The 57,671-nt window shown below is 63.6% G+C and carries 40 protein-coding genes and 1 CRISPR repeat array (1 of these 41 running past the window's edge); of the genes, 7 read left to right on the top strand and 33 right to left on the bottom strand.

The features are described 5' to 3' along the window. From H5T73_10055 to H5T73_09980, 16 genes are all read right to left on the bottom strand, one after another. Positions 1 to 134, bottom strand: the 5' end (the start) of a protein-coding gene (locus H5T73_10055; protein ID MBC7248109.1) for an HD domain-containing protein. It extends 1,231 nt beyond the left edge of the window; the window shows 134 of its 1,365 coding nt (coding positions 1-134); its start codon is at positions 132 to 134; its stop codon lies off the left edge, out of view. After that, positions 131 to 1,798: an HD domain-containing protein gene (locus H5T73_10050; protein MBC7248108.1), complete on the bottom strand. Its 1,668-nt coding sequence runs from the start codon at positions 1,796 to 1,798 to the stop codon at positions 131 to 133. Before H5T73_10050 ends, H5T73_10055 begins: the two co-directional genes overlap by 4 nt. Before the next feature lie 137 nt (positions 1,799 to 1,935). Beyond that, complete coding sequence (raiA, locus tag H5T73_10045; GenBank protein MBC7248107.1) at positions 1,936 to 2,481, bottom strand: ribosome-associated translation inhibitor RaiA; 546 nt, start codon at positions 2,479 to 2,481, stop codon at positions 1,936 to 1,938. 516 nt (positions 2,482 to 2,997) lie between these two features. After that, positions 2,998 to 3,252, bottom strand: a complete 255-nt coding sequence (locus H5T73_10040) for a flagellar biosynthesis anti-sigma factor FlgM (protein ID MBC7248106.1) — start codon at positions 3,250 to 3,252, stop codon at positions 2,998 to 3,000. Between the two features lie 57 nt (positions 3,253 to 3,309). Beyond that, entirely contained in the window at positions 3,310 to 4,014 is a 705-nt protein-coding gene (locus tag H5T73_10035) for a ComF family protein (protein MBC7248105.1), read from the bottom strand. Positions 4,015 to 4,366: 352 nt separating this feature from the next. Beyond that, positions 4,367 to 5,500 (bottom strand): NDP-sugar synthase, encoded by a 1,134-nt coding sequence (locus H5T73_10030; protein ID MBC7248104.1) that lies wholly within the window; start codon positions 5,498 to 5,500, stop codon positions 4,367 to 4,369. A gap of 129 nt (positions 5,501 to 5,629) precedes the next feature. Next, entirely contained in the window at positions 5,630 to 6,640 is a 1,011-nt protein-coding gene (gene mtnA, locus H5T73_10025) for an S-methyl-5-thioribose-1-phosphate isomerase (GenBank protein MBC7248103.1), read from the bottom strand. A gap of 193 nt (positions 6,641 to 6,833) precedes the next feature. Then, the gene (locus H5T73_10020) at positions 6,834 to 8,090 is read right to left on the bottom strand and encodes an adenosylhomocysteinase (GenBank protein MBC7248102.1); all 1,257 of its coding nucleotides are present in this window, start codon (positions 8,088 to 8,090) and stop codon (positions 6,834 to 6,836) included. A gap of 80 nt (positions 8,091 to 8,170) precedes the next feature. Further along, the gene (locus H5T73_10015; protein MBC7248101.1) at positions 8,171 to 9,124 is read right to left on the bottom strand and encodes a GDP-mannose 4,6-dehydratase; all 954 of its coding nucleotides are present in this window, start codon (positions 9,122 to 9,124) and stop codon (positions 8,171 to 8,173) included. Positions 9,125 to 9,216: 92 nt separating this feature from the next. Further along, positions 9,217 to 10,335, bottom strand: coding sequence for an NDP-sugar synthase (locus tag H5T73_10010; protein ID MBC7248100.1), 1,119 nt, complete (start codon positions 10,333 to 10,335; stop codon positions 9,217 to 9,219). A 697-nt stretch (positions 10,336 to 11,032) separates the two neighbouring features. Further along, on the bottom strand, positions 11,033 to 11,992 hold the full coding sequence (locus H5T73_10005) for a GDP-mannose 4,6-dehydratase (GenBank protein ID MBC7248099.1): 960 nt from the start codon (positions 11,990 to 11,992) through the stop codon (positions 11,033 to 11,035). Positions 11,993 to 12,196: 204 nt separating this feature from the next. After that, the gene (locus tag H5T73_10000) at positions 12,197 to 13,060 is read right to left on the bottom strand and encodes a glycosyltransferase family 2 protein (protein ID MBC7248098.1); all 864 of its coding nucleotides are present in this window, start codon (positions 13,058 to 13,060) and stop codon (positions 12,197 to 12,199) included. After that, the gene (locus tag H5T73_09995; GenBank protein ID MBC7248097.1) at positions 13,057 to 14,064 is read right to left on the bottom strand and encodes a glycosyltransferase; all 1,008 of its coding nucleotides are present in this window, start codon (positions 14,062 to 14,064) and stop codon (positions 13,057 to 13,059) included. Before H5T73_09995 ends, H5T73_10000 begins: the two co-directional genes overlap by 4 nt. Before the next feature lie 10 nt (positions 14,065 to 14,074). Then, positions 14,075 to 15,238, bottom strand: coding sequence for a glycosyltransferase family 4 protein (locus H5T73_09990; protein ID MBC7248096.1), 1,164 nt, complete (start codon positions 15,236 to 15,238; stop codon positions 14,075 to 14,077). Between the two features lie 57 nt (positions 15,239 to 15,295). After that, the gene (locus H5T73_09985; protein ID MBC7248095.1) at positions 15,296 to 15,694 is read right to left on the bottom strand and encodes a hypothetical protein; all 399 of its coding nucleotides are present in this window, start codon (positions 15,692 to 15,694) and stop codon (positions 15,296 to 15,298) included. A gap of 236 nt (positions 15,695 to 15,930) precedes the next feature. Further along, complete coding sequence (locus H5T73_09980; protein ID MBC7248094.1) at positions 15,931 to 16,809, bottom strand: hypothetical protein; 879 nt, start codon at positions 16,807 to 16,809, stop codon at positions 15,931 to 15,933. A 392-nt stretch (positions 16,810 to 17,201) separates the two neighbouring features. Between H5T73_09980 and H5T73_09975 the strand changes: the two genes are divergently transcribed. Continuing rightward, positions 17,202 to 18,485, top strand: a complete 1,284-nt coding sequence (locus tag H5T73_09975; protein MBC7248093.1) for a UDP-glucose/GDP-mannose dehydrogenase family protein — start codon at positions 17,202 to 17,204, stop codon at positions 18,483 to 18,485. Positions 18,486 to 18,557: 72 nt separating this feature from the next. Here the strand turns inward: H5T73_09975 and H5T73_09970 are convergent, their stop codons facing one another. The 10 genes from H5T73_09970 to H5T73_09925 form a co-directional block, all read right to left on the bottom strand. Continuing rightward, complete coding sequence (locus tag H5T73_09970; GenBank protein ID MBC7248092.1) at positions 18,558 to 19,223, bottom strand: hypothetical protein; 666 nt, start codon at positions 19,221 to 19,223, stop codon at positions 18,558 to 18,560. A gap of 332 nt (positions 19,224 to 19,555) precedes the next feature. After that, positions 19,556 to 21,960: direct repeats of the CRISPR family, unit length 37 nt; unit sequence GCTTCAATGCTTGTTTTCCTGGCTCTATTACTGCAAC. Positions 21,961 to 22,045: 85 nt separating this feature from the next. Beyond that, positions 22,046 to 22,648, bottom strand: a complete 603-nt coding sequence (gene cas4, locus H5T73_09965) for a CRISPR-associated protein Cas4 (GenBank protein MBC7248091.1) — start codon at positions 22,646 to 22,648, stop codon at positions 22,046 to 22,048. Positions 22,649 to 22,652: 4 nt separating this feature from the next. After that, positions 22,653 to 22,961 (bottom strand): CRISPR-associated endonuclease Cas2, encoded by a 309-nt coding sequence (gene cas2, locus H5T73_09960; GenBank protein MBC7248090.1) that lies wholly within the window; start codon positions 22,959 to 22,961, stop codon positions 22,653 to 22,655. Position 22,962: 1 nt separating this feature from the next. After that, positions 22,963 to 23,973, bottom strand: a complete 1,011-nt coding sequence (gene cas1 / locus H5T73_09955; GenBank protein MBC7248089.1) for a CRISPR-associated endonuclease Cas1 — start codon at positions 23,971 to 23,973, stop codon at positions 22,963 to 22,965. Continuing rightward, a complete protein-coding gene (locus H5T73_09950; protein ID MBC7248088.1) occupies positions 23,964 to 24,656 on the bottom strand; it encodes a hypothetical protein in 693 nt (230 codons plus the stop codon). Before H5T73_09950 ends, cas1 begins: the two co-directional genes overlap by 10 nt. Further along, on the bottom strand, positions 24,650 to 25,324 hold the full coding sequence (locus H5T73_09945; protein MBC7248087.1) for a hypothetical protein: 675 nt from the start codon (positions 25,322 to 25,324) through the stop codon (positions 24,650 to 24,652). The genes H5T73_09950 and H5T73_09945 overlap by 7 nt, the downstream gene beginning before the upstream one ends. Next, positions 25,317 to 26,096, bottom strand: coding sequence for a type I-D CRISPR-associated protein Cas7/Csc2 (cas7d, locus tag H5T73_09940; GenBank protein MBC7248086.1), 780 nt, complete (start codon positions 26,094 to 26,096; stop codon positions 25,317 to 25,319). The genes H5T73_09945 and cas7d overlap by 8 nt, the downstream gene beginning before the upstream one ends. Positions 26,097 to 26,154: 58 nt before the next feature. Beyond that, the gene (locus tag H5T73_09935) at positions 26,155 to 28,752 is read right to left on the bottom strand and encodes an HD domain-containing protein (GenBank protein ID MBC7248085.1); all 2,598 of its coding nucleotides are present in this window, start codon (positions 28,750 to 28,752) and stop codon (positions 26,155 to 26,157) included. Next, positions 28,745 to 30,316 (bottom strand): type I-D CRISPR-associated helicase Cas3', encoded by a 1,572-nt coding sequence (gene cas3, locus H5T73_09930; protein ID MBC7248084.1) that lies wholly within the window; start codon positions 30,314 to 30,316, stop codon positions 28,745 to 28,747. The genes H5T73_09935 and cas3 overlap by 8 nt, the downstream gene beginning before the upstream one ends. A 435-nt stretch (positions 30,317 to 30,751) precedes the next feature. Then, on the bottom strand, positions 30,752 to 31,873 hold the full coding sequence (locus H5T73_09925; protein ID MBC7248083.1) for a glycosyltransferase family 4 protein: 1,122 nt from the start codon (positions 31,871 to 31,873) through the stop codon (positions 30,752 to 30,754). Positions 31,874 to 32,380: 507 nt separating this feature from the next. On the opposite strand from H5T73_09925, the gene H5T73_09920 reads away from it, so the two are divergent. Continuing rightward, positions 32,381 to 35,167 carry a VCBS repeat-containing protein gene (locus tag H5T73_09920; GenBank protein MBC7248082.1) on the top strand — a complete coding sequence of 929 codons (2,787 nt, stop codon included), beginning with the start codon at positions 32,381 to 32,383 and terminating at the stop codon, positions 35,165 to 35,167. Between the two features lie 169 nt (positions 35,168 to 35,336). Here the strand turns inward: H5T73_09920 and H5T73_09915 are convergent, their stop codons facing one another. Beyond that, positions 35,337 to 36,779, bottom strand: a complete 1,443-nt coding sequence (locus H5T73_09915; GenBank protein MBC7248081.1) for a CoA-binding protein — start codon at positions 36,777 to 36,779, stop codon at positions 35,337 to 35,339. A gap of 329 nt (positions 36,780 to 37,108) precedes the next feature. Beyond that, complete coding sequence (locus H5T73_09910) at positions 37,109 to 39,634, bottom strand: hypothetical protein (protein MBC7248080.1); 2,526 nt, start codon at positions 39,632 to 39,634, stop codon at positions 37,109 to 37,111. Between the two features lie 697 nt (positions 39,635 to 40,331). On the opposite strand from H5T73_09910, the gene H5T73_09905 reads away from it, so the two are divergent. The 3 genes from H5T73_09905 (at position 40,332) to H5T73_09895 (ending at position 42,283) form a co-directional block, all read left to right on the top strand. Next, positions 40,332 to 41,405 (top strand): hypothetical protein, encoded by a 1,074-nt coding sequence (locus H5T73_09905; GenBank protein MBC7248079.1) that lies wholly within the window; start codon positions 40,332 to 40,334, stop codon positions 41,403 to 41,405. Between the two features lie 161 nt (positions 41,406 to 41,566). After that, on the top strand, positions 41,567 to 41,896 hold the full coding sequence (locus H5T73_09900; protein ID MBC7248078.1) for a hypothetical protein: 330 nt from the start codon (positions 41,567 to 41,569) through the stop codon (positions 41,894 to 41,896). Between the two features lie 66 nt (positions 41,897 to 41,962). Then, positions 41,963 to 42,283 (top strand): hypothetical protein, encoded by a 321-nt coding sequence (locus tag H5T73_09895; GenBank protein MBC7248077.1) that lies wholly within the window; start codon positions 41,963 to 41,965, stop codon positions 42,281 to 42,283. Between the two features lie 50 nt (positions 42,284 to 42,333). Here the strand turns inward: H5T73_09895 and H5T73_09890 are convergent, their stop codons facing one another. From H5T73_09890 to mazG, 4 genes are all read right to left on the bottom strand, one after another. Beyond that, positions 42,334 to 43,272, bottom strand: a complete 939-nt coding sequence (locus tag H5T73_09890; GenBank protein ID MBC7248076.1) for a class I SAM-dependent methyltransferase — start codon at positions 43,270 to 43,272, stop codon at positions 42,334 to 42,336. An 18-nt stretch (positions 43,273 to 43,290) separates the two neighbouring features. Then, positions 43,291 to 45,795: a glycosyltransferase gene (locus H5T73_09885; GenBank protein ID MBC7248075.1), complete on the bottom strand. Its 2,505-nt coding sequence runs from the start codon at positions 45,793 to 45,795 to the stop codon at positions 43,291 to 43,293. Between the two features lie 72 nt (positions 45,796 to 45,867). Then, positions 45,868 to 48,402 carry a SpoIID/LytB domain-containing protein gene (locus H5T73_09880; GenBank protein ID MBC7248074.1) on the bottom strand — a complete coding sequence of 845 codons (2,535 nt, stop codon included), beginning with the start codon at positions 48,400 to 48,402 and terminating at the stop codon, positions 45,868 to 45,870. 386 nt (positions 48,403 to 48,788) lie between these two features. Then, positions 48,789 to 50,294, bottom strand: coding sequence for a nucleoside triphosphate pyrophosphohydrolase (mazG, locus tag H5T73_09875; protein MBC7248073.1), 1,506 nt, complete (start codon positions 50,292 to 50,294; stop codon positions 48,789 to 48,791). 736 nt (positions 50,295 to 51,030) lie between these two features. Between mazG and H5T73_09870 the strand changes: the two genes are divergently transcribed. Then, positions 51,031 to 53,082 carry a glycosyltransferase family 39 protein gene (locus tag H5T73_09870; protein MBC7248072.1) on the top strand — a complete coding sequence of 684 codons (2,052 nt, stop codon included), beginning with the start codon at positions 51,031 to 51,033 and terminating at the stop codon, positions 53,080 to 53,082. A 54-nt stretch (positions 53,083 to 53,136) separates the two neighbouring features. Here the strand turns inward: H5T73_09870 and mfd are convergent, their stop codons facing one another. Continuing rightward, positions 53,137 to 56,478, bottom strand: coding sequence for a transcription-repair coupling factor (gene mfd, locus H5T73_09865; protein MBC7248071.1), 3,342 nt, complete (start codon positions 56,476 to 56,478; stop codon positions 53,137 to 53,139). 657 nt (positions 56,479 to 57,135) lie between these two features. Here mfd and H5T73_09860 point away from each other — a divergent pair. Further along, positions 57,136 to 57,671: helix-turn-helix domain containing protein (locus H5T73_09860; protein ID MBC7248070.1), on the top strand; the 536-nt coding region annotated here is incomplete at its 3' end.

The following is a 57,671-nucleotide window of genomic DNA, read 5'->3' as shown; positions in this document are numbered from 1 at the left end:
AGGAAGGCGATGAGCCCCGCCGTGCGCACCGGGTCGAGGTCGGACCACTTCACGAAGGCGGTGCTCGCGCCGAGCGCCACCAGGAAGGCGAGCAGCGACAGGTAACGCAGCAGCTTTCCCTGCGCCTCGCTCACGTCCCCTCTACCTCCTCTCCCGCCTCGGCTCCGGATGCCGGGGGTCCGCTACCCTCGATGCCCTCGCGTGACTCCCCTCCTTCTTCCGTCTCCTCCAGCTCGCGCATGGCCTCCCTCTCCAGCCGCTCGCGCGCCTCCCTGCGCGCGCGCAGCATCTCCTCGCGTTTCCTCGCCCTGCGCCCAACCGCGCGGCGCTGCTTCTCCCGCGGCGCCTCCGACGCCTCCGGCGCCACGCCCGGCTCGGCGCCCTCCGCCTCCACGGCAACGGGTCCCCGCTCCCCCCCGCGCCCCTCCAGGGCGGCGATGAAATGCTCCACCACCTCCGGGTCGAACTGCAGCCCGCTGTTCTGGCGTAATTCCGCTACGGCCCTCTCGTGCCCCTTCGCTCCGCGGTGGGGCCGCTCGTGGGTCATGGCGTCGTAGGCGTCAGCAACGGCGATTATCCTGGCGCTCAGGGGGATGGTCTCCCGCGCGAGATGGTCGACGTACCCTCCCCCGTCGTAATATTCGTGGTGGTGCCTCACCGCCTCGGCCATGTCCGCCAGGTAGGCGACCTCCTCCAGCCGTGAGCTGCCTTCCAGGGGGTGCGCCTTTATCCTGTCGAACTCCTCCTCGCTCAGCGGGGAGGCCTGCAGGAGGATCCCCAGGGGTATGGCCGGCCTTCCCAGGTCGTGGAGGAGGGCGGCATGGCGCAACCTCCTCACCTCGAAGAGGGAGAGGCGCATCCTTTCGGCGATGAGGGTCGCGTACTGCGCCACCCGCGAGGCGTGACCGTCCAGGTAAGGCTCGCGCCTCTCCAGGTAGGTGACCAGGGTCTCGACGCTGCGGTCGTACGACTCCAGCAACTCGATGTTCCTGCCGCTGAAGTACCACGAGATCCCCAGCAGGACGACCAGCGAGAGCACGGCGAAGAGGCCGCGCAGGTACGCGGAGACGGAACCCTCCACGAGGGGCCTGCCCAGAGCGTCGAGAACGGGCTCGCCCGTCGCGCCCTGCACCAGGTGGAAGGCGTTCTGGGCGTAGATGATGCCCACACCCAGTCCCACCAGCCCGTATATCAACTGGTTGGGAAAGAGCCGCAGGGCGTCGACGCGCAGGAAACCCAGCGGGCTCACGCCGCGCAGCAGCGCGAGCGCCGCCGCGATCGCGGACGTGTTGAACGCCCAGAAAAGGGCCGCCGCCGCGAGGGCCGGGAGCACGGAACGCAGGCCCTGGGAGAACGTGAAGAGCTGCGAGCTGCCATTCAGCGCGTGGTAGAGGGCGGAGGCCATCCATATCCCCAGGGAATAGACGGCGGCGTTGAAGAGCATCTTACCGGCGCTTTCCCTCTCCCGCCACAGGCGCAGGTTGCCGGCACCGCAAAGCGCCACTATCATCGCCGAGGGCGTGTTGAGGGCGGCCATGGCCGCGAAGAGGGCTATGATGCCGTAGGTGGAACGTCCCGCCGTGGACATCTCCTCGCCCATGCTCTCGCAGAGGACGGCCAGTATCCCCAAAATGACCACGGAGAACCACAATACCGGCTGGTCCTTGGCCAGGGTCAGATAGAGGATGACGGCCAGGGATGCCGCGCAGCCCGCAATGGCCGCCGCCAGCAGCCCGCGCTCGCCGCCTTCCCCGCTCCTCGTGCGGCCTTCACCGCTCCTCGTGCCACTGTTTTCCATGTCGTGAGTCCTCGCCCCGTGCATGCCCGCGGCACCCTGCGCCGCCGCGGAGCCCTCCCCTCAGAGGCGCATGGATGCTCCCCTCCGCACAACGTAGTCCAGGACCTGGCGCAAGAGCTCCACCAGCTTGCGCACGCTCACCCTCCGGGCTCGATCAAACCGTAGTTCCCATCTTTTCTTCTATAAACGACGTTGGTCTCCTCCGTGTCGCTGTTTATGAAAACGAAGAAGTCGTGTCCCACCAGCTCCATCTGCAGGCAGGCCTCCTCGGGCGTCATCGGCTTCAACGGGAAGCTCTTCGTCTTGACGATGACGGGCTCCCTCTCCTCACCCTCCTCCGGGGCTCCGGAGGGTTCCTTGAAGGGGTTGCGGGCGTGGTGGGAGCGGTCGATGAGCTTCTTCTTCACCTTGCGCGCCTGGCGCTCCAGCTTGTTGCACACCAGGTCTATGGCCTGGTACATGTCGCTCGCCGACTCCTTGGCGCGGATGACCGGCCCGCTGGAGAAGATGGTCACCTCCACCACCTGGCTCTCCTGTATCTTGGGGTTCTTTTCCACGCTCATCTCTATCTCGGTCTTGATGATGCGGTCGAGGTACTTGCCGACCCGTCCCACCTTCTCCAGGGCGTACTCGCGCAACGCTTCCGTCACCTCGAGGTTCTTTCCCTTGACGATCACCTGCATCGCGTCAGCTCCCTTCTCCCTCGCGAAAACGCCCATACCCCTCATGCGGACGGTATGGGCTGGCTTTACTTCCTGTCACGCGACGGAGGGACGCCGGGCGAGCCCCGCGCGGCCTCTCCGCCAATGCGCATAAGACTAACATATGTCCTTTCCGATGCCAACCGGCGCGGCGCGCGGCCGCCTTGCACCCCCACCGCTCATCCCCCGCCTAAAGAGGAAGGCCTCGAGGCCCGGCTGACCTGGTCTTTGCCCCCACACTCGCCTGCTGAGCGGCTCGCAGCGAACGGGATACCGCGTAGGACCTCTCCGCGTCCGCCACTACTACGCTTCTCCGGTTCCGCCACCGGGCAGGTCTTACCCCTAAGCCGCACCATGCTCACCAACCAATAGTTGGCTTACGTGGGTCGTTTCGCCTGCGGCTGGCATCGACTTTCAACCACAGACCCGGGTCGAAGCCTTCCATGTATACATTATAATGCGTATCCCCGACGACAGACAGCGGGTGCCAAGATGGCATCAGCGCAGGGAATCAGCCACCAGGCGGCCCAGCATCATGTGGGCCACCTTCTCGCCGCTGACCAGGTAGCGGTTCTCCTCCACGGCTTCCCTCAGGGGGCGCACCAGCTCCGCCCTCACCTCGGGAACGAGCCGCATGCGGTCGAGGACGAGGCTTTGCAGCCGCCGGTCCACGGCGGCCCCCCTTCCGCGCGCGAGGGGAGGCTGGGAGAGGAGGCGGAGCGACTTCTCTATCTCCCCGTCCGATATGCGCATCTCGCTCCCCTCCTTCGCGTTCTCACATATACTTATCGGCAACTTCGCCCGCTGTTTTTACGAAAGGGAGTGTACGAGGTCGCGCGCGAGCACGCACGCGATCACCCTCCCGGCCCCCGCCCTCTTGAGCATCCTGGCGCACTCGGCGAGGGTGCATCCCGTGGTCATCACGTCGTCCACGATCACCACCTCACCGCCGCCCTCCAGCCCCCGCGAGACCCGGAAAGCGCCCCTCACGTTTCCCTTCCTCCTGCGGTGATCCAGCGACGCCTGGGGCGAGGTGGCCCGGCTCCTCTCCAGGAGAGCGGCGAAGGGCAGGCCCAGAGCCGCCGCAACCGCCCTGCCCAGCACCTCCGCGTGGTCGTACCCCTTGGCGCGGCGCTTGCGCGCGTGCATGGGGACGAAGGTCACCATGGGTTCTCCGTCCGAAAGCAGCGGGGCCAGCCTGGCGGCCGCCATGAAACCCAGCGGCCTGGCCAGCCTCCATCCGTTGCCGTACTTGAGCTTGTGGATGATGGAGCGCAGGGGTTCCTCATATTTCGCAAGCGCGCATGTCGAGTCGAGGTGCCTTACCCTTCCGCGGCAGAGCAGGCACCACTCCACCTCGTGGAGGGTGGGCTTGCCGCAACGGAGGCACACCGGGCCCCGGATGAGGGGGAGGGAGGAGAGACAGGAGGCGCAGAGCTGCCTGCCCTCGTACCTCCCACACCCCGCGCAGCGGGTGGGGAAGAGCAGCTCCGTAAGCGATCCCCGTCCTAACATATTATATATATTATATAAGTTAGATAATATGTCAATACCCTTGCGGCCGTCGCGAGAACGCCGCCGGAGGAGAGGTTCCCCACGGAAACGATGATGATCCCGCTTTCACGGGAGCGAGAGCGTGGCCCGAGGGCACGCATGAGGCCTGCGCGTGGCGTGACCGGATGCCATGGCAACACCGCATCATCGGGACCAGGTCCGAGGGTATGCACGCGGCTCGTGCGGGGGTGACCGCCATGCGGCCTACCGCGGGCGCGGTGCCCGTGGCCCGTTGACCGCGCACGCTGGTTGGGCCCGAGGATGCGGGGGCGGGTGGCCACCGGGCGTGCCGGGATCCGGGAGGCGGGCGTGGTTATTCCGTGTTTTCTTCCCCCCTGAAGTGGAGCTCCTTTTCCAGGACGGTGCCCGGCACGATGCTCACGCCGGGGTGGACGACGGTCCCCTCCCCGATGACGCTGCGGTGCCCGATCACCGTGTCCGCCAGGAGGGTCGCCCGGTCGCCTATCTCCGCCTCCCACCCCACTATGGAGTCCATGAGGTGGGCGTCCTTGCCGATATACCCGTCCCCCCACTTGATGCCGCGGTAGAGCATCGCGCCCTCGTCTATCGTCGTGCGGTCGCCGACGATCAGGGGCCCGAAGAGGCGCGCGCCCTTCTTCACCCGGCAGTGCGAGCCGATGCACACGGGGCCCACCATGACCACGCCCTCCTCGATGACCGTCTCGTCCCCTATCCACACGTCCTCGCCGATGTGCACGCCGGGGATGTGCACCTTGACTTTGCCGGTGAGGGCGTCGAAATTCCCTCGCTTGTATTCCTCGATGCTCCCCACGTCGTTCCAGTAATCCCCGTGCGTATACCCGTAGAAGGGCACGCCCTCGGCGAGAAAACGCGGGAAGAGCTGCGAGCCGAAGTCGTAGAACTCGCCCGCCGGTATCATGTCCAGCACCCCGGGCTCGAAGACGTAGATGCCGCTGTTGGCCACGTTGCTGCGCGCCTCGGCGCGCGGCGGCTTCTCCTGGAAGCCGACGACGCGCGCTTCCCCGTCGGTGAGGACCACGCCGTACTTGGAAGGATCTTCCACGGGGGTGAGCACCAGGGTGGCCAACCCCCCGTGCCCGCGGTGGAACTCCCACAGGGCGGTCAGGTCCAGGTCGGTCAGCGCGTCGCCGCTGATGACCAGGAAGGTATCGCCCCCCAGCTCATTCTCCAGCTTCTTGACCCCGCCGGCTGTGCCCAGGAGCTCCTCCTCCTCGGAGTAGGTTATGGAAACCCCCCACCTGCTCCCGTCCCCGAAATACTCCTTGATGACCTCCCTGTAATAGTGGATGTTCACGTAGATCTCGCGAAAACCGTGGCGCTCCAGGAGTTCCACGATATGTTCCATGACCGGGCGGTTGACGATGGGCACCATGGGCTTGGAGATCTCCTCCGTCAGGGGGCGCAGGCGCGTCCCCAGCCCGGCCGCAAGTATCATCGCTTTCATGATGCGTAGACCTCCCCTGCCCGGTTCCCGCCCTTCAAGCCCTTCGCTCTTTCGCTGGCGGGTTCTCCCTCTTTCATAACACGCCGACCTCCCCTGCCCGGATCCCGTGCAATATCCTCAACCGGAGCCCTACGAGAAGAGCTCCCGGAGGCTCTTCCCGTAGGGCGGACGGGCTACCTTTTTCTCGGTGATCACCGCCGCTATCAGCTCGGCGGGGGTGACGTCAAAGGCGAAGTTGCGCGCCGCCACCCCCTCCGGCGCGACCCGCACGCCGCAAAGCTCGGTCACCTCGCGGGGGTCTCTCTCCTCGATGGGGATGGCGGAGCCGTCGGGCACGCCCAGGTCCAGGGTCGACAAGGGAGCTGCGATATAGAAGGGCAGCCCGTGGCGGCGTGCGAGCACGGCCAGGGTGTAGGTCCCTATCTTGTTCGCCGTGTCCCCGTTGGCGGCCACGCGGTCGGCCCCCGTGACCACCACGTCCACCTCGCCGCGCGCCATGAGGTGTCCCGCCATGTTGTCGCATATCACGGCCATGTCTATGCCCTCCCGCCGCAGCTCCCACGCCGTGAGGCGCGCCCCCTGCAGCAGGGGCCTCGTCTCGTCCACCCACACGAAACGGACCTTGCCCCGCCTGTGCCCCGTCTTGATGACCCCCAGGGCGGTGCCGTATGAGTAGGTGGCGAGCCCCCCCGCGTTGCAGTGGGTGAGGACGCGACATCCGTCGGGCAGGAGCTCCGCCCCCAGTTCCCCTATGGCGCGGTCCGCCTCGTCCTGCTCCCGGGCGATGGCCTCCGCCTCCGCGAGGGCGCGCTCGTACACGCCGCCCTCCCCCGCGGCGAGGGCCGCGCCGCGCACCCTCTCCAGGGCCCAGGTGAGGTTGACGGCGGTGGGGCGCGTCGCCGCCAGCTCCCGCGCGGCCTCCTCCATCATACGTCGACCGCCCGCGGCGGCGGCGAGGGCGAGCCCGAACGCCGCCGCGATGCCGATGGCGGGAGCCCCGCGCACCCTCATGCTCCGGATGGCCTCCGCGACCTCCCGCCAGTCCGCGATCTCGAGGTAGCTTTCCTCGCCGGGAAGCAACGTCTGGTCCAGGATGACCACCCTGCCGTCCCGCCAGTCCACCGCGCGTAACTCCGCCATCTCCCCGCGCCCCCGTCGTAACTCTTTTCCGGCCGCGGCGGCCTTCCCGGCCCTCCCCGCTACCGCGCGTTCAACGCCTCGTCTCCCGCGCGGATGAGCCATGCCGCCGAACCCGGGAGCGGCGGGAGCCCCGCGGGGGCCATCAGCATGGCCGCCGCCATGACCGTTACCATGTTCTACCAATCAGGCTACATCACGTCCCCATCTCCCAGGAGGTCAGGTACTCCTCCTGCTCCGGGGTGAGGGTATCTATCTCGATGCCCATGGAGGCCAGCTTGAGGCGGGCTATCTCCCGGTCCAGCTCCTCGGGCACGTCGTACACCACCCTGTCCAGGTCGGCGTGGGCCCCCTTCACGTATTCCACGCAAAGGGCCTGGTTGGCGAAGGACATGTCCATGACGGAGGCGGGGTGCCCCTCCGCGGCCGCCAGGTTCACCAGCCTCCCCTCCGCCAGCAGGTAGACGCGCCTGCCGTCCTGCAGCACGAACTCCTCCACGTTCTCCCGCACGCGGCGCCGCGACACCGCCATCTCCTCCAGGGCGGGGATGTCGATCTCCACGTTGAAGTGGCCGGAGTTGGCCAGGATGGCGCCGTCGCGCAGCGCCTCGAAATGCTCCCGGCGCAGCACGTGGATGTCCCCGGTGACGGTGACGAAGAGGTCGCAGGCGGAGGCGGCCTCCATGGAGGTGCCCACGTGGAACCCCTCCATCACCGCCTCCAGCGCGCGCAGGGGATCGGTTTCCACCACCGTGACGTGGGCGCCCATGCCGCGGGCGCGGGAGGCCACTCCCCTGCCGCACATCCCGTAGCCGAAAACGGCCACCCTTCTCCCCGCCAGCAGCACGTTGGTGGCCCGCAGGATGCCGTCCAGGGTGGACTGCCCGGTCCCGAAGCGGTTGTCGAAGAGGTGCTTGGTCATGGCGTTGTTCACCGCGATGACCGGGTAGAGGAGCACCCCCGCCTCCGCCATGGCGCGCAGGCGGATGACGCCTGTTGTGGTCTCCTCGGCCCCCGCCCACACCTCGCGCGCCTGTTCCTTCCTCTCCGCGTGCAGGGTGGAGATGAGGTCGGCGCCGTCGTCCATGGTCACCTGGGGGCGCGTGTCCAGCACCGCGTTGATGTGGGAGTAATAGGTGTCCTTGTCCTCGCCCCGCACGGCGAAGACGGGGATGCCGTGGTGCGTAACCAGGGAGGCGGCCACGTCGTCCTGGGTGGAAAGCGGGTTGGAGGCGCAGAGGGCCACCTCCGCCCCACCCGCCTTGAGGGTTATCATCAGGTTGGCCGTCTCCGTGGTCACGTGCAGGCAGGCCCCCACGCGCATCCCCTCCAGGGGCTTCTCGCGCCGGAAACGCTCCCGGATGAGGCGCAGGACGGGCATGTCCCGCTCCGCCCACTCTATCCTCAGCCGTCCTTCCTCGGCCAGGCCGGGGTCGGCGATGTGGTGCTCCATGTCATCTCCTCCCGTGACTTCTTGGCCCATCACTTTCCTTCTATGGCATTATTTTCCAAATGCCTTCTTCGTTCCACGCCTCACACGCGCTCCCTCCAGTAATCGAGGGTGTCCCGCAGGGTCTTCTCGAAAGGGATCTCGGGTTTCCACCCCGTCGCGGCGCGGAACTTACTGCAGTCGCAGACGAGGAGCTCCACGTCCGAGGGGCGCATGCGCTCCGGTACCGGCCGCACCTCGATCTCCCGCTCCGTGTAGGAGAGGAGCAGGTCCAGCACCTCCCGGATGGAATAGACCTTCCCCGACCCTATGTTGTAGACCTCTCCCGCCTGCCCCTTCTCCAGCGAGAGCCAGTAGGCCCTGACCATGTCCCGCACGTCGGTGAAATCGCGGCGGGCGTTGAGGTTGCCCACCTCGATCACGGGCGGCTTGACGCCTTTCTCGATCTCGGCGATCTGCCTGGCGAAGTTGCTGGTCACGAAGACGTGGCCGCGGCGCGGGCCCTCGTGGTTGAAGGCGCGCGTGCGCACCACGTCCAACCCGTAGCTGCGGTGGTACTGGAAGGCCAGCATGTCCTGGGCCACCTTGCTCACCGCGTAAGGCGACAGGGGCCGCAGGGGGTTCTCCTCCGTTATGGGGGTCTCGTGCTCGAAGACCAGCCCGTATTCCTCGCTGGAGCCCGCCACGTGCAGGCGGGCCTGCAGCCCGAGGTCCCGCATGGCCTCCATGACGTTCAGCTGCGAGATGATGTTGGTGGTGAGGGTTTCCGCCGGGGCTTTCCACGAGGTCGGCACGTAGCTCTGCGCCGCGAGGTGGAATATGTAATCCGGCCTCACCTCGGCGAGGGCGCTGCGCACCGCCGCGGCGTCGCGCAGGTCACACTCGACGAGGCGCACGCGGTCCGCGAGGTGCTCGATGTTCTCCATGCGCGACCGCCAGCGCACCGTGCCGAACACCTCCACGTCCCCGCGCGAGAGGGCGTACTCCGTGAGGTGGCTCCCCACGAAACCCGTTATTCCCGTGATAAGGATACGCAAGTCTCTTCCTCCTTCTTCCACGTGCCTCTCTTACGTGCCTCCCCTGCGCCTCCCCTGTGCCTTCCCGAACATGTGACGGAGCCGCATCCCGCTCACGACTGGAACCTGAGGGTGTGCGGGGGGAGCACCGCTCCCGGCCATACCCTTATACCACACCTGAGCTCGTTATCGTCCCCGACCACGACCTCCCCGCCTATGACCGCGCCGTCGCTGACGTGCACCCTCTCCCCGACGCGTACCCCCCGGGAGAGGACGCAGCCGCGCAGCACGCTCTCCGCGCCCACCACGCAGCCCTCGTGCAATACCGCCCCCTCCAGGTGGGCGCCCTCGCCTACCACGCAACCCGGGCCGAGAACGCAATCGCTGGAGACGAGGGCGTGCGGCGCGACGCGGCAGCCGGGGCCGATGACGCAGGGGCCGAACACGGAGGCCCGGGGGTCGATCTCCACCCCCTCACCCACCCACACCGAGGGCTTTATCTCTTCGCCCTCGAAGGCGAACGGCAGGCGACGCCGCATGATGTCGTAGTGCGCCTGCAGGTACTTGGCGGGCGTCCCGATGTCCATCCAGTAGGCGTCGCTGGGAAAACCGTACATGGGGACCCCGTCCGCCAGCAACCGCGGAAAGAACTGCCGCTCGAAGGAATAGGGCTCACCGGCGGGCACCAGCTGCAAGAGCTCCGGCTCGAGCACGTAGGCGCCGGCGTTGACCAGGTCGGTGGTCACCTGGTCCCAGCTCGGCTTCTCCAGGAACTCGAGGATCCTGCCCTGCCGGTCCAGGGGGACCAGCCCGTAAGCGGTGGGGTCCTCCACGCGCGTGAGGTAGAGGGTGGCCTTCCCGCCCTTCTCGCGATGGTAGGCCACGAGGGTGGTGAGATCGACGTCGCAGAGCACGTCCCCGTTGAAGACCAGGAAGGTGCCCTGGATGTGATCTTCCACGTTCTTCACCGCCCCGCAGGTGTCCAGCGGCTCCTCCTCGGTGACGTAGATCATCCTGGCCCCCAGGTGACTCCCGTCCCCGAAATAGGAACGGAAAACCTCCGGGAGGTAGGAGGTGGAGAGGATGATCTCACGCACGCCGTGACGCAGGCACAGTTCCACCTGGAACTCGAGGAAAGGCCTGTTGACCAGGGGCATCATGGGCTTGGGCGTGGTCAGTGTGAGGGGGCGCAACCGCGTCCCCTGTCCTCCCACCAGGATCACCGCCTGCATCTTCCACCTCCGCTTCCCACGGGAGCCGCCCAAGGGGATGTTCTCCCGGTTCCGAAGACGCCTCCTCGTCGCGGCCCCTTCGGCAACTCCACAACACGCCCGGGGCGTTCTTCCCGTGATGCCGCCTCCCGCCGCCGTATCGCCGCCCGAGGGCCGGAAACCGCTCCGGCGCGCTCCGCCGTGCGACGCGCTTCCGGCCTCCGCTCCGCGCGCAATCCCCTCCGGCCTCCGCTCCGCGCGCCGCCCTTTTCACCCCCGCTGCCGCGTCGGCCCGGCAGGAAGGGCGCGGGCAACGTGGCGACATAGAGCAATATATAGAAAGAACGGGCGGTTAATCAAACTCCACCCTTTCGCTTCCTCGACCAGGCGTCGTGCCACGGTCAGGCGTCGTACCATGGTTCCTGGACCGAACGTGCGGGAGATCACTCTTCTCCTTGTGTCGAATTTGCTTGCCATGCCGGGATGATAGGGTGGCCTCCCAACCCTTTTCAAGCCGGAAGGCGCCTACAGGGCGATACAACATCCCTAAAAACCCCCGCGCGAAACGGCGCCTTCATGCCGGCCTCCTCGCCGCCGTGGAGGCCGTTGTTGCCCTGCAGCCCCCGGTGACCTTCTCCCCCGCGCCGCTGCGCCCTCATCGGGCTCGCGCTCCACCTCCTCCATGCGATGAGGACCTCGCCGCCGCGACGGCCACGCTTCATGCTCCCCTCGCGACCTCGTCCCGCCACCATCGCAGGAGGTCCTCGAGGGTGCGCTCGAGGGGAATGGACGGCGACCAGCCCGTCGCCTCCCTGAGCCTGCGGTTGTCCCCCCTCAGCACGGGGATGTCGGCCGGCCGCAGCTTTCCCGGGTCGACTTCCACCTTTATGGGGATCTTTCCCAGGGAGAGGAGGATGTCGAGTATCTCGTGGATGGCGCGGTCGCTGCCGCTGCACACGTTGTACACCCCGCCGGGCGCGCCCTTCCTCACCAGCAACCAGAAGACGCCCGCGAGATCCCGCACGTCCGAGAAATCCCTCCTGGCCTCCAGGTTCCCCACCCTTATGACAGGCTCCCTCCTGCCGACTTCCGCCTCCGCGATCTGCCGCGCGAAGTCCGAGGCCACGAACTCCGGCGACTGGCCGGGGCCTATGATGTTGAAGGCGCGCGTGACGACCACTCGCGTGCCGTAAACGCGGTGGCAGAAGGAGGCGTGGAACTCCTGCATCACCTTGCTCAGGGCATAGGGGCTGGCCGGCCGCAGCGGGTGCTCCTCCGTGAGGGGCAGCTCGTCCTCCTCCACGTGCCCGTATTCCTCCGCCGAGCAGGCGACGTGCACCACGGCGTCCAGGCCGCATTCACGCAAGGCGCCGAAGACGTTGTCCTGTCCCTGCAGCGCGATCTCGTAGGTGAGCCGCGGCTCCTCCCAGGAGCGGCGCACCGAACTCTGCGCCGCCAGGTGAAAGACGTAATGCGGCATGAACTCGCCCACGCGGCGGAGGAGCGTATCGCGGTCGAGGACGTCACAGACCTCGTAGCGGCAGCGCTCCCATGCCGAGGGGTCTTGGGGCGGATGCAGTCCGAGCCCCAGCACCTCCACCCCCTGCTCGCGCAGGTGGGCTGCCAGGTGCCGGCCGACGAAGCCGTCAGCCCCGGTGATCAGAGCCCGTTCGGCCATGTGGCCTCCCTTTTTCTTTCCTCTTCCTTGCCCTATTCCTTACCCCCGTCCTCGCCCTTCCCCTCTACCTTCCCCTGACCTTTCCCTCGACCTTTCCCCGCGCCCCGCGCGCTCCCCCTCCTTTTCCGGCCCCCCTTTCCCGGTCGCCCCCAATCCCTTCTTCTTCCCTTCGCCCTGCCCTTCCCGGCCGCCCTTTTCCGGCGCTCACCCGCGCCCGCTCCTCCGGCGTGCGCGTCCCACGGCCAGGGTGAGCAGGAACCTCGCCGCGAGCCCGGTGAGCACCACCGGGGCGAGCAAGCGTCCCCTCCACCCCGGGTAGCGGCGGCGGAAGAAGATGAACATGCTGCGATGGTGCTCGAAAAGCATGCGCGTGGACTGCTGGGAGCTGGTGCGGCCGATATGGTGCACCAGGCGGAAGGCGGGGTGGAAGACCACGCTATAGCCGGCCCGGCGCAAGCGCCAGCAGAGGTCCACGTCCTCCACGTACATGAAATAAGCCTCGTCGAACCCCCCCACGTCGAGCGCCGCCTCCCGGCGCAGGAGCATGGCCGCGCCGGAGACCCAGTCCACCTCGCAGGGTTCCTCCCGGGCCAGGTCCTTCATCTGGTAGGACCTGGTAAACGGGTTGTCCGGCCACAGCTCCCCCAGGAAACCGTGCACCACGTTCTCCAGCATGGAGGGGAAGCGGCGGCATGACATCTGGAAGCTGCCGTCGCCGTTGAGCACGAGCGGCCCCAGCGCCGCCACCCCGGGATGCTCGTCCAGGTAGGAGACGACCTCCTCAAGCCCCCCCTGTATGAACTCCACGTCGCTGTTGAGGATGAAGACGTAGGGTTCCCGCGCCGTCCTGACGCCCAGGTTGCAGGCGGAGGCGTAGCCGGGATTGCCGGGGTTCTCCGCCAGTCTCACCCAGGGGAACTCTTCCCTCACCATCTCCCGGCTCCCGTCCGTGGAGCCGTTGTCCACCACCACCGCGGGCAGCCTGCCCAGCTTTTCCTCCAGGGAGAGAAGGCAGCGGCGCAGGTCGTCGCGTGTGTTGTAATTGACGATCACCGGGGCCACCTTCATTGCCGGACCCTCCCCGCCCTGCTCCGCAGGCCCGCGAGGTAACCCGCCATCTTCGCCGCGTCGATGAGGAAGAGGAGCGCCGGCAGGGCGAAAAAGGCCGCGGCGCCCTCGAGCGCCCCCCTTCCCCTCATGTGGAAGGGGACGCGCAGCCAGCGCCGGCCCACGTAGAGCGCCGCCGCCGCGGCCGTGGGCACGCGCAGGCGACGTCCCCGCTCCGTCGCCGCCACGCAGGCCAGCCAGCCGTAGGCCAGGAAGCGCACGGCGTGCCGCTGCGGGTACATGCCCGCCTCGCCGTCCCCCCGCGCATAGAGGAAATACTGGCGCAGCAGGGAGAGGAGGTCGGGCCGCATCCTCCACCACACCAGGGCCTCCTTGTTGAGCCTGTGCCTTATTCCCAGCCTTTTCCAGCAATGGTTGAAGTACATGTCCTCCCCTATGGGCAGCCATTCCGGGTACCCGCCCACCTTCTCCCACACCTCGCGCCGGAAAGCGAGGGAGCGGGAGGAGGGCATGAAGCGAGCTTCCCTCACCTCCCAGGGAAGCGGGAGGGTGGCGCAGGCGGCCAGGTGCTCGAACCAACCGCGCGCCAGCGGCTGGTAAAAACCGGCAACCAGCTCCACGCCGGGATCCGCTTCCATGGGCGCCAGGAGGTTCTCCAGCCAGCGAGGGTGGAGCACGCATCCCGCGTCGCTCACGGCGATGACGTCGCCGCCCGCCAGGGAGACGGCGCGGTTGCGCCCCCGGGCGATGTTGCTCCCCGGCAGCACCTCCAGCCGCACGGGAAAAGGGGCCTCCCGCGCGAGCGACCTCAACGCCTCCAATGTGCCGTCGCGGGAACCGCCGTCGACCACCACCACCTCGTCCGGAAGACGCGACTGGGCCAGGATGCTGTCCCACCATTCGGACAGGGTCGCTTCCTCGTCGCGCACCGTGGCCACCAGGCTCACCCGGCAAGCGCCGCCCTCGCCCTCCCGCTTGGAGTGATCCCGCGCCGGCAAGCTCACGCCCCCTCCATCACCCGGGATTCTCCATCACCCGGGAGTATATCTCCCGCACCTCGCGCGCCGCCTTCTTCCAGGTGAACCTGCGCGCCCGTTCCCTCCCCTTCTCCACCAGGCGTGAGCGGAGGGCCCTGTCCCCCAAAAGCCCCTCCACCTTGTCCGCGATCTCCTCCGCGTCCAGCGGGTCGTCGAGCAGCAGGGCGGCGTCTCCCACCACCTCGGGAAGGGAGGCGCGGCGGGAGGTGATGACAGGCACCCCGCAGGCCATGGCCTCCAGGGGCGGCAGGCCGAAGCCCTCGTATATGGAGGGGAACACCAGCATGTCCGCCTGGACGAGGAGCGACTTCAACCTCTCGTCCGGAACGTACCCGGTGAAGATCACCTCCTCCCGCAACCCCAGGTCCGCCACCCGCCGGCTGAGCTTGTTGTACTCGATGTTGTTCAGCCTCCCCAAACCCCCTCCCCCGATCACCGCCAGCCTGTGGCGCAACCCCCGCCTCCGCAGCAGGTTGAACGCCTCCACCAGGGTGGCCAGGTTCTTGCGCGGATGCAGGTTGCCGATGTAAGCGATGTAGGGCGGTTGCAGGCAGTAGGCGCGCAGGGCCGTCTCCATCTCCTCGGGGGAAGGTGCCTTGAGGAACACGGGGTTCAGGCCCGGGTAGACCACGTGCACCTTTTCCTCCGCCAGGCGGTAGACGTCCTGCAGCTCCTCGGCAGTGAAGCGGGAGTCCGCCAGCACCACGCGCGACCTCTCCAGTAACTGCGGCAGTGAACGCAGGAAGCGCCTTATGCCCTTGCTCTGCATCTCCGGGAAACGCACGAAGTTGATGTCGTGCACGGTGGAGACGAGGCGGGCGCTGCGCAGCGCGGGCGCTTGGTAATTCGTGGCATGGAAGATGTCGAAGTCGCCGAGGAGGGATTCGGCGGGCAGCATCCCGGTGCGGCTCCACCAGGTATAATAGAGGAAGTTGGCCGGCAGGTTATACCCTTTCACCTCCATGCCCGGAAAATCCGGCGCCTCCCTGCGCAGCCGCCGGCCCCTGCGCAGTGACAGGGCGAAGAGGCCGACCTCCAGGTCCGCGTCCTCCAGCAGGAGGTGGGAGATGAGCTGCTGCGTGTAATGGCCTATGCCCGTCTTCTCCAGCAGAAAGGGCGTCCCGTCGAAGAATACCTTCATCTTGCGCCCTTCATCCCTCGCCCTTCTTCTTCCTTCACCCGGCGACGGGCTCGCCGCTCAGGGGGCCGCCTGGGTCCACTGTCCCCAGTTGATGAGGATGATGCCTGCCACTATTGCCGCCACCCCCAGCCAGTTCAGCGCGATGATTTCGCGGGATTCGAAGAACCTGTCGTAGAGCATGACCACGATGTAGGTGAGGCTGACGAAGGGGTAGGCCACCCCCAGGGGCACGTCGGTGAGGACGATGAGCCAGAACATCGCAGAGGTCACGAAGATGACCAGCCCCAGTACCACCAGCCAGGTGGTGACGATCTCCCTGACGAAGGTGGCGGGCTTCTTGAGCAGTTCTCCCGCCCCCATGCCCGTGCGTTCCTTAACCTCACCCATACCGCGCCGCAGGCATATCTGCCCGCTGATGGCCAGCCCCACGCTCACCAGTATGAGAACGTAGGACATCGGTTTTACGGCTGCTTCCATCGTCCCTCCTTGACCTCACGGAACGGCACCTGCCATGCCCGCATGCGACCCGTCTCCTCCCTCTCCCCGGCCGGCCGCGCAAACCGGCTTTTCCCGGCCGCCCCTGGTACCTTCGCAAACGCCGCGCCGGGCACCGCGGCACCGACACGTCCGAGCACATTATACCAGCCGGGGACGCCGCGCCCGTCCCGCCTCCGGGGAAGCGTCCCGGGCGCTCACCCCGCCTCGGTGAACGTCGCCGGCGCCTCTATGGAGGAAGGCGGGCTCCCGTGATACCCGGAGAAGACCAGCTCCATCCTGCCGGAGACGGACACTTCGCCTTCCTCGCCGGAGTCGGTCTCCATGATCATGCGCACGGGCAGGCCGCTCTCCACGGAGATCCACAACCTCACGGCCATCTCCCCCGCGTACTCCCCTTCCCCGAGCTCCGGGTACTTCTCCAGCAGCGCGGGGTCTTCCTGCAGCCTCATGTCGACGAGCTCCCGCCCACTCGCGCGCAGCGACAGGTAGGCGCAGCGAACGCCCTGCACCTCCTCGTAACCCAGCCACTCCACGCTTCCTCTAATCCCGGTCACCCTTTCCATGAGCTTCGGGTAGTCCAGGAAACGCGACTGGCCCTGCGGCGGCGTGTAATGCACCCAGCCCATCACCCCCAGCTCGGCGGACAGCCTCTCCCCCATCACGTAAGCGGTCTTACCTCCGTCCACGGTGATGTACGAGAAGGCGTTCACGGCCTCCTCCCCCGGCTGCAGCGAACTCCTCAACTCCTGGCGGTACTCGTATCTCTCGCGCCCGGGAAGGATGATGTCGCCCTCGGCCTTGAACCACTCCTCGAGGATGCCCTGGGCGGTGCGCACGACGTTCGTCGATTCCTGCACAAAATGGAGGTAGCCGCCAGCCGCCGCGTATTCGCTGACCGCCTTCCCGCACGCGCTCAGCCACTCCGCGGGGCTTTTCCCGCCGCCGCAGCCGCCTATCACCGGCGCCGCCGACAGCGCGAGCGCGGCAGCGAAAACGGAAAGGCGCAGCGGCCTTCCGCGGGCGACGCCGCAATACCTCGCGCCGTCTCGATACCGCCGGCTCTCTCTCCGCACCGTTACCCTTCCGCCGTTCCCCTACCGCTCTGTTTCCGTTGCGTCCACGGCGTTTCCGCGCCGGTCAGCTCCAGCCGGGAGACAAGGAAACGCGCATCATGCTCTTTGTCCCAGCTGCGTCCACGGCGTTTCCGCGCCGGTCGGCTCCCACACCAGTCAGCTTATATATTGCGGCGAGCGCGTGGCAAGCTCGCGGCCGGGCGGCGTGACGCCCCTTCTTCCCATGCGAAAAGATCGCAAAGGAGAGTGCGCCCGGGCTCCGGAACGGTTTGAAATGGCGGCGGGGAAGGGTTTATGCTTGCTGGCAGGAAGCGAGCGAGGGGATGAACGGCGCGAGCTTCCTCTCGCGGAGGCGGATACCGCAAGGGGAACGGAACGAGGCGGACGGAGAGATGCGAATAACGGTCATCGGCACGGGATACGTGGGCCTGGTCACCGGCGCCTGTTTCGCCGACCTCGGTCACGAGGTCATGGGCGTCGACAAGGACCCCGCAAAGGTGGCGCGCCTGGAGAAGGGCGAGGCGGGCATCTTCGAGGTCGGGCTGCCGGAGCTCCTCTCCCGCCACCTGGGCGGCAACCTGGCCTTCACCACCGACACCCGCGAGGCGGTGCGCCGGTCGGAGATAGTCTTCATCACCGTGGGCACCCCCCAGGGCGAGGACGGGAGCGCGGACCTGACCCACGTGCGGGAGGCGGCGGAGGAGATCGCCGCGGGCATCGACGGCTACAAGGTCATCGTCAACAAGAGCACCATGCCCGTGGGCTCCACCCGCCTGGTGGAGAGGATCGTCCGCGAGCTGTCCGGGGGCGAGGAGTTCGACGTGGTCAGCAACCCCGAGTTCCTGCGCGAGGGTACGGCGGTGCGGGACTTCATGCACCCCGACCGCATCGTAGTCGGCACCGACAGCCAGCGGGCGGCGGGGATCATGGCCGAGCTCTACCGCCCCCTGAACGCCCCCCTCCTCATCACCGACCCCGCCAGCGCGGAGATGATAAAGTACGCCTCCAACGCCTTCCTGGCCACCAAGGTCTCCTTCATCAACGCCATCGCCAACATCTGCGAGGCGGTGGACGCCGACGTGAAGGAGGTGGCCCTGGGTATGGGGTACGACCGCCGCATAGGCTTCGAGTTCCTGCGCTCCGGCCCGGGGTTCGGGGGCTCCTGCTTCCCCAAGGACTGCCGGGCCCTCATCGAGATCGCGCGCGAGCACGGGTATAACTTCTACCTCCTGGAGGGGGTCATGCAGGTCAACCGGGAGCAGATGGAGCTCATGGTGAGGAAGGTGGAGGGCCGCCTGGGAGAGCTGGAAGGGAAAACCATCGCCGCCTGGGGCCTGGCTTTCAAGGCCGGCACCGACGACGTGCGCGAATCTCCAGCCATGGAGATCGTGCGCATGCTCGCGGAGCGCGGGGCGCGAGTGCGCGCCTACGACCCCCACGCCATGGAGAACGCCCGCCTCGCTTTCCCCGGCCTGGAGTGCGCGGAGAGCGCCCTGGACGCCGTGCGGGACGCGGACCTACTGCTCATCCTCACCGACTGGGAGGAGTTCAAGCTGCAGGACTTCCGCGCCGTGGGGGAGCTCATGCGCCGCAGGGAGATCCTGGACACCCGCAACTGCCTAGAGCCCCTTTCCGTCCGCCGACTCGGCTTCACCTACGAAGGCGTCGGCCGCTGAGCAGCCCGCCCCTCCCGCGGTAACGTGCCGCCCTCCGGACCGACATGGTTCCTCTCCGGGTCCAGCCGGACCTCAGAGCGTCCACTCCCCGACCGTCTTCCAATCCTTACCCTGGTAGACCTGGACCTGCATCCGCAGGCCGCTCGCCCCTTCCAGGACGAGGAAGGCGACGGCCGTGGAATACTCGGCGGCATCCGTGAAGGCGACGTCCGAGATATCCTTCCTCCCCAACTTCCTCGTCGCCGACATGTGGAGGGAAACGCCGGTCTCGTAGACCGTGCCCTGGCCGTCCACGAGAACGAAGCGGGGTGCCGGGTCGGTCCCCGTCTCGAAGTGTCTGAGCGGGTGGGTGTTGCCGCCGGGGTTGGAAGCGTCTCCCCTTACCTTCATCAGGACCACCAGGTAGGTCTTCCCCTCCACCTGCGGCTCGAGCGTCCCCAGCTCCTCCTCCACCTGCGTTCCTTCCACCAGGTAATGGCACACCGCCGTGCCGGCAGGGCCCTGCTTGTACACTCCTCCCTCCGATACATAGGTACGAGTGGGAAAGGAGACATCCACCCACTGGTTAAGGGAGAATCTCTTCGCTTCTACCGCCTGCGCAGACCCGCCAGGGGTACTTTCGGAAGTGGCGGGCGGCTCTCCCTCCCGGTCGGATTTCCCGCCGCAACCGGGAGCCAGGAGGAGCGTCATGGCCATGCACGCAAGAACCAGCAAGAGAAACACCCTTTTCCCTTTCATGCGCCTCACCTCCTGTTTCCGGCTGGAAACCATGTCTTTTTCACAGGAATGATAATACATCTTCCAACAACGCTTCAAATGCTTGCACGCCTTCATCATCTCCAGGATCGACATGGTCGGTCTCCCGCGAGGGCCCGGTGGCGGCGGGGAGCTCTCCGCCGATGGCTCCGCCCGGGGCGGAACGTCGGTCTCGGCATCGTGATCATACAGAAGGCCACCCATGACAGGGATCAACATATATCGGCAAGATGGACAGTCGATACGTCACGGTCCTGACCGTATCTCCAGGTATCCAAAGACCTTGTTTCGTAACAACATTTTTTATCCACCGTGCTTCAATGCTTGTTTTCCTGGCTCTATTACTGCAACTCATATACCAGAACCTACGCCTTTAGTGGTTCCCTCGCTTCAATGCTTGTTTTCCTGGCTCTATTACTGCAACTTCGGCGGGTCAGCCGTTAAATGTCGGACTGTATCAGCTTCAATGCTTGTTTTCCTGGCTCTATTACTGCAACCAGCGTGTTCTCGAGCGACGGCGTGGAGAGGGCCAAGCTTCAATGCTTGTTTTCCTGGCTCTATTACTGCAACTCAACAGGTCCAAAATCGGGTGTGCGTCGTCTACGAGCTTCAATGCTTGTTTTCCTGGCTCTATTACTGCAACGGTAGAGGAGTATGCCAATGCCATGCTGCGATATCTGCTTCAATGCTTGTTTTCCTGGCTCTATTACTGCAACCCCGCCCACTTCCCCTCGGTGAGCTTTAGGTTGCTTATGCTTCAATGCTTGTTTTCCTGGCTCTATTACTGCAACGTGATGCTTGTAGTCATGGGAGATGACCCAGCGCCCAGAGCTTCAATGCTTGTTTTCCTGGCTCTATTACTGCAACCGGGCGAAGTTAATGCGATGGGAAGACCGATATTATGCTGCTTCAATGCTTGTTTTCCTGGCTCTATTACTGCAACCTGGCTTTGCTGAACCAGGGCCCAGATGCATTCGATGCTTCAATGCTTGTTTTCCTGGCTCTATTACTGCAACTGGTCTGCGGGGCGAGCTCACAAGAGCTTGAAAACCTGCTTCAATGCTTGTTTTCCTGGCTCTATTACTGCAACTACCTTAATCTAACCGCCGATAATACCTATTATGTGCTTCAATGCTTGTTTTCCTGGCTCTATTACTGCAACTAAAGGAGCAATGGTCGAACCTGCTACAGCGCAATGTGGCTTCAATGCTTGTTTTCCTGGCTCTATTACTGCAACCGTGTACGGCTCCAGAAAGCGCGCCGAAACCGTGGCAGCTTCAATGCTTGTTTTCCTGGCTCTATTACTGCAACTTGTCAGTCTTACATCCCTTATAATCGGATGGCGATTGCTTCAATGCTTGTTTTCCTGGCTCTATTACTGCAACCCAGGGCGGAGAGAAGGGGGGGAGGAAGGATGATGAAGCTTCAATGCTTGTTTTCCTGGCTCTATTACTGCAACAACAAAAAGCCTCGGAGAGAAATTCGCGATACTGAAGCTTCAATGCTTGTTTTCCTGGCTCTATTACTGCAACCTTTCGAGTATGAAACTTGTATCTCGGGCGGCGAGTGCTTCAATGCTTGTTTTCCTGGCTCTATTACTGCAACTATGACGCGGATTTCCCCCACTTCGTACCCATTCCAGAGCTTCAATGCTTGTTTTCCTGGCTCTATTACTGCAACTTTTCCGTGAATTGCGTGGCCGTGTCGATCAGCGCCAGCAGCTTCAATGCTTGTTTTCCTGGCTCTATTACTGCAACCTTCGGCGGGCCAACCATTAAATGTCGGGCTGTACCAGCTTCAATGCTTGTTTTCCTGGCTCTATTACTGCAACTAGTATCGGCTCGATTTTCGTCACCGTAGGAGCAGACCTGCTTCAATGCTTGTTTTCCTGGCTCTATTACTGCAACTGTGGAGCGATGGATTCAGTTGATCGGCAGTCAAATGGCTTCAATGCTTGTTTTCCTGGCTCTATTACTGCAACCAGAAATTGTGTCACGAGCGAGGGCTAAAATATATAGCTTCAATGCTTGTTTTCCTGGCTCTATTACTGCAACGCGGGCGGTAACCGCAGCCTATTCGCAAACAGGTTTTGCTTCAATGCTTGTTTTCCTGGCTCTATTACTGCAACGATATACGCTTTTGCTGGATTAATTTGAAAGGGAGGTGCTTCAATGCTTGTTTTCCTGGCTCTATTACTGCAACTGACATTTTACCGCATTGCTGCCTGGCCCGCAGGTCAAGCTTCAATGCTTGTTTTCCTGGCTCTATTACTGCAACTGTGGAGCGATGGATTCAGTTGATCGGCAGTCAAATGGCTTCAATGCTTGTTTTCCTGGCTCTATTACTGCAACCAGAAATTGTGTCACGAGCGAGGGCTAAAATATATAGCTTCAATGCTTGTTTTCCTGGCTCTATTACTGCAACGCGGGCGGTAACCGCAGCCTATTCGCAAACAGGTTTTGCTTCAATGCTTGTTTTCCTGGCTCTATTACTGCAACGATATACGCTTTTGCTGGATTAATTTGAAAGGGAGGTGCTTCAATGCTTGTTTTCCTGGCTCTATTACTGCAACTGACATTTTACCGCATTGCTGCCTGGCCCGCAGGTCAAGCTTCAATGCTTGTTTTCCTGGCTCTATTACTGCAACTTCCTTAAAACGGAGGAGAGGTTTGAGCATTCACTGCTTCAATGCTTGTTTTCCTGGCTCTATTACTGCAACAGCTTTTAGAAATATAATATATGCTGGGATTTTTAATATCGCAAACTCAAGAAAACCCTGTGGGTATATTTTTGGAGAAAATTCCTTAAGACCCACCACCAAGGGCACATATCTTGCGATAGCAGCAATCCCAGCAGCATCGCCAGGACATCGGCTTTCCTGTCACTATTTCGTTTTCAAGGAGCGAGTTCATCTCGGCAATCAAAGATTCTACCTTTCTCTTATCCTTATCGAATATCTCAATCTTCTGCGTAAGGCCATCCCTTAAATAATAAATGTATCCGACATGAACTTCGGCTTTCAACTCTTCCTCGAGCATTATCGCGTAACATGCCAGTTGAAGTATTGTGTTCCCATGCGGCGATCGCGGAGGAATCTTGCCATTCTTAATCTCCAATGGCGCAGGTACGCTTCCTGGGTACAGGACATAATCACATTTGCCGGCAAGCATTAACCTCACAGATCGAATTGACCGGTCCGGAATGAACTTCGCACCCCTTATGCCCCCCACACCTCTTTCAGGGTGTTTTCTAACCTTCCTGGCATACTCACGCTGCTTGTTAATACCTTCTTCTGTTTTGGTCGTTTTGCTTTGTGGAATTTTCAGCACATGCCAATGATAAGTAATCCAAGGGCAATAGGCATGGTTGAGGATATCCGAAACAGACCAGAAACCTTCTTTGTTCATGGCATCAGAATACCTTAAGCCTGTCTTTGTTCTTATCGGGAAAGGATCTTTTATGACCTAAAAGAATCTTCTTGATGAAACAAGTCTCACACAAAGGCAATATATAGATGGCATCATATTCGTTCATATATTGCTGATCTTCTTCCTTGAGAAGATTTTCTAACTCAATCCTCAGCATCTCCATTCTGTTTTGAGTCAATTCCCCAGCAAAACAGCTCTTCTGAATTCTTGCCAATCCAAAATCCTTGCACTTTCGCGCCACGCGATTGCGCAACCTGTCGTCTGTGATATCATAAATAGCAAGAAGTTTCATATTAATTCCATTTATATATAAATCCGTCCACTTTCTTCGCATCATCAAGCAGGAAAGCCGCAACGTCTCTTATGCAGACCAGGATAATGTCTTGGAATTTCCTCTTTCGTCCTTTATGCTGTATTTCCTTGTCAAACCTTTCATACAACTTTTCGAGCAGCTTTTTTCTGCCCGTTTCATTAAGATACAATCCCTCCGATTCCGCGTACGGCATGAAATCAGAATGTTTAAAAGACCTTTTCACAAAGAGCGTCACGACAACGCGATCTACTAGAGGCTGTCGAAAGGGTTCCATGAGGTCGAGTGACATGGAAGGCTTGCCGAACCTATCCGTATGCAAATAACCCAGAAAGGGATCGAGCCCGGCAAGTATGCATGCCCTTTCGACTTTTCCGTAAAGCACCGCGTAGCCATAGGAAAGCGCCGCGTTCACGGGATCCTTTGGGGGTCTTTTTTCACGACCGAAAAAGCCGTATTCTTCTGGGATAATGGAAGTAAGCGCCTGGATATAGAGTCGCGAACAGCCGCCTTCCAGGGCAAACATGTCGTTCCTGACAAGCTCAATATTTTCCGCGTCCCACGAAGCCGACTTAACACGCTTCAGTATCACCTCCGCAGCTTCCTCAACGGAAGCTATTTCGCGCTCTTTGTTGAGGGCCTTAAGGAAATAGGCCTGGTTTAAACCCTTTGCCTTAATCATCGCTTCCGCGACCTTAACGCCCTTACTGGTATAGAGTGCTTCCATCTGCTTACGTCGTGTCAACGCAGTCCCCCCAAACTTGCAGGGCCAAATCCTCGAGACTGGCTTGCCGCCCCGGGATAGACACACGATATCAACGTTCTTATCCGCCGCAAGAGCGATGGCGTCCGTAGAGATATGCGTCCCCAGGCTCAGGATGATTTGCGTAACGTCATCGGCGCATATTTCTTCCTCATCATCGCCCCTTCTGACAAGGAAGCAGTTGCTTTTCCTTCGGAGAGAAGCCCCAAAGGAGTCAATCACTAAATCCAATCCCACCCCTCCCCCAATACCGTTCCATAACCGATGGAGACATGCCTGCCGAGCCCGAGGAGTGGCGGCAATTCGATATTGGCCTCGAACTCACCGAGAAAACCGTGCTCGACCAGGTCGTGGCGAGAAAGTTGCAAGGACGTCATGTCTACCAGCGACCTCACCTTCAACGGAAAATCGATCACGATACCCAAGGGCTTGGCAATGGACAGTATATTGCCAACAAGAATGCCGTTGAGCAGCGACTTCCTTTCCGCCCAGTCGGCAGTCTCACGGAAAGCGATGTAATTTTCGCGGTTGAAAGCCAACCATGGCGTGAGAAACCTGTATTGTTTCGGTTCACTTGCCGAAATCTTCGCGCTACCCTCACGCAGGACGATTTCCCTGATCACGTGAGGGCCAAGCCTTACCTCGGCTTCATGGATGTTGCCGTAAATCGCCCTTATCTCTTCCACTCCATCGCCTATGCCGTAAAGCAAGGGCACGCCCCGGTAACTCTTATATTGCACCATCGGGTACTGAAAAATGGATTTCCCCGAAACCGGGTCGTGTTGGTGAAGGAGGGGCCTGCCCGGGAAAGCGGCGTTCACCCACCTGCGAAGTGTGCCGGGGTTTGGGCATACCTTCCTCAACTGCTCAAACACGATGCAAGCCCAGGGTAAAGCATCCATATACATCACCACGCATCCGGGAGAGCCACATAACATTGCTTTCCGCCGATATCAACAGCCAAGCAGCGGTCTGCACATGCGCGGTTTACCAGCGGATAAGGAAGCATGGAAATCAGAACCCCTTTCTTCGCGTGGGTCACCAGTGGATCCACGGGGTGACTCGCCACTCCTCCTTCCCCAGGTAACACCTTATTCGCTTCCTGCAAACTCACCTTAACCGGGGAGCGAAAACGGCCAAGGCGTATGCGTTCCGGGAATTCAACTGCTTCCTTACAGATAATAAAGCCGGTAAAAACCGTGCCGGGCGGGAGCATGGAAACCCTGCTTACACGCAGCACTTCTCCGCCTTTGCCCGTGATGCTGCCGTACCCCTCCCTATCGCCTTTAATGAGGAAGGTCACAAGCTCCATTCCATACGAACTTTCCAAACTCGCCGGCGTGGCGTAAAAACCCGCTCCGGGTATAAGGGAGCTGGAATACTCCGGGACGTTTCTGCCTTCCGAAGTCGCCATAAAATACGGCTGCTTCTCCGGAAACAGGTTCATGGCATAGGCCAGAGCGTAATTCACAGCCGTGGCATGCAGGCACCTGGGGGTCACCGTACCGGCTATCGCTTCGCGAGCATAGAAGAGGAAGTCCTCGAGCTCCAGGTTGTAACGGAATATTATCATTTTAGTCATTCGACGCTTCCTTGATTTCCTTTACCAATGCGTCTGTTTCTTTTTGCAGACGCATGAACGCTTCCTTAACGGGAGGAAGCTCCAGCTTCAGTTTGGAAACCTCGTCTAACCCGTCTTCCCGCAATAACTCATAGGCGGAATATACTTCACGATCGAAAATCCCGCCTCCCAAAATCTCCATCCTGCAACGACCCCACTCCACGCTGCGAGCGCCTATGCGGGTAAACCTTTCCAAGCCATCGACTAGGAGGGCCGCCATTTCGGGTGTCGGATCCTTCAATGTTATCACCCCGATAAACTCGGTATCCGCGGGCACGGTCACCAGGGTCATCAACGCCTGTCCCGTGGTATGCTTCATCTCCCCTACCGCATTAGCCGTGTAGTTCAATGGATCGATGGTCTCTCCCTTAGAAATAAAGGTCTCTCCCAGGACCCTGGAGAGGAGATTGTAATCCACTTTCGCGGTGCCGGTTTCGCCCGTACCCCCGAAGAGAAGACAAGTCGGGCATGCCAGGCACAAGGATTCCTTCAAAAAACAGTTTTTCCCAAAACCCAGGTCGCGTCCCCTCTCGGCCACCAGGCGCCGCAGCTTCGCCTTTACCTTTCGCCAGGGGATGATGAAACGCTCCCCTAAAGGTTCCCGGTAACGGAAGGTGAGCACCTCTTCAGGCTCGTTGGAGCGAATGATGGCGGGATCAAGAAGCCTCAAAGCAGTTACCACCTGCAGATAGCGTGCCCTGGGCAGGTTGCTTACGTCTGAATAGAATCTCATCTTAACCTCCTTTTCAAGAATCACCGACCATAAATCTCTGCCTCCTAGCCCTTAAGTTCTAGTCTTTAAAAATCATGTCCAAATCCTCATAGCGAGTAAAGGCGTAGATGCCGTTCATAAGCGCATTTTTCGCTTTAAGAAAGTCGGAGAAGCTCTCCTGTCGCAGCTTGAAATATCTCATGAGAATTTCCTTGCTTCTCCTCACGAATTCGTCCATGCCCTTCCTTTCCTCCTTCCCTATTTTTACCGATAGCTGTGCCAGCAGTTTTGCCATGGCAGTGTCGAAATCGCGGCCGAGCATCATCTCGTTCAGAGGCGCTTGAACCGCCTTGGTGGCCTTGTGCTTGGTCAGGTTTTTTCGAAAGTCATAACGCGCTTCCGGTTCCACGCAATATTTAGGAATATTGCGCGCGAAAAATGCTGCGTCTTTCAATAAATCGCCCATGGTTATCATTCCCCCTTTCAAGATAGGGCGGTCTGCCCTCAATAACGCCTGCAAGTAATAAGACAGCTGCTCTTTTTCAAGCAGCGGTTTTCCCTTCTCGTCGCTTTCCATAGACCTTCCAATGGCCAGGCTTGGTTGATTGGCGATAATGCCAGCCGCAAAACAGTGCGGATTTCTTTTTATTGATGCCAAAGTCTTGGCAAGCAGGAGCACCGAAACGGCATCGTAAAAAGTCCGCAGCGTCGCAACCCTTTTCTCCCCGAAAAGGCCATATCTGAACTCAAGATCGTTGGTTATGCAAACACCAAAGCCGAGAAGGCTCATAAGGTCATAAAGCGGCGCGTATACGGCTCGCTGATTCTTTAACGAAAAAGTCCCCCGAGCAGACTCAAGGCTTGCAAAAATACCGAAAGGACTGTAAAGAAAAGCCTCCCGCTTGTCAATGTCATTTTCCTGCCCTAATGCACCCTTGGGCAAAGGCAGCTTCAATCCAGCCGGCAGAGGTAAACCCATGTCGTCCTTAGGGCTTACTATCAGCTTTAACCGCCTGGGCGTAAGGAAACCGTCTTCGATGCGTTTAACCAGGTCGAAAAGCTTCTCCTCCAACCCTACCTCTACTTTTGAAGTAATCCACAGTGTCGTAGAAACCACACCACCCTGCTTGCCGCTTCGCACAAGGCTCAAATCGAATGCGCAAAGATAACACACCGCCCGTGGCGACGTGGGTTGCGATTTAACGTAAGAAAAGCATTGAATGAAGCCGTCAGGGGCTTCCTGCCCAAGCTTCTGGGTAAAAGCTGATCCGCACATTTCGCAACATCCCTTGCGATAATCGGGGTTCTTCTTGTACCTTTTATAAGCCTGTAACCTTTGTGTAGCAATCTCCTGGAAATCCGTTTCCACGGGGAACGATATCATGGCGATGATCTCTTTCAGCCGCTCTTCTACCGCATCACCTTCCCTACGTGCGGCGCACGCAAGAGCAAGGAGAAAATCATATAGCTCTTCCGCCTTGAAGCCACTTAACTCCTTCCCCATAGCATTTTCTTCAGGCGCTTGCCCTATATCTTCGAGGGCCTTGCGGACGTCTTCGTTCAATAAATCCTTGAGAGTCAGTTTGTCCATCAGAAATGAGAGGGCTTCCCGACGTTCGACCTTTCCATCCGAACGTTTTGGCAAGTCATAATTCATCCTCAAAGCCCACTCCTTAGCCGCCTTGGAGATGGCGCTTCTTCCTATGACGACACCGTGCACAACGTTCATCTGCCAGTTGTTCCTATGGGAACTCGGTCCGCAACCGTGCAGCTTCATCAACTCGCTCAGAAGCTTGAAAAAAGCACGGGCCCTCATCTCGACATTGGCCAAATCTTCGGTTACTCTGGCTTTATGAATTACAAGGTAATCATCCGGAAATTCGGCGCTAAAACCGATTAGCAGCATGTCCGTTCCATAATCAGGGCTGATGTTTTTCATAGTGTTTTCGACCACATACCTATAAACTTTTTTTGCAATACCCTTCGGGTCCGGGTAAGTCGCCTTGCCGGTTTTCGCCACCACGGCGGCGTTGGAGAAGAGAACCAACCTAAAATAACCCAGTTCCTCAAAGGCCTCCAAGGTCTTTGTGGCGATTATCGACGTGGAGGGTCCGGGTTCCCTCCCTATCTCGAAATAGGTGAGATGCAGCAAGGGCTCAGAAGAACCCGGCACGGTAAACATGGCGTTGATGCGTTCAATGGTGCCCACGTCTACGCCATCCATGGAAGCGAGCCAGTCGCTGACGCGCAGAAGAAGGACTCCCGAAGAAGAATATGTTGTGCTGTTCTTTATGACATCCTCATCACTGACGCTGTGGTGTGTTACGGCAATATCGTAAGCGGCTTTCACTTGCTTATCGCTCGGCAAAACCGCGAGCCCATGGGCATTTATAATGTAATCGTATACCTCTTCATACTTCAGCTTGTGCTTTACACGAGTGCCTTCTTTTTCACCTGACAGCACCGCCTGTGCATCCTCGCGCATCTTGCCCATATCGTGGATGAGACATGCCAGCTGAAGAGGAACCACGAGCTCCTGCGGAAAGGTAGGGAGCATCTCGAGCAGCCTCATGCATACCTTATACACGGTGAAGTGGTGCATCCAGAGAGGTTCCCCGCTGGACTTGGCCAGGAAACCCAGCTGTGGCTCGAGAAACAATCGCACGTCCTCAATCATCAAGTACCTCCCTTTTAAAGTAGAAATATTCCTTGTCTGCCAGCTTTACCACCCACTCGTCTTCTGCCGACTTAACGGAAACGACGGGCACGTAGCGGTCACGGAACCTATGCGCCCTAACGATTCCCGCCACGGGAAACAAAGCGACCCTCATCATGACCGCCGGGATATCCTCATCCCTCACACCGAATTCGTGCAGCAACCTGACCAGGTCGTCCGCATCGCGTGGAATATCATCTTTATCCTCGACTTCGTACATGGAAAAGATGCCCGGCCCGTATATATAGCAATCACCACGCGGATCCACAAGCAGGAAGCTCGGCGTGTCCCCCCTGAACAGTTCGCCGCTTGTCCAGTCCTGACAGGGATCAGGCAAGTATTCTCGCAGAATCCTTTCGAATTCAACCCTTGGTATCTCGTCTCTCTCAGGCCGGTAAGGTTTGAAGCTCCGGTCGCTTAAAAGCAAGGCTTGACCGGGACGCAACCTACCCACACGGCCCAACCTTTGGATGGCCGCTGTCCAGCTGCTGCCCTCGAAGACGAGGGAGGAAAAATCCATGCTTATCCCAACCTCGATGGAGGAAGTTCCGAGTACAACGCTGTTTTCATCGAGATCTATTGCATCCTTCACCATCCCGTCATACCGCAGAAACCTTAAGTGTTGGAACTCGTTTCTCAGAACGGACTCGACCTGCATGAGTCGAAATATGGAATCGAAAATCACCGCCGTCGGGCGCGCCATGTCAGGAAGCGCGGTTCTCAACCGTTCCAGCAGCTTGTACGCATTTCGGTATTCAAACTCGGCGATTTCCACCCTCAAGGGATGATTAAAGACCCTTCCCTCTACCTCCTGCATATCCGTTTCTTGAAAAGAGATATCCACAATACTTCCTTTAAAATCCAACATAATATCTTCCCGCATATAGGGAGTGGCCGACATGAGCACCACCTTCGACACCCTTCCCTCACCGAGCTTGTTGAGCAGCCTGTAGAAATTAGAAAGATCCGCGTAGCAGTGGAACTCGTCAAAAAATACTATTGAACCGGCCAACGCCTCCTGGAGCCTGGCGAAGTTCTTGTATTTTTTGGAATATATCAACCACAACACGTCGGGCGTGGTGAGGACGATATTCTTACCGCCTATGAATGGTGCGAGGCAGAAAATCCTTGAGAGTATTTCCCCACGCGCCAGTTTCGATACTTCGCCATAATTTCTCATTGCAAGATCGAACAAAGACCGCGACGTGTATTCAGCAACGAAAAGGTCGTATTTGCGGTCGTGGGGTTTCGTGTCGTACGGCCAGTGATAAACACTTTCGCCCCTTGAAATGCTCGCTGACTGGGCATTCACGAGTATGGTCGTCGGGAAGGTGGCGATCACCGGTGCGTTGCAGTACTGCAACGCTTTTCGGATGGCGGTGGTCTTGCCCACGCCAACCGGCGCCTCCACCTTTATCATGCCAACTTCTGGATCACGCAAGGCCTCGATTAAGTCAATCTGGAACGGGTGGAGTCTGCCGAACGGCGAATCGACAACTTCCGCTGCTCTACCTTGAACCCTCAACAGGCAACCCCCACATGCTTCACCATCACATTTTTATCATATATACCGCCTTTTTCAAATATCGCCTCTCCCAACCTCGCAACTATCATTAGAAGTTTATTATCCAGCAGTGACACTTACTCCGAATCACGTACCCATCCTGAAGGGACCGTTTCCTTTCCACACAAGAAAACAACCCCAAGTTTTCGTATATCACATGGCAGTGACAAAGCCGCGCATACTCCTACGTTTAATTGCAGCAGGATTGAAGCGGCGCCCTTTTTCACCGGCACTCAGGGAAGCATAACAAGAGTTTTTCCACGATTGTGAATAGTGGCTACATCACAGAATATCAATGAAACACTCCGCGTCTATAGAACATAACCCAACGGGGTAATCCATGCGCCTGGGTTGGCCATCTCAAAGTCGCAACGGCTTCGTGGTTAAAATCGGCGATTAGAGGGCTTCCCGGTAGGCTTCCAGCGTGAGCTCCACGGTGCGTGACCAGGGATAGCACGCGGCGCGTTCCCTCCCCAGCTCCGCGAGCTGGGCGCGCAGGTCGCCGTCCCGCGCCAGGCGGCGCAGGGCCTTGCGCATGTCCATGACGTCCCCGGGATCCACCAGCAGGGCGGCCCCCTCGGCCACCTCGAGGAGCGCCGAGGTACGGGAGGTGATGACGGGCACGCCGCGGGCCATGGCTTCCAGCACGGGCAGGCCGAAGCCCTCGTAGAGGGAGGGGTAGACGAAGATGCCGGCCCCGCGGAAGATCGCCTCCAGCTCCTCGCGCGGCAGGAAACCCAGCCACCTCACCCCCTGCTGCGACAGGATGCGGTTGAGTTCCCAGCGCCCCAGCCATCCCTGCGGCCCCACCAGGATCAGCTGACCGACCGCCCTGCGGTCCTCCTCGTCCAGGGAAGCATAGGCCTGGACCAGTCGGGGCAGGTTCTTGCGCGGCTCGATGGTGCCCACGAAGAGGAGGTATCCGGGCTCCAGGCCGTGCCCCGCCAGCACCCGCTCCACTTCCCCGTCCGCGAGCGAAGGCGGTGCCTCCACGCCCTGGGGAACCACCCTCACGCGGGGATCGCCCCTTCCGGTGAGCGCGCGCAGCTCCCTCGCCGTGTTCCCCGAAACGGCGAGTATCAGCCCCGCCTTCTTCAGGATGAGGGTAAGGCCGCGGCGGTGAAAGAGCCGCCACTGCGTGGGGAAGGCCCCGGGGAATCTCACCACGCCCAGGTCGTGCACGGTGGCCACCAGGGGAGCGCGCGAGGGCGGGCAGACCAGGGAAGGGGCGTGCACCAGGTCCAGCCTCCCCAGGTAGCTTTCCAGGTGCGGCCTTTCCAGGCTGTGCCACATGGCGCCGGTCACGTCGCGGCGGCCGGGGAGACGCCGGGCGCGGACGTTGGGCAGCCCCGGAAAGGGTTGCGCTCCCTCGGGCCCGTGATGGAGCAGGACAAGCTCATCCCCGGGCAGGGCGGCGGCGATCCCCGGCACCAGTTGGCGCAGGTAAGTCCCGATCCCGCCCGGCTGACGGTAATAGAGCTGGTCGGCGAATACGGCTATCCTCATGCCCCTTATCATAGGCGCCGCCTCCCCGCGCCCTCAACCCTGCCTCCGCGTACCGTGAAACCCGGACCCGTCCCGCCCTCGACCCACCTCCGCGCGGACCTCGACCCCGGACCCGTCCCTGCCCCTGCCCTCGATCCCGCACACCCTCGGACCCGGGCACCCCGCCTCCAACGTCCCCTCGGGGCCACCGGCGCGCCGCGCATCGCGCCCTCCGCAGGATGTCAACCCGGGGAGGTCAACCCCTCGCCCACCGCTGCCGATAACAGAAAGGAAGCCGGTTGAAGCTAAAAAGCGAGAAAACAACGATGCAGCCGGCTCCTTGCTTAACTATCGGCCGAAGGCGCGGGAAGGGGACTGCCGTCGACCGTTTCACCCGCAGACCGCTTCACCCCGGGTGACGGCCGGGCGGCGGGAACGTCCGGGCGGGCTTCCTCGGTAGGGGATGACGAAGGCCCGGCGTGCCTCGTCCTGGCGAAGCTTGACACACTGCATCGGAAGGAGAACGCGGGAGGAAAAGGGATGATTATCGCGGGGAAGACAACATCCAGGTCGCTGACCGTGCTGGTCGCCGTGGCCGTTCTCATCTTGACCACGCTGCTCGCGCTCGCTCCTCCCCCACGCGAGGCGGGGGCCGATGTCACGCCGCCCCAGTGGTACAAGATGTGGGAGGTATCCACGGGCAGCGGCTTCAAGCACGCCTCGCCCACCCTGGCCGACCTGGACGGCGACGGACGCCAGGAGATCATCACCGGCAACCTCAACGGTCATATCTATTGCCTGGACGCCTTCGGCAACGTCCGCTGGGCCCGTTACACCGGCGCCGCCATCCAGTCCACGCCCTGCGTCGTGGACTGCGACGGCAATGGACTCATGGAGATCTACATCGGCTGCGACAACGGTTACGTCTACGGGCTGAACCACCTCGGACAGGACCTCTCCGGCTGGGGATGGCCCAAGTTCGCCGGTTCCGCCTACGGTTACAAGCAGGTCTTCCCCTCTCCGGCCAGCGGCGACATCGACGGGGACGGGGACCTGGAGATCGTGGTGGGCACCTGGGGCCATTACGTCACCGCCTGGCACTACCAGGGTCCCCTGGCTTTCCAGTACTACAACGCCGACAGCGTGTGGTCCTCGCCCGCCTGCGCGGACATAGACCTGGACGGCAAGGACGAGGTGATCATCGGGGCGGACTGCTGGAGCGGGCCCAACTGGCCCTGGCCCCGCGGCGGCCTGCTCTACGTCTTCGAGGAGAACGGCTCCATCAAGAGCGGCTTCCCCAAGTGTATACCCCAGGTGGTATGGTCATCGCCGGCGGTAGCCGACCTGGACCTGGACGGCTTCCCCGACATCGTCGTGGGAACGGGGCACTACTGGCAGAACACCGACCCCGGCCAGCCCACCTACCTCTCGTATGCCGACGGTAAGCACGTCTATGCCTTCAACTACCGCGGGGAGAGCCTGCCCGGCTGGCCGGTGAACACCGGCGACAACAACTTCTCGTCCCCCGCCGTGGCCGACCTGGACGGCGACGGCTTCTTCGAGGTGGTATGCGGCAGCAACGATGACTGGCTCTACTGCTGGGAGCATAACGGCGCCCTCAAGTGGCAGCGCAAGTACTACGGCACGGACAAGCTGGGGTCTCCCGTCATAGCGGACATCGACGGCGACGGCGACCTGGACTGCCTCATCGGCGAGGGGATGTCCATGGTGGGCTTCGACGCCTGGGGAAACACCGTGCTGGTGGTGCACACGGGCGCCATCATATTCAACTCCGCCGCCGTGGGAGACATCGACGGGGACGGGAGGACCGAGGTGGTGGTGACCAACGGTGTGGAGGGAGACAACGGCCGCATCATCTGTTACAAGGCCGGCAACTGGAACGCGGGCCTCGCTCCCTGGCCCATGTTCCGCAAGGACCGCCACCACAGGGCATGCTTCCCCCACCAGGAGGTGCCGGACATCTGGAGCCCCCAGGAGGTGAGGAGCAGCGCTTACTTCGCGGAGGGATACACGGGGCCCGGCTTCAGGGAATACATCCCGCTCATGAACGACAATCCCTTCGGCATCACGGCCCAGCTGCGCTACATACTGAGAAGCGGGCTCTCCGCCATCCAGGTCGTCCACCTGCCGCCCAGTTCGCGCGTCACCGTGGTCGTCAACTCCATGATAGCGGGACAGGACGTGAGCGCATACGTCATCTCCAACCACGAGGGTCTCATCAGCGAAAGGGCCCTTTACTTCACCTACAACGGGCAGTGGAGGGGAGGGCACGACGCCATGGGCGCGGACGCCCCGCGGAAGGAATGGTACTTCGCCGAGGGCTGCACGCGCCCCGGCTTCCAGACCTGGCTGTGCCTGCAGAACCCCAACCAGGCCCCCACCCGCGTCTACATCGACTACCTCTGCGGGGACGGCAACAACGTGTACCGCGAGGTGGTGATGGGCCCGCGCTCCCGTTCCTCCATCCCCGTGCACGGCTGGGACGTGGGCATCGGGGTGCACGACAACCAGCACGGCGACGTCTCCATCAAGGTGCGTTCCGACCTTCCCATCGTGGCCGAGAGGCCCGTCTATTTCAACTACAACGGGGCGTGGAACGGCGGCCACGACGTCATGGGCGCGGACGCCCCGCGGAAGGAATGGTACTTCGCCGAGGGCTGCACGCGCCCCGGCTTCCAGACCTGGCTGTGCCTGCAGAACCCGAACCCGCGAGCCACCCGCGTCCACATCGACTACCTCTGCGGGGACGGGAACAACGTGCGCCGCGAGGTCTTCGTGGAGGCGTACTCCCGGTCCTCCATACCCGTGCACGGCTGGGACGTGGGCATCGGGGTGCACGACAACCAGCACGGGGACGTCTCCATCAAGGTGACCTCCGACCTGGAGATCGTGGCCGAGAGGCCCGTCTATTTCAACTACAACGGCGCCTGGGCCGGCGGCTCCGACATCATCGGTTCCACCTCCGCCCACCGCAACTGGGTCTTCGCCGAGGGCTGCACGCGCCCCGGCTTCCAGACCTGGCTGTGCCTGCAGAACCCCAACCCGCGACCCACCCGCGTCTACATCGACTACCTCTGCGGGGACGGGAACAACGTGCGCCGCGAGGTCTTCGTGGAGGCGTACTCCCGGTCCTCCATACCCGTGCACGGCTGGGACGTGGGCATCGGGGTGCACGACAACCAGCACGGGGACGTCTCCATCAAGGTGCGCTCCGACCTTCCCATCGTGGCCGAGAGGCCCATGTACTTCGGCGGAGACACGCCGGGAGGGCACAGCACCTGCGGTTTCGGATATGACCCCAAGTAAGATACCGGAAAGGCCCCGGGCCCATCTCCGCATGTCGGGGCCCGGGGTTTTCCATCTCGCCATGTAGCTGCGGCTAACGATGCGGAGTGGCCCGAGGCGCGGGGGCTCATTTCCCCTCTCCCTCCCTTCCCCACTTGGGCGCGGCTCTCGAAAGCGAGGCGGCGGCCCCTCAACCCGCGGCCCCCTCCTCCCTGGCCAGGCGGGAGAAATGGAGGTAAGCCCGCATGGCCAGCACGCAGGAACGCAGGTCTATGAAGACGGGGATGCCGTATTCCCGCATGCGGGTCTCGTATTCCACGAAGTAGCGCAGGTCACCGAAGACCCAGGAGACCACGGCCTTGCCGCTCTCGCGCGTGACCCTACCTATCTCCTCGAAGGGATAAATATCCAGGAGACGCGAGGAGAAGGGGAGGAGGATCACCCCGTCCACGCGGTCATCCGCCAGGACCTCCCGCAGCGTCTCCGAGAAGACCGCCGGGCCCCTCTGCTCGATGGCCGGCCAGATGTCCACGGGGTTTGAGGGTGGCATCCAGGGCGGGAATATCTCCGCCAGGCCCCTGAGCGTGCGCTCCTCCAGGGCGGGCAGGCGCAGCCCCGCGTCGCGCAGGAGGTCCGTCGTCACCACCCCGCCGCCGCCCGTGATGGTCACCACGGCCACGCCGTCCCCCTGGGGCGAGGTCAGGCGGAAAGGCTCGGGGTGCAGCGAAAAGGCCTTTCCCAGGTTCATGAGGTCGTGGAAATCGTACACGCGCACCACCCCCGCCTGGCGCAGCGCCCCGTCCACCACCTCGTCCGAGCCCGCAAGGCTCGCGGTGTGGGAGAGGGCGGCCCGTGCCGCTTCCTCGTACCTCCCGCCCTTGAGCACGGCCAGAGGCTTGCGTCCCCGCATGGCCCGCGCCGCCTCGAGGAACTCGCTCCCGCGGTTTATGGACTCCAGGTAGGCCACCACGGCCCTGGTGGCCTCGTCCTTGGAAAAATATTCCAATACATCCACCTCGTCCACGTCTATCTTGTTGCCGATGGCGCATGCCTTGCTCACCTTGAAGAAACCCGACAGCACGTACTGGAACATGAACCCCGCCGCCAGCATGCCGCTCTGGGCTATGATGCCCAGGTTGCCCGGGGCCAGCCGCTTGTGGGCGTTGGTCGCGCGCATGAAAGGCGTGAAGATGAAGGGGTCCGTGCACACCAGGCCGGTGCAGTTGGGTCCCCACAGGCGCAGGTTCCCCCGCGAGGCTATCTCCTGGCAGCGGCGGGTCAGCTCCCGCCCCTCCTCTCCCACCTCGGCGAAGCCGCCGGACTCGATCACCGCCGCCCGCACCCCCGCCGCCACGCAGTCCTCGAGCACCCCCGGCACCGCCGCCGCCGGCACGAAGACGACGGCCAGGTCCACCTTGCCCGCCAGATCGCGCAGCGAGGGATAGCACCGTGCGCCGAGTATCTCGTCCCTCCCCGGGTTCACCGGGTAAACGGGGCCCGCGAAGGATTCCAGCATGTTGGCCAGGATGTTGTAGCCGCCCTTGGCCTTGTTGGCGGTGGCGCCCACCACGGCCACGCTGCGCGGGGCGAAGAACACGTCCAGGTCGCTACGGTCGTTGCCGTTCCCGTACATCGCTTCGGCTCCTGTTCCTCGATCCTTTCTCCGATCACGCCGTACGCCCCACCCGCCCCTCAGGATACATTCCCTCATGCCCCTGCCCCGATGCACCCTGCCCCGATGCCCCTATTCTACACGCCCCCCGTGCCTCTCCACCCCCGGGAATACGTTTTTCACCGTGCCGCCGGACGCCGCGTAAACCGGTACTGCGCATCACCGGGACGCTCCCCACGCCGACAGCTCCTCTCCGCCTACCGCCGGCAAGCCCTCCGTAACATGAGCGCTCCACCTTCGCCCGCCGCTAAGGGCCTGCGCCCACTGCCGGAGGCGGCAGGTCGGCGCGATCACCTCACCGTCAACTCCAGCTCCCGCACTCCCCCGAACCAGCCGAAACCCTCGCAGGTCAGGCCGATGAAGACTCGGTAACCGCCCGGCGCCGCCGGAATCCTCACCAGGGTGGGCACCGCCACGGACTGTCCCGGCGACACGTCGCAGGGAAGGGTGCAGCGTTGCTCCTCCCATACCTTTTCCCCGTCCTGCTCCCAGCGCACGGCGATGTGCACCAGGCCCTCGGGGTGCAGGAACTCGTCCTCCTTCGTCTCCCAGGCGGCGCGCCAAAGGGTGTCCCCCAGGTTGACCGCCTCGAGATCCAGGGGGAGCAGGCCGTCCGGGGAGGGAAGCACCATCTCCTCCCCTCCCACGAGGGTGAGCTCCCCCTCGAGCCGCGAGGGCTCCACGGACTGCGGGATCTCCGCCACCTCCAGGTCAAAGGAATATTCCCTCGCGCCCAGCACGCCCCCCCGCAGGGAGAGGTCCAGGCGGTACGAACCCGGGGGCGGGGCCTTTTTCACGTAAACGGGGAGGCACACGGCCTCACCGGCCTGCAGGAAGAAGGGAGCGCGGTAGGTCACCTCCTCCCGCAGGGCCTCCCCTCCCCCCTCGTCGCGGAAGGTCAGCACCGCTTCCTGGGGGTCTTCCTCCGCCATCACCAGGGGCGCTTCCGCGCGGTTGCGTGCCAGGATCCCCAGGTTGAAGCCATCCCCGGCGCGCACCTGCCCGGGGCAGACGGCATCTATTTCCAGGTCCTGCCAAGAAGCCGCCGGGCCGGGCTCCACGCGGAAGACGGTATGCGTCCCGAAATCCCTCACCTCCGTGAGCCCCGGCTGTTCCCGCAGCCGTGCCGCGTATTCCTCCCTTTTCTCCGGCGGTGTCCAATCCCAGTTCCAGAGGACGAAGTCCACGCCCAGGCCGCGCAGCAGCTCCACGCCGCGGCGGGAGGGGAACCCCTGCATCTCGATCATGGTGCGCCGGTAGAAGTAGGGGAAGTAACCGCTGTAGCCGTTTACTATTTTCTTCCAGTGACGGGTGCTGAAGTACATCGCCTGCGCCTCCCGGTCGTGGTATTCCTCCACGTCCGTGAAGGCCAGGTCGTTGTCGCGGTCGTAACGGTTGAGGCCTCCCAGCGGGGAGGTGGGAAGCTCGATGGCCGCCACCTCTCCCTGCTCCCCGAGCCAGGAATAGACCCCGGGCACCTCTCCCTTGACGGGGACCCTGAACACGTAGAGGTTGGTGGAGGCCAAATCGACCAGGACCACGGCCAGAACGAGTAAGGAGAGCGCTTTTCCCGCCCGCGAGCCGGACTGCCGCGCCGCAGTGCTGGAGGCGACCACGCGGGAGGCGCCCACGCGGGAGGAGATCTCCCCCGCGCCGAAACCCGCGAGAACGGCCAGTCCCAGTATGACGAGCGTATAGAAGCGCGCCGGCACGCGGATGAACCTCATTATCCCCACCTTGTAGAGGAGGTGGTAGAGTGGATTGGTGATTCCCCTGACCTCCGGTCCCATGGCCACCAGGAAGGCGGCGGCCGCCAGGACGAGGAAATAGATGGCAGCCTTCCTGCGGGAGGCGCGTTCGCCACTGCCCTCCTCCTTCTCCCCTCCCTTCTCCCTGCGCAGAAAAAGGAGGATGAGGGCCGCCAGGGCCAACAGGGGCACCGCCAGGCCCGGAAAGCACACCCTTTCCGTTCCCGCGATGGTCAGGGGGCCGGGCGCGCCGCCGTAGAGCACGCTGTGGTGGGTGACCACCAGGAGATCCCCCAGGTTGAGGGAATACATGGTCTCCGCCTCGCGGGTGCTGCGCTCGAAACCGGGCAGGCGCGCGTGCGCCCGCAGGTACGGCAGGGCGAAGGGAAGCACGCAGGCGAGCACCAGCGCGAAGGCGGCGACCGCCCATGCCAGCCTCCTCCACTCCACGCCGCGGCGGGCGAAAAGGGCCTTCCAGGCCCACATGAGGCCGGCGGCGAAGAAGCAGAACACCAGGTAATGCCAGCTGCAAAGCGACTGCACCAGCAGGAAGAGCCCGAAGAGCAGCAGGTTCTTCCTGCCGCCTTTTTCCAGGTAACGGTTCTCGTAGAGGAGCATGAAGGGGAGGAAGGCCGAGAAATAGACGTGCAGGTGTCCCATCTTCGTTATGCGGTAGGTGACGAAGGAGAAGTAGGCGCCGGCTATCAGGCCCCCGGCGCGGCTGCCCTTCCATTCCCTCACCAGCAGGTAGCAACCGAAGCCGGAGAGCACCATGGCCAGGAAGAGGAGGAAGTTGTACGCCAGTACGGGGTTACCGCTCACGTGATAGACGGGAGCCGCCAGCACCCCCAGGGCGAAGAGGTGTTCCGAGTAGGCGAGGACGTCGCGGGATGGGTAGATTATGTTGCCCTGGAAAAGACCCCAGGGGCGGGTGAATACGGTCTTGGCGTCCCAGGTCACGATCCAGGTGTTGAGGAGCGTATCGTTGCGGTTGCCTACCACGCCCTCGTGCACGTGCAGGATGAGCGGCCAGGTGAAGAAGACCGCGAGGAGGAGGAAGAAGGCCAACACCGCCGCGTACTCCTTCCCGCGGCCGGGGAGGCAAGCGCCCCGCGTCGTTCTTCCCCGGGGCCGGAAAGGGAGTGATATCCCGCGCGCCTTTCGCTTTTCCCCAAGCGTGGTTTCGCCAAGACCATGCGCAACACCGTCGTCCATCCGCTGCGCCATTCCTCTCTTTCTCCCCTTCCCGGACGTGACTTTCTCAATATTATGCGACCGCTATCCCGCTTTCAACGGTCACGCCGTCCCCGGCGAGAAGCCCCGGTCGAGCCGAGCGGCCGCCTGCCCCGCGCACTGCCCTGAAAGGGCGCCGTCCATGCCATGAACGCTGGCCCACGGGTACGCGCCGGTCAAGGCCCGCATGTCGATCCCTTCCCCTTCCGTGTTTGAACCAATCGTGCAGGCCCGGGACGGATCGGCACGTTGCCGTCCGGCGGTCAGCGCCGGGTCGTTCCTGTCCGGGACCTGGACCGCGCACAAAGGTGAGAGGGTGCGCCCGCGTTCTTGCCCCGAAGGGTTGGCATGAAAAGGGCCTTCCCATAATTCTTGACCCATGCCCCGGGGAAAATTAATATCCAGTTAAAACGCCGGTAGGTATCCAGCTTGGCCTGCGACGCTAGGGGCTTGCATGGTCGGCTGATCGTTCTTGCTGGAAACCTCCGGCTCGCCGCAAAGACCAGCCCGGCCTGCAACGCGAGGTGCTTGCATGGTTGCTGCGAGTTGGAGGGGTCGCCTGGCACGCACGGTCTTTCTCGCCGTGCTCTTCGGCATCGGCATCGCCGTCAGCGGCTTTTGCTGGAACAAGGTCAGGTTGCCTTTCAGGAATCCCGGCGGCATCACCGGTCTCCTCCCCAGGATGCGCTTCAGCCCTTACAACAACATCGCCAGGTTCCTGATCGTCGTTTTCGCTCCCTGCCTCTTGCTTGTGATCGCTTACGCCTTTGCCGAAAGGCTCAAGTTGCGACCCGTGTTTCATGCGGAAAAAACGCCGACGGCCTCACCGGAAATGCGACCCACGGCGAGCAGGAAGGCGAGGTGCTTCCTCCTTTTCGCGCTTGCGGTCTTCACGGTCGTCAACCTGCTGGGAATATCCAACTACGGTACCTGGGTCGACTCTTTCCACGACGGGGAAACGCTGTGCCCGGCGATCTCGTACATGGACGGGCAGGTTCCTTACAGGGATTTCTGGTTCGCACATGGCCTGTACCAGGACCCCCTGCGCTCGGTGCTGGCTTTCAAGCTGTTCGGGAAGTCCATCGCTTCCATGAAGGCCCTTCAGACCATGAGCCAACTGGTGATGATCCTTTTACTTGCCTTCCTGTTATACAGGCTTTTCAAAGGCGATCTCCTGCGCGTGTTCGCCACCATGCTCCTCCTTTTCGTGCTCATGGGCATGCTCGGCGACGGTCTCCACTTTATCGTCGCCGAGCACCGGGAGATGATTCCAATACTGTTCCTCATCCTCCTCACCTACCTGCATGAACTGCTGAAAGACGACGCGGGGCTGGAGGTGGGCGGGCGGCGCAGGCGGAAGATGAGCGCGCTGTGTTTCCTGTTGTCTTTCCTACCCTTCGCCAGCCTTGCCTACTCGATCGACAGGGGCACGTATCTGCTTGCAACCTACGTGCTGCTCGCCCTCGCGGTATACCTTTTCTTCGTGAGGAGATCGGGGCTGGCGAGGGGGGCGGTGGCCTCCTCCTCCCTGGGTATCGTCACGGGGGTCCTCTTCCTGGGGTACCTGCTGCGCTGGGGCTACGGGGACTTCCTTTATTTCACGTAAGTTTTCGTGCCCAAATACAAGGAGCTCGCCGATGGCTTGGTCTACCCGATCAGGCAACCCCAAGGGTACCTGTTGGTGATACTGATCGCCTTCAACACCTTCTGGCTGCTCTACAGGTTCCTCCGATCGCTCCAGGAGCAGGGAAGGCACCTGGGCCGGGGTTGAGGGCGTTCTTCGAGCGTTACCTCGTGGAATTCGCCCTCTGGTCGCTGGCGATACTGTGCTTCAGAAACGCCCTGGGCCGCGCGGACGTGCCGCACATCCGGTACAGTTCCCTGCTTTCCTTCGTGCTGTTTTTCCTGTTGCTTTTCAAGCACATCCCGGAAGCATGCGCCTCCTGGGACGCTCTCTACGCCAGGTCCCGGAGGTTCCTGGCGCCCTTGCTTGTCTTGCTTGTTTGCGCTTCTTCCATCTATTGCACCTACAGGATAGCCGAAAGGGACACCCTGGCCGCGGCGTTTCCTTTCGGTACCCCGGACGAGGCATACTAGCGGACAACGGGATGGTCGAACGCGCTCGCGTTCCTCGAGAACAATCTGGGGCCCCATGAGCGCTTCATGACCTTGACCAACGAGCCCCTCTGGTACTATTTCATGGACATGCCCAACCCCACCAGGCACCCTTTCGCCTTCTACTCCATGCTGGAGAGTTCCCAGGACGAGATGATAAGGGACATGGAGGGAAAGAACGTGAAGCTTTTGATAATGAACAGCGAAAACTCTCCCTTCTGTGACCTCGACGGAATACCCAACGCGGAGCGCATGCCCAGGGTATACGAGTACATCGAGGATAACTACGCTCCTTTCGTGAAGATAGATGGCATCGATATCTGGATAAGGGCGGAACGGCGTACCGCGTCACCGTCGCAGGCCAACTGACGTTCCGGCCGTATGCGCAGAGCGGGGAGGGCGAAAAAGCCGCCTGCCCCTCAGCTCGTCTTCCCGGCGAGGAGGTAGCAGAACAGGGGTTTGACGAGGCGCGCCCGCGTCAGCAGCTCCTCGAGGGCTATGAACTTCTTCATGAGCCTTTCGTCCTCCGCGCATTCCTCGAAATGCAGGCCCAGGCCCTCGAAAGCCGGGTAGTCGAGGCCCCCGTACAGGTAGATCTTCTCGATGCGCAGGTGCCTGCGGGAGGCTTCCAGTATCTCGCTCGAACGCACGGCTTCCGAGGGGTCCAGGGTGGCGGGGTCGATGTTCCTGATCCACAACTTTTTCTTGTTCTCGTGCGTCCTCCTGCGCGACGGCGGCCACACCAGGATGTTGACGAGCAGCGAGGCCCACAGGCGGTTGCGCAGCGGCACCTGCAGCCTCTCGGGGCCCACGTACTCGTTGCAGAAGAAGTAACCGCCCGGCCTAAGGGCGCGGTTCACCTGGGAAAAGAGGTGCTCCAGCTCCGCGATGTGATGCACCGCGTGATTGGCGACGACGAGGTCGTAGCGCTCCTCGCGCAGCCGCATGGTGTTGAGGTCACCCCTGATGGGGACGAACTCGAAGCCCCATCCCTCGCAGTTCTCCCTGGCCCTGCGCAACTGCTCCTCGGAGAGGTCGACGCCCTCCACGGTGCCGAAGGTCAGCACGCCGGGAGAGAAGAGCTCCCTCTCGCCGCACATGTCGCCGCAGGCCAGGGCCAGCCCCCGCAGCGGCTTCCCCGACCTTTCCTCCCCTATGCTCTCCTTAAGCATGAGGTGCAGGGAGGGCACGAGCTCGCCCCGCGCATCATCTCCCAGGAATTTCCTTACGGCGTGCCGCGTGAAATAGGGGGTGCTCAACCAGCTGACCCGCCTCACCAGGTCCAGGTCCGCCCCGTCCCAGAACTCCCCGGCGCCGGCACCCGCGCCCTTTTCCTCCCTTTCCCCCTTGCCGTCCATGACCGCCTCCCGCCTGCCTCAACCTTCCCGCGCCGCGGCCTCCCGGCGCGGCCGTTCCCGCATATCCCGCAGCAATGCCGCTGCGGCGTCCAGGGCGGCCTCCGCGTTCGCCTCCCGGATAACACGGCCCAGCCCGTATTCCCTCACCCGTTCCGCCGGCGCCCCCAGGTCGAAGCAGCACAGGGGCACCCGCATGGACATGAGCTCCTCCGCCACGAAGGAGAAGGTCTCCGGCCAGATGGAGGGGAGCATGCACACGTTGACCCCGTGCGCTTCCAGGAGTTCGGGGAGCTCCTCGCGGCGGTAGAAGCCGGTGACCTCCAGGTTCTCCAGGGGCGGCCTGTCGTCCAGCTCGCCGATGACCACCACCCTCGCCCCGGGCATCCTCTCCCGCATGAGCACGGCCATCTCCACCACCAGGCGGCTGCCCTTGGCGTAGCTCAGGCGCCCCACCGCCCCCACCGCGAGGGGCCCCTCGTAGCGCAGCCGCGGCTTCCTCAAGCGCACCTCGCCCAGCTCGTGGGGCTGCAGCCTCGCCTTCCCGGAGACCCGGGGGTAGAAATGCTCCAGGATCTCCAGGCTGCTGCGGGAAAAGCAGCGCACCTCCCCGGCCTTTTCCAGCAACGCGCCCCAGGCCCCGCGCCAGTCCTCCACGTCGTATCGCACGTACGCCGCGTAATCGTTGCGCGGCAGGCAGCGACGGCAGGTCTCAACGTCCGGCCTGCCGCAGTGCGCGCCGTCGGCGCCTATTAGGTTGAAGCTGGGGCACACGGGGAGATAATCGTGCAGGGCCACGGTCAACTCCGCCCCCGTCCCCTCCGCGACCTCCGCCAGGAAACGCACCGTTTCCAGGGGGGCCGGGAAGGAGACCATGTCATTGTAGAAGACCTCCGCGAGCCCCACCCGGCCTAACAGCGCCTGCAGCTCCGGGAGATCCCGCAGGCAGAAGGAGGCGCGGTATTCCCCGAAAAGGCATTCCAGGCGGTAGAGTCCCCACCCCCGGTCGTAGGTGAGGACGAGCACCGGCTGCGCCGCGCGCAGGCGCTCCTCCACCAGGCGGTCGCGGTAATGCCGGGCCCCGCCGCCCAGGCGGTGGTCCACGATGAGGGCCGCTCCCCCCTCCCCGTGCTTGCACGAGAGCAGGGCGACCAGGAACTCGCGGTAGGGGCGCAGGGGATCCGCCTTGGCGAAGATGTCCAGCATCACGTTGTAATGGGGATACCTGCGGAACACCTCCGCCACGTGCCGCTCCAGCAGCGCGTTCCTGCTCCGCGGCGCGAAGGTGCCGCCGTGCTTGTGGTAGACGAAGAGGTTGGGCACGGCCACGTTGCGGTAACCGCGCCCGTACGCCCGCAGGCACCAGTCGTTCTCCTCCCCGTACCCGGGGCTGAAGGTCTCCTCGTCGAAACCCCCCAGCTCCTTCCAGGCGGCCAGGTTCACCCCCATGCAGAAGCCCACGCCGCTCGGCAGGTCCACCAGGCGGTCGGCCTTCGCCAGGCGGAAACAGCGGTCCACTTCCTCCACGGCCAGGCCGGCGAAGGGGCGGTTGTCCTCGTTGATGATGGGGAAGCTGCAGATGGTGCCGGCGTTGGTGAAGGGGGTGGTGCTGGCCACGCCGCCGTCCTCAAGGATGGGGGCCATGAGGCGCTGCAGCCAGTGGGGCGGCACCTCCACGTCGGAGTTCATGATGACGAAATGGTTCTCCACCTCGCGCGCGGCGCGGTTCACGGAGTGCACGAAGCCCCGGTTCCGTTCATTGCGCAGGAGCACGGTGCCCGGCGTGTCCGCCGCCACTCCTTCCAGGTATTCCCATACCCCGGCCTCGCTGCTGCAGTCGTCCACGAGGATGAGGCGGTAGGGGGAATCGGTGTTCCTCCGGATGGAATCGATGAGCGCCCTGGCGTCCTCCAGGTTGTTGTACACGGGGATGACGATGTCGATCCTCTCCGCGAGGGGCGGGAACTTGGGCTCCGCGGCGTGGAAGAGGGCGGCGGCTTCCGCGAGGTAGAGCAGCTCCGCTCGTCCCGCGAGGCGCATGGACTCGCGCGAGAGCCTCACGTAACGCAGGAGGGAGCGCGGGTCGCGGCGCAGCAGGTAGACGGCCGCCTTCTTCAGCGGGTTGAGCCTCAGCAGGCGCAGCGGGCGGAGAGCCCTCCGCAGGAAGCCCTTCCCTGCCGGGAGAGGCGCCTCCACGGGAAGCGAGACGCGGGAGCCGTCCTCGAGGGAGAACTCGAGGGAGTACGCGGTATCCGCGGCGCCCATCTCCCCGCATGCGTAAAAGCTGCTCTTCAGGAAGCGCACCGCGCCCGAACGGTCGTGGACGTGGACCCTTTCCAGGCCGAAGAGGGCGGGATACGAGGCGGTATCCCCGTCGCTGCGCGCGAGCGCGCAACCCAGGATCCTACCGCTCTCGTGCCAGGCCCAGCCGCGCACGCTCAGGCGCCCGCCCGGCGCGACGGCGACGTCCTCGAGGACGACGTGAAGGCCGCCCTTCGCGACGGCATGTTCCTTACCTTCCCGCATCCACTTCCTCCGCTTGCCGCCCGGCGACGTGGCCTTCCGCGTCCGACTCCCGGAACACGGGGACGCCCGGGCTTATGAGCCCGTGTAGCCCTCGGCGAAATACCAGATGGCGGAGGGTTGCGTTATCCCCTGCGACGCGTGCCCTCCCCTGCGCCCGTAGTAGTTGAAATACATGGCGCGCTCCGCCACCACGCCCCTGCCCCCCGTCTCCTCCACCACCGCCGAGACGTCGTGCGTGGGAAGGACGGCGTCCACCAGAAGGGTGTAGCGCGCCCCGGGTGGTATATCCTGGAATATCACGCCCTGCAGCCCCGCCGGCGTGAGGAGCGATATCTTCACCGTCGCCGTCTCCGCGCCCGGGTTGCCCACCACCACGTACTCGTCGAAATCGCCGCCCGTGTAGCCCTCCGCCAGGTACCAGCGGGAGGCCGCGGCGGGGGAGCCCATGGCGCAGCTCCCTCCCGCCTTGCCCCGGTAATCGAAGTACACGGAGCGCTCCGCCACCACCGGCACGTCGCTGCCCACGAAAACGGCCACCTCCGATGCCGGCAGGTGGGCGTCCACGTGCAGGGTGTAGCGCGAACGCGGCGCCACCGTCGCCCGCACCGTCCTGTTCTCCCTCCCGCCCGGGCGGCAGAGGCGGAACTCCACGTTCGCGGCCCGCGCATCGGGGTTGCCCACCGTGATCCAGGTGTCGAAGCTCTCCCCGGTGTAACCCTCGGCGAAATACCAGTTATTGGAAAGTACGGCGGCGCCTTCCGCGGTGTGCCCTCCCCTGCGCCCCGCGGTGTCGAAGTACATGGCCCTCTCCACGGCGATGGGGCGGTCGCACCTGACGCGCGCGGAAAACTCGCAGGAGGAAAAATCCGGCAGGGCATCCACCCCCAGGCTCAGCCGCGCCGAGGGAGGCAGCGCCAGTTGCACGGTCCGGTTGTAGCCGTCCCGGCGCAGCAGGTCCACGTAGGCCGTGGCTCCCTGCGTATCGGGATTGTAAAGGACGATCCAGGTGTCGAAGGACTGGGCGGTGTACCCCTCCGCCAGGTACCAGTCACCGGAAAGAGCGGACACGCCCGGGCTGCAGGAACCGCCGTCGAAATCTCCACGGTAGTTGAAATACATGGCCCTCTCGGCCACTATCGGGCGACCTGCCTGCACCCGCACCGAGACCTCCTCTCCACCCAGGAAATCGTTGACGTGCACCGTCCTGCGGGTGAGGGGGGGCATGTCCACGGAGACCTCGCTCGCGTACCCCCGGCCGCTCACCATCCTCACCACGGCGCTGGTGGCCTCCGCACCCGGGTTGGCCAGGACGATGTACTCGTCGAAGTTCTCCGAGCGCAGGGTGACCATGGCGCTGCGCAGGCCCAGCAGGCCGCGGAGCTGCTCGCCGCTGACCGTCACCCGGCCCGCGCTGCCGTTGAAGGCGGCCCGTCTCACCCTGCCGCTGGGCGTGCGGTCGGAGAGGTCGATGGAGTAAAGAGTGCCTATGTGGGTACCGGGGTTGGCATTCAGGCGGGACTCGATGTCCTCCCGCGACATGGTCACAGTCCAGTGGGCGTGGGGATTGGCGGAATCCATGCAGTAAGGGTCGGGGACCCCGCGCAGGTAGGGCACGGGCGTGCCCCCCCAAACGTCCTCGTTATTGTCCGTGTGCCCGCCGCAGGAGGAGGAGTAGAAGCACTGGGCGACCTGGCCCCCGTAGGTGAGGACCTGGCCCGCGGTGGCGTTCACCGCCTGCAACCAGCCGGAATCCTTCTCCTTGTCGTAACCGCGGTAATACTGGCAGTGCACCTCGTCACATATGTCGTAATTGGAGGAGGCGTGCTTCCCCATGGCGCGCACGGCATAGGAACGGGCCGCCACCGCCTGCGCCTTCACCGCCTCCTGCGGCCAGCTTCCCGGCACCTCGTCAAGCCCCCAGAGGTACGCCTCGAACCCACTCACCAGTATGGCCCGCAGCACCAGGGGGGAACCGTAAACGTTGAGCTCCAGGGGCGTCCCCCGCGTGAGGCGGCGGACGCCGCGGTTCCCGTTCTGGGGGAGGCGGAGCACGTCTCCCTCCGCGGAACCGCGCACGTAGAGGGGTTTCGCAGTGCTGCCGTAGGACGCGCCGTTGAGCAGCGACCCGTCGGGCCTGTAGATCCAGAAGCCTCCGGCGGAGCTGGGCCTGACGGTCCAGGTGCCGCCGGGGTAGAGGACGCCGCCGGGTATATCTCCGTCCGGGGTATAGAGCGCGAAGGACCCGCTCTCCGCCGCCAACTGCAGCGAGGACATCCCTTCCAGCAGGCCTACCCGTATGGTGGCCGGACAGGACCAGGCGCTCACCTGCGTCCCCCGGTAATAATAGGTAAGGATGGACCGGTAATCGCGGCCCGCCGCCGCCATACCGCGCGCGCCGTACTGGCACATGCCCACACCGTGCCCCCAGCCGGAACCGTCGAAAACGTAGCTCTGCCGCAGGGCCAGCGCCTTGCCCGGCCCCAGCGGCAAGGCGAGCGCGGCAGCCAGGGAGAACGCCACCACTACCGTGACGCAGAGGACGCCGGCGCGCTTGCCGCCGTTCGGAAGACCTCCGCTGTTTTCCGTCGCCACCTTCTTGCTTCCCAAGGTAACTGACCTCATCCCGGGCCTCTTCTTCCTTCCCTTCACGCCGTCCTTCCGCTCTCCCCCAGCCGTTCGCGCCACGCTACCCACTCCCCCTGCTCCGCCCTTGCTCTCCCCGTCGGAAACGCGCCTCCCCCGCTTCCCTCCCCCTCCCGGCCGCACGTTCTCGTCATATTCACGCCCCCATGATATCTCGCTGCTGATCCCGGGATCCGGTCCGCAACGGCTGCGCCTCACCGCGAGTGGGCCCGGACGGAGCCGACGCACGGTGCCGGCTTTACGCTTGTTTCCTTCGCCTCCTTACTCTTTCCTCCTTCTTCCCCCTTCAGGCCGCCTCGCCGGCCCTTCCCTGGCCCGGACGGCATGCGCCCCCGCGCCCTGGCCGCCCCCTAGGCCTCGCCCCTCCCTTTTGACTCTTCCCAGAGGCGGTCCAGTTCCTCCAGGGTCATGCCGGACATGTCCCGTCCTTCCTCCCTGCAGCGTCTCTCCATTTCCTGGAAACGGGAGGCGAACTTGCGCGAGGCGCGCCGCAACGCGATCTCCGGGTCCACGCGGTAATGCCGGCACACGTTCACCAGCGTGAAGAGCATGTCCCCCAGCTCTCCCTCCAGGTCGCCCTCGCCGCCCCGCAGCGCCTCCTCCAGCTCCCGCAACTCCTCCCCCAGCTTCGGCAGCACGTCGCTACCCGCCTCCCAGTCGAACCCCACGCGCGCCGCGCGCGACTGCAGCTTGAAGGCGTGGACCAGGGCGGGAAGTCCCTCCGACACCCCGTCCAGCAGCGACGCCGTGTCTCCTTCCTCCGCCACGCCCTCCCTCTCCTCGGCCTTTATCTGTTCCCAGCGCGCCACCACCTCCTCGGGCGTGCGCAGGTCCGCCTCCCCGAAGACATGCGGGTGGCGGCGCACCAGCTTGTCGATGATGAAGCGCAACACGTCGCGCATGTCGAAGGTCCCCTCCTCCCGCCCCAGTTGGGCGTGCAGGGCCACCTGCAGCAGGAGGTCCCCCAGCTCCTCGCAGAGGTGCTCCCGGTCGCCCCTCCGGATGGCGTCAACGGCCTCGTGGGCCTCCTCCACCATGTGCCGCGCCAACGTCTCGTGGGTCTGCCTGCGGTCCCAGGGGCAACCCCCGGGCCCGCGCAAACGGGCCACCACCTCCAGCAGGCGGCGGAAATCGCGTATCTCCGCCTCCGGAAGCGGGGGCACGTAGAGGCTGGTCAGGTGGTCGAAACGTTCGCCGCGGTCCAGTCCCTCCAGGGGGATCGTCTCCACCCTCTCATCCTCCGTGCCCGCAGCCGCCACCACCGCTATCCCGTGCTCCGGGGGATAGGTCTCCAGCAGGGCGAGCTTCACGTCGGAGGCCTTGAGGCGGGAGTCCACCTGGGCGACCACCACCCCAAGGCGCGGGTCGAGCTCGCCGTATTCACCCGCCGCCAGGCGTTCCCCGTCCAGGAGCAGCACCCCCTCGAGGAGCTCCCGCCGCAGGGGGATGAGCACGGCGTCCAGGAAGCTCACCGCCGCGTACAGGCGTACCTCCGCCTCCCCGGCCAGGAGGAGCTGCACCGACCTCTCCGCCGCCAGCGGATGGCCGGGGACGGCATAGCAGGCGGCCCCCTTCTCCCTCGCCGCCCGCAGGACCTCGTGCGCCATGCGCCGGTACGCGTCCTCCATGTCCACCGCCTCCTCGTAACAGTGGTCCAGGGAACGCAGGCGCACGCCGCGTGAGGCCAGCTCCTCCAGGCAGGGATGGCGGGAGGTGCGCACCAGCACCTCGTCCGCGGCGAGCATGAGCTCCATGGCCTGCATAGTGAGTAGGCCGGCAGGTCCCGGCCCCAGGCCCAGGACATGCACCACCGGCCTGCCCGCCTTCTCCTCCCTTACCTTTCCGCTGCCTTTCATTCCTCCTCTTTCCCGGGGACCGCCTTACGCCCCGCATCCTGCGGCCCTGTTCCATTTCTCCCCTTCCGCGGGTGTTTCCTGCAAGGTTTTCCGCAGGGGACGCGCCGCCTCCCTCTCCCACCCGTGCCTACGACCTACGGCACCAGTATGCGCGACCACGGTGCGAAGATGAAGCCCCTGTGCTGGTTCACTATGTAGTGAACCAGCACAGTGCCCGCGCGGTTTTCCCGGCGGCGCCCCCTCGCCGCCGCCATCCGGACGAACGGCCCGTACCCGGGCCGCGAACTCGTGCCGCGTCCGACCCGGGTTCCCGCGGGGTCCTCGCACGCGCACCCCCGAAGCGCGGGGGCAGTGTCGCTGCGTTCACCACACGGTGAACCGGGATACGACCTGGAGAAGTCGGCCCTCTCCGGGATGCGCCCCCGGGTCGATGCGTTCACCATGCGGTGAACGGGACACGGCATCACGGAGTTCCTGGACACGTGGACCCGGGATCGCGGGGATAGGCATGGTCTGTCCGCCTCGCGGCGGACCGGGCCTTTTCCTTTACGCGAAAATGGTTTGCCCATATCATTAAGCGAGGAGCCGGCGGGCAGCGTCCCGCGGACCGCTTCCAGGAACGCCGGGTGGCAGGGTATACGCGGCCGATGTTTCTCCGTTCCTGCGTGTCGGCGACGTAGGGTCGCGTCACGGTCAGGGGGGAAGCGGCTCGGAGTGGGATCGGGGTGTAGTACTCATGGTTGCCAGGGACCTCGCAGGACCTTTCAGGCGGGTGGCCGGAAAGCTGGCACCCGTCAGGATCTGGATATCGCTCGCCCTGCTCGCCTCCGTCTCCTGCGGGCAGTTCCTCTACAACCTGCGCGCCGGCCAGGGATATCTCTCGGAGAACCTGCAACGCCTGTCGCATTACCACCTCCTCTACCTCCTTTTCGCGGGGCTCCTGGGCCTTCTTTTTATCGCCGCCTTCTCCTGGATCGCGGCCCGCGTCTGCGCCATGTCCTTCCGGGACTCCTTCCGCGAGAGGGCTCTCGCTTCCCTGGTGCTGTTGCTCCTGCTCCCCGTCTCCTTCTCCGCCTTCCCCGGGGACGACCTACCGAAAACCCTCTATGCCGCCCTCGTCGCCGCATTTGCCCTTCTCTGCACGCTCCTTCTCATGTTCCGCGCGGCCCGGCGTCGGGGGCGCCGGGCGCATTTCACCATATTCGTGCTCCTTCTCGCCCTGGTGGCGCTGGCCTTCGCCCTGCGGGTCTGCTGCTTCTTCACCGTCCAGCGCTACGTGGATTCCGACGAAGCCACCATCGGCCTCATGGCGCGGCACATCCTGTACGAGGGCTCCAGGCCCATCCTCTTTTACGGTTCCGCGTACAACAGCGCCATCGACGCTTACGTGTCGGCCCTGCTCTTCTTCTTCCTCGGCCCGGTGAGCTTCGCCTTGAAGCTGTCCGCGATGCTTCCCCTGCTCCTTGCCATACCCCTCGCCTACCTCGTGGGCCGAACCTTCCACGACTACCGCACCGGCCTGGCGGCGGCGTTCTTCCTCTCCGTCGCACCGGCCAACCTGGTGGTGATCTCCACGCAGCAACTGGGAGGTTTTTCCTGGTCGCTCTTCCTGACCGCGCTCACCCTGCTCCTGCTCCTGAAGACGGGTGACCGGGGCTACATGGAAAGGCGGCCCTTCCTGCCCTGGTTCCTGGTGGGGGCGCTGTGCGGCCTCATGTTCTACGTGCAGCCCCTCAACATCCCCACCATCGCGGCCATCCTGCTGTTCGCGGTGGTCAGGCACGGCCGCCGTCCCCTGGTGCCGCTGCTCGCCGGAGCGCTCGTGGGATGTGCTCCCCTCGTCCTGTACAACCTCGTCCATCCCCTGGCGACACTGACCGACCTGCGGGCCCGCACCACTCCCCTAAACATCTGGCAGTTAAAGACGAACCTGAAAACGGTGGCCATGACCTCGTTCCCCCTGGTGCTGGGCATGAGGAGCTCGTGCGACACCAGGCTCCTGGCGCCGGCCTGGCTGGCCGTCCCGCTCTTTCTCCTCGTCTGCTGCTCGCTGCCGTACCTTCTCGTGCGCCTGTTCAGGCTCTTCGGGAAGAGTGCGGGGCATCCCGCGGATCCCGGCACCGCGGCGGAGATGGACGGGGCTTTCCTGTGCCTCGCCTTCATCGTGCTGGGACTGGCGTTCTACTCGCTCTCCTCGTACGTCGTGATAAACCCGGAATACCCGCGCCAGCTCATCGCCCTTTACGTGCCCCTCTACCTCGGCCTCGGCTATTTCCTCTTCCGCATGGCGGACGCATGCGGCGAGAGGTTCGGGGGGGCGGGGGCGCGCAGGCTCGCCACCGCCTGCGTGCTGCTGCTCTTCGCGGGCCTCGCGGCGCTGTACGGGACGGGCATGGCCGACCTGGCGAAGTGCGACACCTGTTTCGCCTACAACCGCAGGTCCTCGCGGGAGCTCATCGACTTCCTGGAGGAAAACGGCCTCGAGAACTTCTACACCGGTTACTGGACCGCCTACAAGGCCGCCTTCGAGAGCGCAGAGAAGGTCTGCGCCTCCCCGGCGGCGGGGCCGGTCAAGATGGACCGCTACCCCCCGTACACGGAGAGGGTAGACGGGTCGGAAAGGATAGCGGTGGTCTTCGAGGATTACAGGTTCCGCTCCATAGAGCTGATGGAGCAGGGCCTGGCGGCCGAGGAGATCGGGTTTCGCAAGACGGTGGTCGGTAACTTCGTGGTTTTCTGGGATTTTTCGCGCAGGCCCGATATCTGCCGCTACGGCCTGCCGGAATGAGGACCGCGCGCGGCGCCCCGCGGGGACTTCCCGCCCTCCCGCGCGGTCAATCCCCTACACATCCCCCACGGGCGCTTCTCCCGCCGCGGCCGCGATGAGCGTCCTGGCCAGGCTCTCGACGTGGTGTATTCCCATCTCCTTCCAGCCGGCCTCCTCGCAACGGAGCACCAGTTCCTGGACGCCGCGCCTGTGGACGTGGAGAGACCACGGGGACGCGGCCCTCTCCATGCCCGCCAGCAGCTCCTCCACCCTGCGTGCCCCGCCCGCGCCCAGCCGCAGCACCACCATGTCCCCCTCGCGGCCCACTTCCCTCACCCCCGCCGCCATGCAGGCGAGTCGCAGGCGCGCCACCGCGAAGAGGGTGTCCGACTCCGGCGGCGGAGGCCCGTAACGGTCCCTCACCTCCTCGTACAGCGAGGAGATCTCCGCCTCCTCCCGCGCCTCCGCCAGGCGCCTGTATATCTCCACGCGGCGGGAGGAGCGCGCGACGTACTCCTCGGGCACGAAAGCCCGCAGGGGAAGGTCGATGGTCACCTGCGAAGCGCGGGGCCGCCTTCTTCCCCGCAGCTCCTCCACCGCTTCCGCCAGCATGCGGCAGTAGAGCTCGAAGCCCACCGCCTCCACGTGTCCGTGCTGCTCCGGGCCCAGCAGGTTTCCCGCGCCGCGTATCTCCAGGTCCTTCATGGCCACCCGCAAGCCGGCCCCCAGCTCCGAGAAGTCGCGCACCACCTTGAGGCGCTGCGCCGCCCCCTCCGTCATGCGCCCACCGGGGCGGAAGAGGAAATACGCGTAGGCCTGGCGGTCGCTCCTCCCTATCCTGCCGCGCAGGTGGTAGAGCTGCGCGAGGCCGAGGTTCTCCGCCCCGTCCACGATGAGGGTGTTGGCGTTGGGGATGTCCAGGCCCGATTCCACGATGGTGGTGCACACCAGGACGTCGGCGCGGTGGGAGATGAAGTCCTCCATCACCCGCTGCAGCCTTTCCTCCCTCATCTGGCCGTGGCCCACCAGGACGCGCGCCTCCGGGACCAGCTCGCGCACGTGCCTGGCCGCGCGTTCTATGGTCTGTACGCGGTTATGCACGTAGAAGACCTGGCCCTCGCGGGACAGTTCGTTGCGTATGGCCTCCCGCACCAGGCGTTCGTCGTAGGGGCCCACGGAGGTGATGACCGCCTGGCGGTCCTCGATGGGGGTGTCGATGACGCTCATGTCCCGCAGGCCGGAGAGGGACATCTGCAGGGTGCGCGGTATGGGGGTGGCGGTGAGGGTGAGCACGTCCACGCTCCGCCGCAGCGCCTTCAGCCTCTCCTTCTGTGCCACCCCGAAGCGGTGCTCCTCGTCCACGATGACCAGGCCGAGGTTCGCCATGTGCACGTCTTCCTGCAGGAGGCGGTGGGTGCCGATGACCACGTCCACCTCGCCCGAGGCTATCTTTTCCAGCAATTCCCTCTGCTCCCGCGGGCTGCGGAAACGCGAGAGGACCTCCACGCGCACCGGGAAGGGGGAGAAGCGCTCGCTGAAGGTGCGGTGGTGCTGCTGGGCCAGGACGGTGGTGGGGACCAGCACCGCCACCTGCCTGCCGTCCATCACCGCCTTGAAGGCCGCGCGCACCGCCACCTCGGTCTTGCCGTAGCCGACGTCCCCGTAGACCAGGCGGTCCATGGGAACGGGCCTCTCCATGTCCTCCTTCACCTCCCGCACCGCCTTCGCCTGGTCCGGCGTCTCCACGAAGGGGAAGGATTCCTCCAGCTCCCTCTGCCAGGGATCGTCGGGCGAGAAGGCGTGCCCGGGGCGGGCCATGCGCTCCGCGTAGAGGCGCAGGAGGTCCACCGCCATCTCGCGAGCCGCGGCGCGCGCGCGGCGCTTCACGCGCTGCCAGTGGCGGCCGGAAAGGCGGTGCACGGTGGGCTTCTCGGCGCCGACGTAGCGGTGCACGAGGTCTATGCGGTCGCTGGGCACGTATAGCGAGTCGCCTCCCGCGTAGCGCAGGAGGAGGTATTCCCTCACCGACCCCTCGACCTCCCTCTCCACCAGGCCCCCGTAAACCGCGATGCCGTGGTTGACGTGGACCACGTAATCGCCTTCCTCCAGGTCCCACCAGCCCTCCACCGGCCGCCCCGAAGGCGGCACCCGCATCGCGGGGCGTGCACGCGGCCCCCCGAAGACGTCACGCTCGCCGATGACGATGAGCCTCGCTCCGGGAAGGCGGAACCCCCTGCCGCACCTGTCGCGTGAAAGGGCCAGTCTCCCGCGCCCGGCCGCACGCGCGGAGGAGACTGGTATCCCCTCCTCTTCCAGGAACTCCCTTATCCTGGCGCGGCGGCCCTCCGTCTCCAGGAACATCCACGCCTCCCAGCCCTGCGCGAGCAGTTCGCGCAGGTCGGAGGCGAGCGCGTCCATGCGGCCCCGGTACTGCGCCACCCCCGTCACCGGCAGGAAGGCGTGCGCCGCACCGGCCACGGGGTCCAGCTCCACGAGGCGGGGGAAGGCACCCTCCCCTTTCCGGAAGTCGCGTTCTTCCGTATCCCGTGACCCCTTTTCCCCGACGCATTCATGGAGGATGAGCTCCCCCGCGCCCTGCGAGCGCAACCTCTCCCTTATGAGCAGCGGCTGGGAGAAGACGACGGCTCCCCCTTCCCCCGGCAAAGCGAGCAGCGAACACTCCTCCGTGTGCGGGGAACGCACGGGGTATACCGCCGCCTCCTCCAGCGCCTCGCCGGAACGCTGGTCGACGGGGTTGAAGTATCGCACCCTCTCCACGCGGTCCCCGAAGAACTCCGCCCTCACCGGCAGGGGAAGCGCCGGGTCGTACACATCAAGGATGGCCCCGCGCACGGCGAACTGGCCTGCCCCTTCCACCAGGTATTCCCGCTGGTATCCCATGTCCGCCAGGCGCAGGAGGACCTCGTCTCTCTCCACCTCCATGCCCACCCGGATGCGCAGGGGCTCCAGGGCCTCCCGGCCGATCGGGAAGGGCCGGCCCAGGGCCTCCGCTTCGCACACCACCGCCACGTGCTTCCCGCCGCACAGGGCGGCGAGGGCGCGCGAGCGCAGCGATACCGCCTCCGCGTCCTCGCCCCTCTCCCCCGCTATGACCAGCTCGCGGAATGGGAAGGGCCTCACCGCCTCCCCTCCGAGCAGCTGTGCCAGCAGGTCTTCCATCTCCGCGGCGGCTTCCCTGCCTGGCACTACCACCAGGAGGGGCCCGCTGCAGGCCTCGAAGACGACGGCGGCCAGGAAGGGATGCACTTCCTCACCTGCGCCTATCACCAGGCGTCCGCGGATGTCGCGCCATCCCGGCAGCCGTTCCTCCAGGACGGCCACCAGGCGCTCCACGATGCGCCGCAGGGCTTCGGGCTCCCCCTCGGGCGCCGGCGACCCGGCCATGTCACCCATCATGCGTTTCCTTCCTCACCGTATCCGTTGCCTTGTGCGCCTCATATTCCATTTTATGGAAATGACTGCAAGGCCTCGGCGAAAACACCCAGGCCTGTCTCCATTCTACACCCGGCGCCCCCCTCCCGGCGGCGGGGCGGAACGGGCCGCCTCGCGCGGGGAAGGGGCCGGCTCTCATGTGGGTCCCCACGGTCCCGGCGACAGGAGGGGAAACGCCTGAACGCGGTCGGGGATGGCACTGGGACGTCCGAGATCCACACGCGAGGGAAACCCCTCCTCCATCCCGTTATGCCGGCAGGGGCGGGAAGAAGCCCGCGGCGCGGGCCTTGGGGCGCAGTTCGGTGCCGTATCGTTCCGGGAGGGGCTTTCCGGATCGGAAAAGGTTGGGGGTGTCCACCCGCCATCCTGGCAAGACAAGCTAAACCCGGATGGAGAAAGGGGTTATCTCTCAAATGTTCAAAATGTTGTTCAAAATCTTCAACCTGTCCTCTCCGATGCCCGGGTCAGTCGGGGAAGCGATAAACCCCGACGAGGTCGAGGGGAAACGGTGAAGCTGGCATTCGAGCTGGGGAGATGGTGATTCTGCCCAGGTTCAGAAACATGGTGGACACCCCCTATACTTGCTTTGTGATAAACGAAGCAGAGCAAGGAGGTGTCCAAATGAAGGGTTCAGTTGGAACCACTACTAGTATCTACCACACCAGGCTTCCCCATCAATGGGAGTTGGAGAGAATGATGGGCGAGGTCCTCTCCAGGGAGGCCAGAAGGAGGCTGCGCTGGATAGAGCACTTTCGCAGCTGCGGAAATGCCAGGATGACCTGCCGCCACTTCGCCATCTCCCCCACCACCTTCTACAAGTGGCTGAAGAGGTACCTGAAACGGGGGCTCAGGGGACTGGAGGACCTCCCCCGCACCCCGAAAAGGAAAAGGGTCTCGGAGATCCCCTGGCAGACGATCCAGCTCATCTGCGACTTAAGGAGAGAGCACCCCGCCTGGTCCAAGCACAAGATAGCGGTGATCCTCAAGAGGGACTACGGCATCCGCCTTTCTTCCTCCAGCGTGGGAAGGGTCCTCAAAAGGAAGGGCCTCTACGATAAGAGGGTCTCCAGAAAGAAGAGCCGGGCGGCCAAAAGGAGGAAGGCTCGCCTGCGCTCGGAGGGCTGGATGAGGAAGGCCTTCCCGGGGTGCCTCATCCA

This window comes from Actinomycetota bacterium (assembly GCA_014360655.1).
Lineage (GTDB): Bacteria > Actinomycetota > Geothermincolia > Geothermincolales > RBG-13-55-18 > JACIXC01.
The sequence above is the reverse complement of the archived record's forward strand: the minus strand, read 5'-3'. Positions and strand labels throughout refer to the sequence as shown.

Coding starts and splice junctions, on each gene's coding strand:
- raiA (MBC7248107.1), bottom strand. CDS start 2,481: ATGCAGGTGATCGTCAAGGGAAAGAACCTCGAGGTGACGGAAGCGTTG.
- H5T73_09905 (MBC7248079.1), top strand. CDS start 40,332: ATGGTTGCTGCGAGTTGGAGGGGTCGCCTGGCACGCACGGTCTTTCTC.
- H5T73_09915 (MBC7248081.1), bottom strand. CDS start 36,779: ATGTACGGGAACGGCAACGACCGTAGCGACCTGGACGTGTTCTTCGCC.
- H5T73_09990 (MBC7248096.1), bottom strand. CDS start 15,238: ATGAAGGTATTCTTCGACGGGACGCCCTTTCTGCTGGAGAAGACGGGC.
- H5T73_09975 (MBC7248093.1), top strand. CDS start 17,202: ATGCGAATAACGGTCATCGGCACGGGATACGTGGGCCTGGTCACCGGC.
- H5T73_09970 (MBC7248092.1), bottom strand. CDS start 19,223: ATGAAAGGGAAAAGGGTGTTTCTCTTGCTGGTTCTTGCGTGCATGGCC.
- H5T73_10010 (MBC7248100.1), bottom strand. CDS start 10,335: ATGCAGGCGGTGATCCTGGTGGGAGGACAGGGGACGCGGTTGCGCCCC.
- H5T73_10030 (MBC7248104.1), bottom strand. CDS start 5,500: ATGAAAGCGATGATACTTGCGGCCGGGCTGGGGACGCGCCTGCGCCCC.
- cas4 (MBC7248091.1), bottom strand. CDS start 22,648: ATGAACAAAGAAGGTTTCTGGTCTGTTTCGGATATCCTCAACCATGCC.
- H5T73_09925 (MBC7248083.1), bottom strand. CDS start 31,873: ATGATAAGGGGCATGAGGATAGCCGTATTCGCCGACCAGCTCTATTAC.
- H5T73_10050 (MBC7248108.1), bottom strand. CDS start 1,798: ATGGAAAACAGTGGCACGAGGAGCGGTGAAGGCCGCACGAGGAGCGGG.
- H5T73_09935 (MBC7248085.1), bottom strand. CDS start 28,752: ATGATTGAGGACGTGCGATTGTTTCTCGAGCCACAGCTGGGTTTCCTG.
- mfd (MBC7248071.1), bottom strand. CDS start 56,478: ATGATGGGTGACATGGCCGGGTCGCCGGCGCCCGAGGGGGAGCCCGAA.
- H5T73_09885 (MBC7248075.1), bottom strand. CDS start 45,795: ATGCGGGAAGGTAAGGAACATGCCGTCGCGAAGGGCGGCCTTCACGTC.
- H5T73_09895 (MBC7248077.1), top strand. CDS start 41,963: ATGACCTTGACCAACGAGCCCCTCTGGTACTATTTCATGGACATGCCC.
- mazG (MBC7248073.1), bottom strand. CDS start 50,294: ATGAAAGGCAGCGGAAAGGTAAGGGAGGAGAAGGCGGGCAGGCCGGTG.
- H5T73_10035 (MBC7248105.1), bottom strand. CDS start 4,014: ATGTTAGGACGGGGATCGCTTACGGAGCTGCTCTTCCCCACCCGCTGC.
- H5T73_09870 (MBC7248072.1), top strand. CDS start 51,031: ATGGTTGCCAGGGACCTCGCAGGACCTTTCAGGCGGGTGGCCGGAAAG.
- H5T73_10005 (MBC7248099.1), bottom strand. CDS start 11,992: ATGGCCGAACGGGCTCTGATCACCGGGGCTGACGGCTTCGTCGGCCGG.
- H5T73_10040 (MBC7248106.1), bottom strand. CDS start 3,252: ATGCGCATATCGGACGGGGAGATAGAGAAGTCGCTCCGCCTCCTCTCC.
- H5T73_09945 (MBC7248087.1), bottom strand. CDS start 25,324: ATGACTAAAATGATAATATTCCGTTACAACCTGGAGCTCGAGGACTTC.
- mtnA (MBC7248103.1), bottom strand. CDS start 6,640: ATGGCGGAGTTACGCGCGGTGGACTGGCGGGACGGCAGGGTGGTCATC.
- H5T73_09920 (MBC7248082.1), top strand. CDS start 32,381: ATGATTATCGCGGGGAAGACAACATCCAGGTCGCTGACCGTGCTGGTC.
- H5T73_10000 (MBC7248098.1), bottom strand. CDS start 13,060: ATGAAGGTGGCCCCGGTGATCGTCAATTACAACACACGCGACGACCTG.
- H5T73_09985 (MBC7248095.1), bottom strand. CDS start 15,694: ATGTCCTACGTTCTCATACTGGTGAGCGTGGGGCTGGCCATCAGCGGG.
- cas7d (MBC7248086.1), bottom strand. CDS start 26,096: ATGAGATTCTATTCAGACGTAAGCAACCTGCCCAGGGCACGCTATCTG.
- H5T73_09890 (MBC7248076.1), bottom strand. CDS start 43,272: ATGGACGGCAAGGGGGAAAGGGAGGAAAAGGGCGCGGGTGCCGGCGCC.
- H5T73_10020 (MBC7248102.1), bottom strand. CDS start 8,090: ATGGAGCACCACATCGCCGACCCCGGCCTGGCCGAGGAAGGACGGCTG.
- cas2 (MBC7248090.1), bottom strand. CDS start 22,961: ATGAAACTTCTTGCTATTTATGATATCACAGACGACAGGTTGCGCAAT.